Genomic DNA, 57671 nt, shown 5'->3' on the forward strand with positions numbered 1-57671 from the left:
CAGTTTGTCGGCAGAAAAAGGTAAAACGCGGTTTAAATGAAACTTTGCCACTGAAACTTCCTTAGCGACCGGCCAGGGCCGCACGCGCGGTTCTTAGACGCTCGAAATCTTCGCCTGCGTGGTGTGAAGACCGGGTTAACGGGCTCGATGACACCATAAGGAACCCTTTGGCGCGGGCAATGGATTCATAGGCCTTAAACTCATCTGGCGATACGAAGCGATCAATGGCGGCATGTTTACGGGTCGGCTGAAGGTACTGACCGATCGTAATAAAATCGACGCCGGCCGAACGCATATCATCCATAACCTGCATGACCTCTTCCTTGGATTCGCCAAGGCCGACCATAATACCCGACTTGGTGAATTGCTGCGGGTCGCGTTCCTTCACGCGCTCCAGCAAGCGAAGGGAATGATAGTAGCGCGCACCGGGCCGGATTTTCAGATAATTACGCGGCACAGTTTCTAAGTTATGATTGAAAACGTCAGGCTTGGCGTCAATGACGATTTCCGCAGCACCATCTTTACGCAGAAAATCAGGCGTCAGAATCTCAATCGTCGTTTTTGGCGATTGCAGGCGGATCTGACGAATGACCTCGGCAAAATGCTGCGCGCCGCCATCGCTCAGGTCGTCACGATCAACTGAGGTAATTACAACATGAGACAAGCCCATCTTGGCCACTGTCATACCGACGCGGTTCGGTTCATCCATATCCAGCGCTGCAGGCATACCGGTCTTGACGTTACAGAAGGCGCAGGCCCGTGTGCAGGTATCGCCCATGATCATCAGGGTTGCGTGGTTTTTGGTCCAGCATTCACCGATATTCGGGCATGCCGCCTCTTCACACACGGTGACCAGCTTGGCATCGCGCACGATCTTACGGGTTTCGTTATACCCTGCCGACCCCGGCGCCTTAACCCGAAGCCAGTCCGGCTTTTTCAGAATCGGTGATTCCGGGCGATTCTGTTTTTCAGGGTGCCGCAATTCCCGTACCGCAGGGGCGGCTTCGGTATCCGGAGCGCTTACGGCAGCATTGCCGAGCCGGTTGATGATCGTGACCATTTCGCTCTATACAAACCTTAAGCGGCCACGACACATCTGCGGCCAGTTCATGTTTCTAATTGGTCTTTTTGCTGATTAATATCAAGTCAAATAAAGCGCGTACTCAGGCGGCGGTCAGTTTTCAGATCAAAAAGCGTGACAGGATAAAACACCCTGTAACAAATCATATAGCCCAGCAACAGATTCGCCACTATCTTGTAATCGGATCTGAAATATCCATGAATGATCACACGGTGCGACATGCGACTATTGCCAGCCATAGTGGCCCTGACCATGTTATGCGCCGCAGGATGCGATAAAAAACAAGGTGACACGTCGCATCCCTCCGACAAAGCTTTCGCCGATAGCCAAATTCCACCGGGATTGTCGCCACAATATTTTCCGCCTGCCGGATTCGTGTGGAGCGGATTTAAAAGCGGCAACCTCCCGGAAGCCCGCTACGGCGTCGCAGCACCTCCGACTAACCCAGGAACCGACATCCTGATTGTCGCGGACGCACGGTTTCCGGCCGAAGCCTATTTCGAACTGGCGCGCGATCTGATTTCGCTGAACTACACGGTCTGGATATATGAAGCGCCCGGTCAGGGTGGCTCCGGACGCTATTTCCTCCAAGGCGACCAAATCCATACGCCTGATTTTAATCATAGCGTTCAGGCGGTTGAAGATTTGATAGTTAAGGTCATCCGCCCCTCATCCCGTCGGCCCGTCTATGTTGTCGGTACAGGAACGGGTGCACTGACCGCTCTGTTGATTGATCCCAAAACCATCCCGGTTGGAGGCGTTATTGCCTATTCGCCCTATCTGCGCCCCCCGGAGTCCGCCCCCACAATCTGGCGCGGCGAAGATGTCCCGATTGAAGCGTGGGCGCAGACGGCTCATAAATGGCAAAGAGCCAATCCCGATCTGCGCCTGCGCGCGGTAAGTCAAACCTGGCAAACCGAAATGGATAAGGCCGTAGGCAGCGTGACATCTCCGGGACTTAAAGGGCTGAATTTTGGCCGGGAGGCTCCGCGGAGGCTCATCATAACGGGCGAAGAGGCAGCGCCGTCGAATGATATAGGTCGGATGTGCGCGGGCATTAAAATCTGCTCTATCAAAAGAATACTTAAAAACAAAGATCTGAGCGCTGAAATTAAGAAATTCATTGAACAAACGCAGTCACAGACAAAACTACACTGAGGGTCGTCATAAACCTTTACCCGTGGTGACGAATGAGGTTAAATTCAGGAAAACCGAAATAATTCGGCCAGATGGCGTTTCGGAACCAATATAATTTATGGGAGCCCCCGCGCATGGAGCGCAGCTTTAATGCGGAAGATGCCTCCGCCTCTCTCTTTGGCGCTCTGATCAAAGCCAAGTCCACAATGGGGGCGGAACGTGTTATTATAGAGGATCAGGAACGTCAGCCGATCACCTATAAAGAGTTTTTCCAGCGCACCTTTGCATTGGCGCGACTTATTTCAAAGCATATCGGTTCTGAACCCCGAACCGGCCTGATGCTGCCGACCAGCATCGGCGGTGCCATGTCTTTTTTTGCGCTCCATGCCAATGGCACAACGCCGGTGATGATCAACTTCACATCGGGTCAGGCCAACATCAAGGCGGCGGTTAATTTAACGCGCCTTAAGACGATTTTGACCTCACGCCGGTTTGTAGAGCAGGCCAAACTCGATGAGTTAGTCGAGGCTATGCAGGGCTATGTAAATATCGTTTATCTTGATGATCTGCGCAAAAAAGTGACCGTGGATGTTAAGGCCTATGCCCTATGGGGATCAATGTTCCCCAAGCTCGCGGCCCATAAGGCGAAGCCATCCGATCCCGGCGTTATTTTGTTTACGTCCGGCTCGTTCGGCAGCCCCCGTGGGGTTGTATTAAGCCAAAGCAACCTGACGTCCAATGTCGCCCAACTGGATTGTCATATAGATATCAAACGCGATTGGATTGCCTTCAATCCCATGCCTATTTTCCATTCGCTGGGCCTGACGGGCGGCGTTTTGATGCCACTGCTTCTGGGGCTTAGGTCGTTTCAATACCCCTCCCCACTGCATGTGAAGCAGATACCGTCACTGATCAAAGAAACGAAGGCTTCGCTATTTTTCTCGACCGATACCTTCCTCAATCAATATGCCCGAACCGCTGAACCAGATTCGTTTTCTACGCTGGATTTCATTGTTTGCGGCGCGGAAAAGGTACGCGAAGAAACCCATCACCTGTTTAAAACACAATTCGGCGGCGCGGAAATTCTCGAAGGCTATGGCGTGACTGAATCATCTCCGGTTGTGGCGGTCAATAATCCGGCCCATAATCGCCACGGCACGGTAGGCCAGCTTTTGCCGGGTATGAGCTATCGCCTTGATCCGGTTGAAGGTATTGCCCTAGGCGGCCGTCTTTTCATCAAAGGCCCCAATATCATGGCGGGCTACCTTAATGAGGCCAACCCCGACCTTATCGAGGCCCCATTGGATGGTTGGCATGACACGGGCGATATCGTCAATATTGATGACGAGGGCTATATCCATATACTCGGCCGTGTGAAACGGTTCGCCAAGATAGCCGGTGAAATGGTTTCATTGACCGCTGTGGAACGCATTGCCGAAGTTGTCTGGCCGCAAAATCGACATGCTGTGGTTGCCGTTGCGGATGACAAGAAAGGTGAGCGTCTGGTGCTGATTACCGATCACTCGTCTGCCGATATTGCCACTCTGACCGACTGGGCAAAGGAAAATGGTGCGCCGGTTCTGGCGATTCCTAAAAAAATACTCAAGGTTAATGAAGTCCCCGTCCTCGGCTCCGGGAAAACGGACTATGTCACCTTGCAAAGATTAGCCGATATTGAGGTGCGTGCGGCGTAAGGTCACAGTGGCAATCAGACCATGTCTGCCTTGACACCGATAGCAGACCCTGTCTAAACGCGATTATGGCTACACCACGACCGCATCCCGCTGTGAAGTGCAAACCTGCCTCAGACACCCGTTTCTGGGCGTCTTTTGGTGTCGCGGTTGCGTTGTTTCTCCAGGTAGTGTTTCCGGCCCATGTTATGGCTATGTCGCGAAGCGGTGAAACCGTTTTCGTCATATGCTCCGGTGACGGCCTAAGCGCGAAGCCGGTGGTCGACTATAACCTGACAGCGACCATAAAAGCCGAAGATTCGACCAAAACCCAGGGGCTGAAATGCCCGGACTGCGTATTGGCAACACTTACCGCCATAACGCCAGACTTGTCACATTTTGAGCCGGTTCAGTATCCGGTTATTGCCGCCATCGTTTCGTCAAACCGGGCGCATGAGTGGCCTCAATCACAGGCACCTCCACGCCCCCACTCCTGCGGCCCACCCCACCACATCTGAACTCAATAACCCGCATCCGGTATTGACCGGGCGTGCCTATTCCTGTTTTCAGATGTGAACTCCCATGACAAAATTATCCCGTGCGTTGCTAGCCAGCGCATCCCTGCTTGCCCTGCCGGTTTATGCTCATGCCGCAGAGGCCGATACTGATATCCCGACCGTCATCGTCACCGCTAACGCGTCTTCGGAAGACCCCAGCGTTGTCAAAACCACCCGCGAAAAACTGGCCCGCACGCCCGGAGCCGTCTCGGTGGTCGCCCATGAGACCTATAGCAATAGTTATGCAATGGGCCTGTTTGATACGCTGAAAAACGTTTCCGGCGTGTTTGCCCAGAAAAAATTCGGCGAAGACAGCCGCTTTTCAATTCGCGGCTCCGGTATCGGCAATAACACCCATAACCGCGGCACATGGCTCAGTGTTGATGGCATCCCGCTCAATCAGGCCGATGGCTCTGGTGATTTTCAGGAAATCGACCCCTTAGCCGCGCGTTATATTGAAGTCTATAAAGGCGGCAATGCCTTACGATTTGGTGGCTCACAGCTTGGCGGCGCGGTCAATTATGTCACCCCCACCGGCTATGACGCCGGATACCGCAGCCTGCTACGTGTCGAGGGCGGCTCGTTCGGTACGGCCCGCGCCCACGTCGCCTATGCGGATATCGTTGGCGATTATGATCTTTATCTGGCCACGACCGTGCTTCGGGCCGATGGCTGGCGCGACAATGCCGATCAGGAAGCCAAGCGGCTGACCTTAAACGTCGGCCGCCGCTTTGGTGATAATCGGTCTGTGCGCTTCATTTTTCAAGGAAATGACCTTGATCAGCGTATTTCGGGCGCCCTTAGCCAGACTGAGGCCCTGACCACACCAGAAATGACGAACGCGCCAAACTACGCCGCCGTAAAGTACGGCCGAAATCTTAAATCGTCGCGCGGTACTCTGCAAACCGACTGGCAAATCAACGAGGACTGGAGCTTTGAAGGTGGTATTTACGCCGCGTGGAAACACCTGATCCATCCGATTTCCATTCACGTAGACCAGCAGTCCCAAAATTACGGAGCCTTCGGCCGCTTTGATGGTAAGGGCGAAATCGCAGGCAAGGCCTATGACCTGTTCATCGGCGCCAATTATCGTAAGGGCCTGGTGGATAGCCACATCGCCGCTAATGTTCTGGGCGCACCAGGCATGGTTATGGGTGAAGCGGTACAGAACGCCGATAGCTGGGATGTTTTTTCTGAGGGCCGCCTGTTTATCACCGATGAATTGGCGCTGAGTGCCGGTGGTTCCTATGGCTGGACTAAGCGCGATTACATCAATCACCTGAACAACGCCAATAATGCCAATAAGGATTTTGACTGGTTTGCGCCGCGGGTTGGGTTTATCTGGCAAAATGCAACTGGAAATCAGGCCTTCGCCAATATTACCAAATCAGTCGAAGCGCCCAACTATGGCGCTCTGGTGCAAAGCCCATTGCCGCAGTTTGTGAATGTGCAACCGCAAGAGGCCGTGACCGCTGAAATCGGCACCCGTGGACGCAGCGCGCATTTCGTCTGGGACGTGTCACTGTACCGCGCTGAAATCGATGGTGAAATGCTGACCTATATTCCGGTGGATACAGGCCTGCCGGCGGCAACCTTTAATGCCGAAAATACAATCCATCAGGGTTTAGAGACAGCCCTAGACTGGAAAGTCGGTTCGGTTAGCGGGTGGTCAACCGTCCTTCGCCAGACCTACACCTGGTCGGATTTCAAATTCGATGGCGATAAGGTCTATGGCGATAATCAGTTGCCCGTTGTGCCTGAGCACTATTACCGCGGTGAAGTGTCTTTCAGCCACACCAATGGCTGGCGGATCGCGCCGTCGGTCGAATGGGTGCCCGATGATGTATGGGTAGATTTTGCCAACACCACCAAGGCGCCGGCCTACACCGTCTGGAACCTGTCGGTGTCCAAGCGCGTGAGCCCCTCAATCGAGGTGTTTGCTGATGCACGCAACCTGAGTGATGAGCGCTATATCTCCAGCGTCAACTCCGTAACCGATTTCACCAAGGTCTCAGCCTCCGCCCGAAGGGTCTTCTGGCCCGGCGAAGGTCGAGCCGTCTTTGTCGGCATCAAATTGACGGGCCGATAAGATGGAACCGGCGGCAAACGACAAGGTGCGCCGCCGGATCATCGATTACCGGATGATCTGGCGGTGGCATTTTTATGCAGGCTTGTTCTGCATACCCTTCATTATTATTCTGACGCTGACGGGTACGACATACTTGTTCAAGCCTCAGATTGAGGCGGTACTGGAGGCTAAATATAATAATCTGGCGTTTGATGGTGCCCCTAAACCCGTCAGTCAGCAAATCTATACGGCCATGCACGCCATGCACGGCGCGTCACTGACACAGGTTGAAATCAGGGATAATCCTCATGATGCACTGAGAGTCACGCTGAATGATGGTGGCGAACTGTACCGTCTGTATGTCCATCCCCAGTCTCTGGATATCCTAAAGGCGCAGCCTCTGGATGAGCGCTTTATGGTCATCATCAAAAACATTCACGGCGAACTGACTATCGGCAAGCCTGGAGAGATCATTGTTGAACTGGCCGCCTCATGGGCCATCGTCATGATCATAACCGGACTTTATCTGTGGTGGCCGCGTCAAGTGACTGGCTGGGCAGGTGTATTGTGGCCGCGATTAAACGGTGGATCACGACTTTTCTGGCGGGATCTGCATGCGGTTACGGGGATTTATATCTCGACGTTCGCCCTCATACTCCTGCTGTCAGGCCTGCCCTGGACGTCGGTGTGGGGGACGGGTTTTAAGGCCGTGGTAGCCGCCACCAAGCCCACGGCTGCCAAGGCCGAATGGAGCAGTAATCGCGCCCAAGACAAACAGCAGGTCAAGAACGAGCACGCTCACCACGGCGTCGCGAACCCGGCCAAAGATATCGGGGCCGATATGGGTACAGATCTGACAGGCGTAGATGCTTTAATACCAGTAGTTCGATCGCTTAACCTTCCAGCACCTATCATTATCAAGCCTGACAGCGAACGTATGTGGCAAGCCGGTTCCGCGACGCAGAACCTTACCGCACGACGCACGGTGACCCTTGACGCCAATACTGGTGAAATTGTCAAACAAACCGGCTTTGCCGAAAAAGCCCTTATGGACAAAGTCGTGCTGACGGCGATTACGCTGCACGAAGGCCATTTATTCGGTTGGTTCAATCAGTTGCTAGGACTTCTTACCGCAGTGGGTTTACTGACACTGAGCATCAGCGCCGTCATCATGTGGTGGTCAAAGCGCCCGGCTGATCGGCTGGGCGCGCCTGTCAGGCTTGATGGAAAGCACGACCGAGGCCTTTTGTTTATTATATTAATCGCGGCGCTTTTTCTGCCGGTTATGGGTTTGAGCCTTGCGCTTATCGCTCTGCTGGAACGATTTATCTTAAGGCGCATTCCATCTGTCAGGAGCTGGCTGGGCCTTACCTGAAACTAAAAAAAAGCCCGGCAAAATTGCCGGGCTTTTCGTCTCGTTTCATGCTGTTTAGGTGTTGATGACCCGACCATCGGCATCAAGCGATGCTTCAAGTATGGCTTCCGACATGGTCGGATGCGGGAACACCGTGCCTTGCAGGTCTTCTTCGGTCGCTTCCATAGTGATGGCCAGACAGAAGCCCTGCACCATTTCCGTCACGTTGGCACCAATCATATGCGCCCCTAACAGCGCGCCGGTCTTTTTGTCGAAAATGACCTTCACAAAGCCGAGCGTTTCAGACGACGCCACCGCCCGGCCATTGGCACGGAAGGGGAAGCGTCCGATTTTGACATCAAGCTTTTGCTCCTTGGCCGCCTGCTCGGTAATACCGACAGAGGCGACTTCAGGGGTCGCATAGGTACAGCCCGGAATCGGCGGTGTAAGGTTCGACAGCTTGCGACCGGCCATGTAATCGGCGGCATGAACAGCTTCGTGTGACGCTTTGTGCGCCAGCCAGGGTGGCCCTGCGCAGTCACCAATGGCGTACAGGCCCTTGACGTTGGTTTTGCCGTGGCTGTCGTTTTTGACATGTCCACGATCCATAACCACACCCAGCTTTTCAAGGCCGATGCCGTCAGTATTGGCAACAATACCTACCGCGACGATGCAGCCTTCGGCGGTCAAAATCTCTAACTTTCCAGCCACTTCGACATGAACGGCCACGCCTGTGGCAGGCTTTTCGATCTTGGTGACCTTGGCGCCGACGCGGAAATTGATACCGCGTTTTTTGAAAGCCTTAAGCGCTTCGGCGGACACTTCGTGGTCTTCGACGGGCAGGATGCGATCCATCGCCTCAACGACCGTGACCTCAGTTCCCAGCGCCTTGTAGAAGCTGGCAAATTCGATCCCGATCGCACCTGAACCAATGATAATCAGTGATTTAGGCTGAGTCTTGGGGGCCAAGGCGTTGCGATAGGTCCAGATGCGTTCACCGTCAGACACCGCACCAATGGCCGGGATTTCGCGTGCGCGGGCACCGACGGCCAGCATGACATTTTTGGCTTCGACCGTCTGGGTTCCGCCAGCTTTCAGCGTCACAACAACCTTGGGCGCGTCTTTACCAGGCTCTAATACCGCCGAGCCTTCGATGACATCGATCTTGTTTTTCTTCATGAGGTAGGCGACGCCTCCACTCATGGTCTTGGTCACGCCGCGCGAACGCTGAATGACCTTTTCAAAATCATAGCCCGGATTAGAGGCCGACAGACCGTAATCTTCGAGATGGTGGAGCTTATCATAAACTTCGGCCGATTTAAGCAGCGCCTTTGCCGGTATACAGCCCCAGTTCAGGCAGATACCGCCCAAGGCTTCACGCTCAACAATCGCGACCTTAAGACCGTTCTGAGAGGCGCGAATGGCACCTTCATAACCGCCAGGGCCGGAACCGATAACAACGAGATCATAAGACATGTGTTTTCAGTTCCCTACGCTAACATCTTAATCGGGTCTTGCAGCAGATCGCGCAAGGCCGTGATGTACTTCGCGCCAATCGAGCCATCGACGACGCGGTGATCGCAGGTCAACGTAACCGTCATAACGGTCGCGACTGCTAACTGACCACCCTTGACGACCGGACGCTGTTCACCAGCACCGACCGACAGGATGCAGCCCTGCGGCTCATTGATGATCGAGGCAAACTGTTTAATGCCGAACATACCGAGGTTGGACACAGAGAATGTGCCACCCTGGAATTCTTCGGGTTTCAGCTTACGATCACGGGCGCGAGCCGCCAGATCTTTGGTTTCCTTAGCGATCTGAGCCAGGGATTTCGTCTCAGCCTTGCGGATAATCGGCGTGATCAGGCCGCCATCGATCGCCACGGCCATAGCAATATCGGCATTGTGGTGCAACGCGATACCTTCTGGGGTGAAGGACGCATTGGCTTCAGGCACTTGCTTAAGCGCCAGCGCCACCGCCTTAATGACGATATCGTTGACGGAAACCTTCACGCCTTGCGATTCCAAAGCTGTGTTGATCTTGGCACGGGCTGCCAGCAAATTATCGATCTCAATATCGACCGTCAGCGGGAAGTGCGGAATATCACGGAAGCTGTCAGTCAGGCGGCGCGCAATGACTTTACGCATACCATCCAGCGGCACCAGATCGTAGGAACCCGGCGCGATTCCCAGTTGCTCCAGAGATTGCACCTTACGTGGTTCGCTCGCCGTAGCGGCCGCAGGTGCCGATCCGGCTTTACCGGCTCCGGTTTTCAGGGCTTCTTCGATATCGCGTTTGATAACGCGGCCATGCGGCCCTGTACCTTTCAGCAATTTAAGGTCAAGCTTGTTGATCTCGGCCAGACGACGCGCCAGAGGCGATGCCGCCACCCGTGCACCCGACGATGCAACTAGTACCTGAGTTGGCGCCGCTGTCACCGGAGCAGGCCCCGCCGCGACTGGAGCGACATCTGCTTTAGGAGTTTCTGTCTTGGCAGGCTCAGCAGCTTTCTGTGGCGCAGGTGCCGCAGATCCACCTTCACCGGCCAGACGCGCGATCGGCGTATTGACCTTGACGCCTTCGGTACCAGCTTCGATCAGAATGGCTTCGATAGTGCCTTCGTCAACAGCTTCGACTTCCATCGTCGCCTTATCGGTTTCGATTTCCGCAATTACGTCACCGGCAGAGACGCTGTCCCCAACCTTAACGTGCCATTTCGCCAGAATCCCCTCCTCCATCGTCGGAGACAGGGCGGGCATTAAAATGTCAGTCATTTCAAACTCTTCCCTGTATTAACGGTAGCAGACGGTCTTGACGGCAGCGATGATTTTCTCAACGCTCGGCACCGTCATGGCCTCAAGGTTTGCGGCATAAGGCATAGGCACATCTTCCTGGTGAACGCGCATAATAGGCGCATCCAGATCATCGAAGGCATGCTCCTGAACGCGGGCGGCCACTTCGGCCCCAACGCCCATCGGGCCCCAGCCCTCTTCGACCGTGACCAGACGATTGGTCTTACGCACCGAAGCCAGAATGGTGTCAGTATCCAACGGACGAATGGTGCGCAGATTGACAACTTCGGCGTCAATCCCCTCTTCAGCCAGCTTTTCAGCCGCTTTAAGCGCAAATCCAACCATGCGCGAGTGCGCCGTAATGGTCACATCCTTACCCGGACGCTGGATCTTAGCCTTACCGATTGGCAGGACAAAATCTTCGACATCGGGAATTTCAAATTCATTGCCGTACATCATTTCGTGCTCAAGGAACACGATCGGATTCGGGTCACGAATAGCGGCCTTCAGCAGGCCTTTGGCGTCGGCCGCATCATATGGTGCGATGACTTTGAGGCCCGGCACGTTACCATACCACGACGAATAGTCCTGAGAGTGCTGGGCACCAACACGCGATGCAGCACCGTTAGGGCCACGATAGACGATAGCCGATTTGATCTGCCCCCCGGACATATAGAGCGTCTTGGCGGACGAGTTCAGAATGTGGTCAATCGCTTGCATAGCGAAATTGAACGTCATGAACTCGATGATCGGTTTTAGGCCCGCCATAGCGGCCCCTGCACCCACACCGGCAAAGCCCATTTCGGTAATCGGTGTGTCGATCACGCGGCGATCGCCAAACTCTTCCAACAGGCCGCGCGACACCTTATAGGCCCCCTGATATTGGGCGACTTCCTCACCCATCAGGAAGACCTTTTCGTCCCGACGCATTTCTTCGGCCATAGCGTCACGCAAAGCGTCACGAACGGTGATTTTCACCATAGGCGTGCCTTCGGGGAATTCAGGATCGCGAATTTCAGCCTTAGCCGGAGCTTCAGGCGTCGTCTCAGCCGGCTTATCTGCAACCACAGCCGGTTGAGCTGCGGGAGCATCTGCTTTAGCCGGAGCCTTGGCAGCATTATCTCCGCCAGCCAAACGCGCGATCGGCGTATTGACCTTGACGTTCTCGGTTCCGGCTTCGATCAGAATTTCTTCGATCTGACCTTCATCAACGGCTTCGACTTCCATCGTTGCTTTATCGGTTTCGATCTCAGCAATCACATCGCCAGCCGAGACGGTATCGCCCGCCTTAACCAGCCACTTCGACAGTGTGCCCTCTTCCATAGTCGGTGAGAGCGCGGGCATTAAAATATCAGTCATATGTTTAAACCTTACGCCTCAAGATAGACATCTGTATAAAGCTCGGACGGATCCGGCTCAGGGCTGGTCTGGGCGAATTCCACAGCTTCAAGGACGATGGCCTTGATCTCGTTATCGATGACCTTAAGCTCGTCCTCGGTAACCCCGGCCTGCTCGATCATGGTTTTGATATGATCAATCGGATCGCGGTTCTTTTTGACGTCGTCGACCTCTTCCTTGGTACGGTACTTGGCCGGATCGGACATGGAGTGGCCGCGGTAACGATAGGTTTTCATCTCAAGGATGTAAGGGCCATTGCCGGAGCGGGCATGCTCAGACGCGCGCAAACCAGCCTCATAGACCGCAAATACGTCCATGCCGTCAACCTGCTCGCCCGGAATGCCGAACGATGCACCGCGCATATAAAGCTCAGTCGTGGCTGACGCCCGCGCAAGGCTGGTGCCCATTGCGTATTCATTGTTTTCGATCACATACACAACCGGCAGCTTCCACAGCTTGGCCATGTTGAAGCTTTCGTAAACCTGGCCCTGGTTGGCTGCGCCATCACCGAAATAGGTGTAAGACACATTGCCATTCTGCTTATAGAAATCAGCAAAAGCCAGACCCGTGCCCAGCGACACCTGAGCGCCGACAATTCCGTGACCACCAAAGAAGCCGGTTTCGATGTCAAACATGTGCATCGATCCGCCCTTACCTTTGGACGATCCACCGATGCGACCGGTCAATTCGGCCATAACCTCTTTTGGATCCATGCCTGCAGCCAGCATATGGCCGTGATCACGATAGCCTGTGATAACCTGATCGCCATCAATCGAGGCGGCTTCCATGCCGACGGCAACCGCTTCCTGACCAATATAAAGGTGGCAGAAGCCCCCGATCAGGCCCATGCCGTATAGTTGCCCCGCACGCTCTTCGAAGCGGCGAATCAAAAGCATTTCGCGATAATATTTTAAAAGATCATCTTTGGACGTATTACGGTTCACAGATGGGGTGGAGTTGGAGCCCTTGGCTCCGTCACTTGCCTTTGCGGCACGCGCCATGAATACCTCCCTGAGCATCATGTTGTAAGTTCGGAAGAAGTTTAGACGTTACCATTTATGAGAACGCAGAGCCGTCGTAAAGGCCCCATCATGCGTCAGGAATTAGCGCTCTTATCAATTTGATCGCGGATCACATATTCGTTTGCCTCACCGAAGCCTAGAATAACACGCGCGCGCTCTTCGAGTAAATCACGAGATAAGTTGTCAGTGCGCAAATAACGCGCTCTTGCCTCAAGATCCTGACGTTCATTTTTAAGCTTTGCCAGATTTTTCTCAGCAACCATCAAATCTTTTTGACGGCCTTCTTGAGAAAACAGGCCTTTATCGCCCGTTAAAAACTGAACGCAACAATAGGCTAATAATATAGCAAGTACAGCAGTAGGCAAATAAGGTCTCAAGTGTAAAAACACGACTTACGCCCTTTCTGGACGGCGAACAGCTTTGACTCCCTATTTGCAGCCCCAGCCGTTAACAAACTGTTACCGATGATGTCTGGCGCCCACAAAGAATTTATCGATTTAGCTAACAAAATTTGGCGTAAGCGTATGATTTTACGACGCGCACTGCTCTGTTTTTGGCAATTTTGTAAAAAACCCTTCCCCGTGCGTAAATTTGATTAGTTTTGAGTAAATTTGTGCGACGCGATTCCCCCGCTTAAAAAGCGAAGCGGCGGAAAAGATACCTTCTCCGCCGCCTATTCGTTTAAATAGTAAAATAAATTAGCTGCGTATAACGCTCAGGCCCGCATAGACCGCCTCGATATCCAGTTGAGACTCGATACGCAAAAGTTGATTGTATTTTGCAAGCCGGTCGGAACGCGCCAGAGACCCCGTCTTGATTTGTCCGCAATTCAACGCCACCGCCAAGTCAGCAATCGTCGAATCCTCGGTTTCGCCTGAACGATGCGACATGACAGAGGTATAGCCCGCACGGTGCGCCATATCGACCGCATCAAGGGTTTCCGACAGGGTACCAATCTGATTGACCTTAACCAGAATAGAATTGGCCAATCCTTCGACAATACCCATCTCCAGGCGGTTCGGGTTCGTTACGAACAAATCATCGCCCACCAACTGAACACTATCGCCAAGACGTTCCGTCAAGGCTGCCCAGCCTTCAAAGTCATCTTCGGCCATACCGTCTTCGATCGAGCAGATCGGGAAGGCCTCAGTCAGCTTGGCCAGGTAGTCCACCATGCCCATCGCATCAACGGTCTTGCCTTCGCCTTCCATGACGTACTTGCCGTCCTTGAAGAACTCAGTCGATGCCACATCCATAGCCAGCCAGAAATCCTGACCAGCCTTGTAACCGGCCTGCTCACCGGCTTTCATAATGAAAGACAGGGCCTCTTCGGCCGACCCAAGGTTTGGTGCAAATCCCCCCTCATCACCGACATTGGTATTGTGGCCGGCTGATTTCAAACCCTTTTTAAGAGCATGGAAGATTTCCGCGCCCATACGCAGGGCTTCGGAGAAACTCTCCGCCCCCGCCGGAACAATCATGAACTCCTGAATATCGATGGGGTTATCGGCATGAGCACCCCCATTGATAATATTCATCAGCGGCACTGGCAGGACACGGGCCGATATGCCGCCAACATACTTATAAAGCGGCAGACCCGATGACAGGGCGGCCGCACGAGCAGTCGCCAAAGAAACTCCTAAAATAGCATTGGCGCCCAGACGTGACTTGTTTTCTGTGCCATCAAGGTTGATCAGGGTCTGATCAAGACGGCGCTGATCACGCGCATCAAAGCCTGACAGGGCTTCAAAAATCTCAGTATTCACAGAATCAACGGCCTGGAGCACCCCCTTGCCCAGATAGCGCTTGGCATCACCATCGCGCTTTTCGGACGCTTCGTGTGCACCGGTTGAGGCGCCCGATGGAACCGCAGCGCGACCGAACGAGCCGTCTTCGAGGGTCACATCGACTTCAACAGTCGGGTTACCTCTGGAATCGAGAATTTCACGCGCAACAATATCAATGATTTCCGTCATGGGAGCGTCCTTAAAAAGGCTTTATGAAACAGGCCTGAGCAAAACTGACGGCTGGGAATTAGAGTAGAAAACACCTTTTCGCAAGCCGTGATAACGCTAACGCTTCATATATTGGGACGATCCAATTCTCATAGGGCAACAGCCGTCAATATATCCTGCGGTCTTTCAAATAAATGATCCGGGTTTTCGCGGCGTAGCCGATCAGGATTAGCAAAACCCCAACTTACGGCTCCCACTTTAAAGCCCGCAATACGTGCCGCCTCAATATCCCTGATTTCATCGCCAACAGATAAAACGCAGCGCGCCTCTGTACCTATGGCCTTTTGCAGGGCTTTGAACTTAGCCGCCTTCCCGAACAGGCTGGCTCCACAGGCATAGTGGTCTACAAGGACCGAGATGTCCGCGCCCAAAACCTTTTCGACATTTTCACGGGCATTGGAGGTAACGATGGCAACCGAAACCCCCTGCTGTTTCAGTGCAGTAATAACGTCACTGACACCGTCAAACAAGGCAATACGATCTATATGCTGCCCCTGAAGCTTGCGGACATGGGTCATGATCATAGGCAACTTCCACATCGGCACCCGATGATGTGCCAACAACTCACGCGCGCCCATATCCCGCAGCATGCCCAGATTATTGCGATCCCCGCGATCATAGCCGAACTTATCGGCCACTTCGTCAAAGATATCGAGGAACCAGCCGAACGAATCAGCCAGAGTCCCATCGAAATCAAAAATCACGAGTTTATAGGGAATCGTCATGGAGAAACCATAACCGCAAATCAGACATAAAAAAACACGGCCCTGTTACGAGCCGTGTTTTTAATCTTGGTCACAGTCCGAAAAGATTAGTCTTTTTTCGGCGTCAGAACCTGACGGCCCTTATACATGCCGGTTTTAAGGTCGACGTGGTGAGGACGGCGCAGCTCGCCCGTATCCTTGTCTTCGGTATAGGCATTGGCGCCGAGCGCGTGGTGCGAACGACGCATGTTGCGCCGTGAAGGCGATACTTTCCGCTTAGGTACGGCCATTTCCGTCTCTCTTCTTTAAAGTTGTGCTACCGCTTCGTTGCCTTAAGCATCTAACGATATCGCCGAAAGCTTTATGTCCAAGCCCTCAAGCGCGAATAGGGGAAGGCATCTCTTATGACATGCCAGAAGGCGGGCCTTATGCCTTAAGACGGGCAGATGATCAAGGTCATTTTCACGAATATGGTGAAAATATCAGGCTTTGTTCATCCAAGCCCTCTAAGTGACTTTATAGATCACTTATATATAGCACGCCCTATACCATAAACAGGCCATAATCCATTCAGATACCGTTCAGGTTCAATGCCGCAGTCTGTTTCCATACTGACACATAACGTCAACGCACGGTGAAGAGTATGGAAACGCAAACACATTCAAAAAACTCATTAATACGCCACCTTCCCAAGGCTGCAATTGCTTTAGGTCTGGGCCTCGCGATGGCTCTGCCGTCTGTCGCATCAGCCTACGATGGTTATTGCTACGCCCGCCAAAGAGAGGCCCAGACAAATGGTACAGTGATTGGCGCCATAGCCGGGGCTGCATTGGGTAGCAATATTGCCGGCCGCGGCGACCGTACCGAAGGCGCCATTGCGGGCGCTGTGTTAGGTGGCGTGGTCGGCAACAGCGCCGGTCGCAGCAGTGTCGATTGTTACGAAGGCCGCTATTACTCATATGATGATAGCGGCTATTACGATCCTCCGCCCCCGCCCCGCGGCTATGTGGCCGTCTATTATAATGACCGCCCGCGCTATGGTTATCGAAACGTCTACCGCGAGCGCTATTACGGCCATTATGGGCCACCGCCCCGCGCTTATTACCGTGATCGCGACAGACATGATCGTTACGATCGTCATCATCGCCACGATCGTCATGATCGCGGGCACAGAGGCCATCGCGACCGCTGGTAATAAAAACCCGCCTCAAAGAGCGAAGTGTTAGCGCATTAAAAAAGCCGCCCTGTCGTGCAGGGCGGCTTTATTTTAGTATTTATAAAAACTTAGCCTTGGGCAGAAGCCGTATCAACCTTCACGCCTGGGCCCATAGTTGAAGATAACGAGATCTTGCGAACATAGAGACCCTTGGCACCCGACGGACGGGCCTTAACCAAAGCATCAACCAGAGCCTTTACGTTGGCTTCAAGTTGTTCAACCGTAAACGAAACCTTACCCACGCCCGCGTGAACAATACCGGTCTTTTCAACACGGAATTCAACGGCACCGGACTTGGCGTCCTTAACAGCCTGAGCAACGTTTGGGGTCACTGTGCCGACCTTAGGGTTCGGCATCAGACCGCGCGGGCCCAGTACCTTACCCAAGCGACCGACCAGAGCCATCATGTCCGGAGACGCGATAACACGGTCAAAGTCCATGAAGCCGCCCTGAATCTTTTCGACCAGATCTTCGGCACCGACGACTTCAGCGCCGGCAGCCAGAGCTTCTTCAGCCTTCTTGTCCTTGGCAAACACGGCGACGCGAACGTCCTTACCCGTGCCGGACGGCAGTTGAACCACACCACGAACCTGTTGGTCAGCGTGACGGGGATCGACGCCGAGGTTAACGGCGATTTCAACCGATTCGTCGAACTTGGCCTTGGCGTTGGTTTTCACGACGTTCAGGGCGTCGGTGACAGTGTGCAGCTTTACGGAATCAACATCCCAAGCCTTGATGCGCTTTGCAATTTTGGTCATCAGAATTCCCCTTAATCGACGATCTTCAGACCCATCGAACGGGCAGAGCCCTCGATGATCTTGGCGGCGGAAGCGATGTCGTGAGCCGACAGATCCTTCATCTTCTTTTCAGCGATTTCACGAAGCTGAGCTTGCGTGATCTGGCCAGCGCTGTCGCGACCGGGCTTGGTCGAACCGGACTTAAGGCCCAGAGCTTGCTTGATGAAGAAGGTTGCAGGCGGTGTCTTGGTCACGAAGGTGAACGACTTGTCCTGATAAACCGTGATGATGGTCGGCAGCGGTGTGCCTTTTTCCACGTTTTCAGTACGCGCGTTGAATTCCTTACAGAAACCCATGATGTTCACGCCGCGTTGACCCAGTGCAGGGCCGATGGGGGGCGAAGGTGTGGCCGAGCCAGCCTTCACCTGGAGCTTGATGTAGCCCAGGATTTTCTTAGCCATTAATGTCTCTCCAGATATATAGAGCCGTGGTTCGGGCATCCCCTCCCACGGATTTCAACCGCCCATCCGAGCGGAAGGCGTGCCTATAGTGCATATAGGACTATGGGGCAACCCCCTTTTTCATAACGCTTTAGCGTAGAAATAAGGCAGCCAAGGTTTGCGCTTTGGCTAACCGGTCAAACCCCACGTCCATCGGCGTATAGTTTGACGTAAGCGCCACAACGATCCCTGTCTCTGGATAGATCAGCAAAAAAGAATAGCCGCCATTGGCTGTACCGCCATGATGCACAAACGGGCCGTGCTTATCTCCGCCTACGCGGAAACCCAAGGCATAATACTCCGGATTGATCTTGCCATCAGCTAAAAGCGCCGGGGTCCATAAAGCTTCACGGCTTTTGGGTGTTAGAATATCTCTGGCCACCAAAGCATTCCCGAACCGCACCAGATCGGATGGGGTCGAAAGATAGCCCGCACCAGCATATTTATGGCTGGCATTATCTTCCGGTGCCTCGATCAAAGCGCCATTTATCAATAGATAGGGTTTAACCGGTTTTGGGGTCGCATCCACTTTATTCTGACGGGTCAACATCATCCCAGCTTGCGTCAGGACTTCGTCGTTTACGATCTGCTCAAACGGTTTATGCGCCGCACGTTCCATAGCTAATGCCAGCACCGTGTAGCCATAGGTGCTGTAGTGAAACCCTTTACCTGGCTCAAATAACAAGGGATCATGCTCGACAAAGGCCGCAGCGGTTCGGGTATCGGGATAAGCTTTAGAATTGAAGCTTTCAGAGATGTCTTGCGAATAATGGCGTACACCTGATTGATGCGAAAGCAACTGCCTGATGGTATAGGTCGCTTTACCGTCTGCGAAGTCCGGTACATAGGTGTTCACAGGTTCATCCAACCGGATTTGTCCTTTATCGACCATGCGCATCGCAGCAACCGCCGTTAGGGATTTCGATATGCTCCCTATCCGGTAAAGTGTGTTCAGGGTCGCCGGTGCGCGGCCCTTCACGTCGTCATAGCCAATTACGCCTGACCAGACCAATTGACCATTTACGCCCACCGCTGCTGAGACTGAAGGTATATTATTTTCAACATACAGCGCTTTAAGCCACGCATCCGCCTCTTTTGCCCCTGCGCCATAATCTGAGCCATGAGCAACCGACGTGACCTCAGGTATTTCCCCCGGTCGTTTTTCGATAATTGAAAATATGTAAATAGCAGTGAGCGCAATCAGTGACGCTATGACGGCTATTAAACCGACAACCAACTTCTTAATCATCCCCGCCCCGTTTTTTTATAATATGCGCGAAAACTTACCAGTCACCCACAATCGGAACAACAAAAAAGCGCTCCGGCTACCCGAAGCGCTTTAAAGCTGCGTATGCAACTATAATTAAGCGGTCTTTTCGACCTGTGAGAACTCAAGATCAACGGGCGTGGCGCGTCCGAAGATCGAGACAGACACCTTAAGGCGGGCATGTTCCTGATCGACGCTTTCGACCACACCGTCAAAGCTGGCGAACGGGCCGTCGATGACCTTGATCTTTTCGCCGATATCGAATGACAGAACCACCTTGGGCTTTTCGGCCGCAACATCGGCCGTACCAATAATGCGCTGCACTTCTTTTTCGGTAACCGGGATCGGTTTTTGGCCGGAGCCTAAGAAGCCCGTGACCTTGGGTGTGTTCTTGACGAGGTGATAAGCCTCATCGGTCATTTCCATCTTCACCAGCACATAACCGGGGAAGAACTTGCGTTCGCTGTTGAACTTACGACCGCGACGGATTTCGACCACATCTTCGGTGGGCACCAGAATTTCAGAGAACTTGTCTTCAAGCCCCTGCGACTTGGCCTGATCACGCAGAGATTCAGCCACCTTCTTCTCGAAGTTTGAATAGGCGTGAACGATGTACCACTTATGGCGCGGATTCGGAGCCAGGGCAGCGTCGAGTGTGTCATTTGCCATGAGCGATGGTCCTTATCTACCGATGTTCGTCAGCCAACTGACGCTGAAGCCCAAAATACCGTCAACCACAAAGAAGAATGCCGCAGCGACAACCACCATGATCAAAACCATGACGGTCGTGATCCAGGTTTCCTTGCGCGACGTCCAGGTGATCTTACGGGCTTCCTGACGGACTTCCTGAATGAATTTGGCCGGGCTGGTCTTTTTCTTTGGTGTCACTGGTGCCGAAGACGCGCTCGTCCCTGCGCCTTGCGCAGACATCTGGGGCTTGGCCACATCCACAGCGCCTGACTTAGCCGGCGATACCGTGGGGGTCTTCGAGGTAGGTTTCTTCGCCATAAGAATCGACGTTCCGACTTCTGAACAACAAAACGGAGGCCCAAAATATCGTTTTGAGCCTCAAAAAAAGTGGCAGGGGCAGAGGGACTCGAACCCACGACTTCCGGTTTTGGAGACCGGCGCTCTACCAGCTGAGCTATACCCCTATGTTAGTGACATATCGTGTGCAAACTGGACGCTTGCAAGATATGCCGGGCACTTAGAATCTCAGTTATCACGACAACTTTCGACCCTTAAGAGCCGTGCGGTGTATCAGCGCTTAACGCCAAGGGCAAGGGGGTTTGCAGCTTTGAACTTGATTTTATTGTGGTCAATCATCAGTTGCCCAAGCTTAATTGCATTAGGCTTAATTGCCCCGGCCTCAGTTACCAAGACTTATGTTGCCTGAGCCCATCACGGAGCGCTGTATGCGGCCTGTGACCTTTTTGAGGTAAACATTTCCGGAACCGACAATACTTATGTCAACATCCTTAACCGTACCGCCGTAATGAAGCTTACCCGAACCGGCGATATTGAGTTCAAGCTTAGGGGACGCACCATCCACGACCTTGACATTACCTGAGCCCGCAATGGCAATTTCACCAGGGCCGTTAAGCCGCAACACCGCGATGTCGCCATTCCCGCCAATCGCCGCTTCGAGTTTGGTGATATTGCCCGCTCTCACCGTACCTGAGCCGCCAATGGCGATACTGGCCGAACGCGCATCACCAATTGTGATATCTCCCGAACCGCCGATGCTGATGTCAGCCGTCTCAGCGACATGACCGGCATGCCATGTCCCGCAACCGGCGACCGACAATTCCAGACGTTGCGCCGTTCCCATTTCTCCGTAAACGCCACCGTTTGAGTTGATGACAACATCCGCAGGCATTTTAACATATATAACCGGCAGGTCTTTGACCGAAACCTTGGTTCCCCCCACGCCACCGAACGTCACGTCCCCGTCCTGACCATTAACACAGCGAATAGATTTGGATTTAAGTCCACCATCCGCGATCAAAGAATTTCCGGACGTTCTAACCATGATCTTGGGGACACTGGACGAGCCATAGGCGACTTTGAGATCAATATCGCTGCGCCCGGAATCGGGCACGATGACAACTCGGGCCACCATATTGCGTAAATCAAGTTCGGTTGCCATCAGGGCATTAGCGGGTGCCGCTGTGGCCGCGATGACAAGTCCTGAAATCAGACTTGCCGCAGTATAAGCGACCATATAGGTTTGGGTCATTTACGCTTTCCAGACAACATTTTGAGCACAGCTAAACAGGCCGCAAACCAATTGTGTGACCTGCGGTCGCCAAAAACAACTTAATTACTTGTCATGAAAGGATTGTCACGGTTTCAGCTTGCGCTCAAAGAAGTCCAGATAAAGCCGATAGCGGAATAGATTTTTAGCATTACCCCGGACACCGTGACGTTCACCGGGATAAAGCATAAGTTCAAACGGTATGGATTTTTGCTGTAAAGCATCGATTACGCGGGTCGAATTCGCCAGAACAACATTATCATCGGCCATACCGTGCATCAGTAGCAGACTGTTAGGTTTAAGATTATCCAGTCGGTTTACAACATCGTATTTCGCATAGTTTTCAGCATTGGTCTGTGGCGTAGACATGTAGCGCTCAGTATAGGCTGTATCGTACAGCCCCCACTCTGTCGGAGGGGCGCCAGCAGCACCTGCAACAAACGGCGTATCCTTGGCGGTTAAGGCCATCAGGGTGACAAATCCGCCTTGGGACCACCCCATCATGCCGATGCGTTTGCCATCAACATAAGGCAAGGTTTTCAACCAGTTGGCACCCAATATCTGATCATCTATATCTGGCCCGCCGAATTGCTTATAAATGGCACGCTCAAACGCTACCGAGCGATTGGGCGTACCGCGGTTATCAAGCGAAAAGACAATATAGCCTGCCTCCTGAAAGAGACGATCTGCCGGGTTGACCCACGTCCTTTGCACCATAGCCTTAGCCGGCCCGCCATAGATGGAGACAATGACCGGATATTTCCTCGATGGATCGAAGCTCTTGGGTTTCAGCATCGACCAGTGCATGTCCTGACCGTCTGAGGCTTTCAATGTGCCAAATTCAGGTGGGGAATACTCATTTTTGAACGCAAAGTATGGATGATTTGGATCTAACGCATTTTCCTCGATCCAGCGGATCAGCTTGCCCTGCGCATCATAAAGCCCTGTTTGCGAAGGTGTCTCCGGATCGGAATAGGTACCAATAAATACTCTGCCGCCGTCAGACACAGATGTAGCCCACCAACCGCCCGCAGAGGTTACCGCGATTGGAGTTTTCGGTGCTTTGTAACTCACTTTATAAAGGCGGTTTTCGATTGGTGTGTCTTTGGATGCTTCAAACCATATGTCTCCAGTCGCCTCATTAACAGAGGCAATATGGTCGACCGGCCAGTCACCTTTGGTAACTTGATGGATCAGTTTGCCATCAACTCCGTAAAGATAGATGTGGTTGCTGCCATCGACCTCGGAGGCCCACAAAAAGCCACCGTCTTTCAGAGGGCGGAAATCGTTATTGAGATCAATCCAGCTATCGGATGCTTCCGACAAAAGCACGGACGAAACACCGGTTAACGGGTCGACCTTCAGCAGATCAAGACGTTGCTGATTACGACTTAAGCGCTGCACATAAAGGGTCTTGCCATCTGCCGCCCAGTTAACACGCGCCAGATAAATATCGTTATTATCACCCAGATCGACCTTGATCGCTTCACCGTTCAGGGTTTTGACGTAGAGTTCAACGACTGCGTTCTTAGTTCCCGCCTTTGGATAGCGCTGCTCAATCAGTTTGAACGCCGATCCGCCGATTTCAATGCGCGGCACGATATCGACCTGGCTTTCATCAACCTTGGCATAGGCGATGCGGGCGCTGTCCGGCGACCACCAATAGCCTGTGTAGCGGCCCAGTTCCTCCTGCGCGATAAATTCAGCCACCCCATAGCTCACCGCCCCCTCACCTTTGGGTGTAATGGCCGCCTCAACGCCAGACGCCATATCTTTCACGAAAAGAGTATTGGCGCGCACATAAGACAGATGCTTGCCCGATGGGCTAAGCTTGGCATCGACTTCATCGTCAGGTGTGTTGGTGACCTGTGTGATTTTGCGACTGGCCCGATCGACACGGTAAATGTCGCCGTCCAGCGGCACCAGAATAGACTTTGACGACGCATCCCAATCGTAAGCCACCACACCACGCGCCGACACGCGCATACGCTCACGGCGGGCTTTTTCGGCTTCGGACAACACTTTGCTTGCAGATGACAATTGATCAGCATCAACTATCACATAGGGCGTCCCGCCCTTAACCGGCACAGCCCATAAATCCTGCACCTGAGCATTACTGGCCTTGGGTTTTAGCCATGTCAGCATTTCACCATCGGGAGATAATTTAGCACCGACTGCTTTTGGGCCGGACAACGCCGGATCAGAAAACACGCGCTCCGGTGTCAGGATTTCCGCCTGCGCACTTACCGCCAAACACAATATCCACGCCGACACGCCAAACCGTAATACTGACATTTATAACCCCAAAGTCTAACTCATCAGGACGCTAACGGGTGCCCATAACGAACGTCAAGATTATAGAGCCTCGCACCTCAAAAAGTTACCTCAGAAACCAGCATAGGTGCCGCGGAACAGCAATTCGGGCAACACGATTGAAACCGCCATACTCACCGACAAACGGCTGCGCTTTATGGCCCTGCGCACGATCTGCCATCCGCCATGTAATTGCCCGCTGAGTTTCAATTCGCACGCGCGGACTATGCGTAAACGCCGCATCAATTGCGCACGTAGCCCATTCATGCGACTTACAGATTGATTTCGGGAGGGGGCCGCCGTCACATGCCCTTCCCAACATGGCTCAGAATGTGTGGTTAGTGGCGATTTGTAGGCTTCGTCTCCACAGCCAAAATCTACGCGCTTTACGTGACCTTCCACCGCTTTCATAATATCCAGCGTCATCAAAATGCCTACGCCATAGCGCGCAAAGGCCGGATCATAGCCCGGAAACCATAGGTGCAGGCCGCTACCACTTTTCAAGGCGACCTCAACCGCGATGATGCGCTCACCGTGCCTGTAAACACCGGCCATGAGACCGAAATCATTGTCTTTTTGTTTTGCCAACGCCTGCAACATATCGACGGTCCAGCCACAGGCGAACACATCATGCAGCCCGCTTTGGCGATACTGGCTTCGCTTGCAATCAACAATCCATTTTAGAATTTCCGATGTGACCGGCTCCCAACTAAAGATAAGGTCAGGATAGTCCTTGTTCAAATTGCGGCGGCAACGCTCGGAGTTGCGGAAAACCTTTTTGTGCTGCTCGTAATTGGTGCGGAAATAGGTTTCAAAACCTGCAGATAAATCGGCATACAGACGCTTTTGAGGTCGCGGGTTTTCACATGGAGTGGAGCCGTCAATTAATCCCTGAAACTCAAAGCGCCGTGCTTTCAAAAGACAAACCAGATCGCTCAAATCGATATTTTCAACGGAAATTACGGCCTGAAAATCCGTCAGGGGTGCTGCAAAGGCCTGAATTATGCGACCACGCTTTTGAAAAGGAAAGAAACCCAGCAGCCGGTCACCGCCATATAGTCTGGCTATGAAGGCATGGGGAACGACCTTTGCGATAGCCTGAAAATACCGAACATCAAAATAAGGCCCCCAAAGTTCAGGTCTTTGTTTGAGGCATTGTGCCCAAAGTGCCAAATCCGCCACATTTAGCTGATCAGTGGTTATGACTTCGATATGACTTAAATTCATGCGGTCGGTTCCTGCCCCATTAACCTGATTTTTCGCCGCTCTTTTCTGTTAGCTTCATTAGTTTAATATTTTGCAAGCCGTTACAACCACGCAAACAAAAAAGCCCTCTGAGTTTCCTCAGAGGGCTTTTTTATTTAGCCACCGTCATCTCAGCTTGCGCCAAGTTCCGGTTCTAGGGGCTTGCCCTAGGCGATGATTTTTGCCCCGATGCGACAATGACGTGTCGCATCAAGACTAAAAACTGTTGCGAAAATTAAGCAATAATTTTCGCAACGACGCCGGCGCCGACGGTACGGCCACCTTCACGGATAGCGAAGCGCAGCTTCTCTTCCATGGCGATCGGGGTGATCAGCTCAACGTCCAGCTCAGCATTGTCGCCCGGCATGATCATTTCTACGCCTTCTTTCAGCTTCACGATACCGGTCACGTCCGTCGTACGGAAGTAGAACTGCGGACGGTAGTTGGTGAAGAACGGCGTGTGACGACCGCCTTCTTCCTTGTTCAGGATGTAGGCTTCGGCGATGAACTTGGTGTGCGGGGTGATCGAACCCGGCTTACACAGAACCTGACCGCGCTCAACGTCTTCACGCTTGGTGCCGCGCAGCAGAACGCCGACGTTGTCACCGGCCTGACCTTGGTCAAGCAGCTTGCGGAACATTTCAACGCCCGTGCAGGTCGTCTTCTGAACCGGACGGATGCCGACGATTTCGACTTCTTCACCGACCTTCACGATACCACGCTCGACGCGGCCGGTCACAACCGTACCACGGCCCGAGATCGAGAACACGTCTTCAACCGGCATCAGGAACGGCAGGTCGATCGGACGCTCAGGCTGCGGGATGTAGTCGTCAACCGTTTGCATCAGAGCCAGGATCTGGTTTTCACCGATGTCCGGGTTCACGCCGTCGGTGGCAGCCTTAGCCGAACCCTTGGTGATGGGGATATCGTCGCCAGGGAACTGGTAGGACGACAGAAGTTCACGAACTTCCATTTCAACCAGCTCAAGCAGTTCTTCGTCGTCGACCAGGTCGACCTTGTTCATGAACACGACCAGAGCCGGCACGCCGACCTGACGGGCCAGCAGGATGTGCTCGCGCGTTTGCGGCATCGGGCCGTCAGCGGCCGAAACCACCAGGATAGCGCCGTCCATCTGAGCGGCACCGGTGATCATGTTCTTCACGTAGTCGGCGTGGCCCGGGCAGTCAACGTGGGCATAGTGACGGTTGGCCGTCTCATATTCCACGTGCGCCGTGTTGATGGTGATGCCGCGTGCTTTTTCTTCAGGCGCTGCGTCGATGTCAGCATAGTTCTTGGCGACCGCGCCGCCCGACTTTGCCAGCGTCATCGTGATCGCGGCTGTCAGCGTCGTCTTGCCGTGGTCAACGTGACCAATCGTGCCAATGTTGCAGTGCGGCTTAGTACGGTTGAATTTTTCCTTGGCCATAGGTCAGGCTCCGTATTGCCCAGTCGGGCTAAGGTTTTGAAATGAAAATTGGAGCGGGTAGACGGGATCGAACCGACATCCTCAGCTTGGAAGGCTGCTGCACTACCATTGTGCTATACCCGCGCACGAAAGCATTCTGCTGCTTAAGCAAAATACTTTCGTAAATTCGATCGGGGACTACAGTTTTCCAAGCCTTTAAGACCTGTCGCGGCAGACAGGTCGTGCGATGGTGGGGGAAGCAGGACTCGAACCTGCGAAGCTTACGCAGGGGATTTACAGTCCCCCCCCTTTGCCGCTCGGGACATTCCCCCATGCGCACGTCTGATTTTCAAGGCTTGAAAACCTGCTGCTTTAAACTCGACCTTTTAAAAAAGGACAAGCCCAAAAACAAAAAAACTTTCTGGTTTCTGTGGATGTCCTCTCTACACATATGTAAAGACAACATCATAATTAGCCAAAAAGCCTGTCAGGCCTCAAATCGGAGCGCGTCTTATAGTGTCCATTAATCGCGAACGCAACGGTCACAAATCCCGTCAGGGACAAAAATCGCACTTTTCCGCAAAAAGCGCATCCACAAAGCCTGAAAGCGGCGGTCGCGAACGCAGTGAAACAAAGCCTAAAACACCACAAATTCAACGCCATAAGGTATCAGAAGACGGCTGGATATGGGGTGTTCACGCGGTCGAAGCGGCCTTAAAAAATTCCGCCCGCAAAGGGCCTTTTCAGCTATTTGCGACCGAAGACCGCGCCAAAGCCCTCCCCCAGGCCCTGATCAGACGCAGTGACCTCAACTTTCGTCCCACGCCTATGGCCGATTTTATGCGCATCCTGCCGCAGGGTGCTGTGCATCAGGGAATCGCCCTCAATGCTCCGCCTCCGGAAGGTGATGACCTTGAAGCCTTGATGCGCGATCATGGGGTGCTGCTGATGCTTGACCAGGTCACCGACCCTCAGAATGTAGGCGCCATCTTCCGTTCATCGGCGGCGTTCGGTGTTCAAGGCCTGATTATGCAGGATCGCCACTCTCCGGTCATGCAGGGCGTGCTGGCGAAAACCGCAGCCGGTGCCATGGATATGGTGCCTTTTGCCAAGGTCACTAACCTGTCCCGTGCGCTTGAAAATTTACGCGATGAGGGCTGGATCAGTATCGGCCTGGCTGGAAATACCGATGACACCTTGCAAGGCGTCCTGAACACCCTGCCCCAACCGCGTAAGGTGGTGCTGGTGCTGGGCTCCGAAGGCGATGGCCTGCGCCGTCTGGTGGCCGAACATTGCGATCATCTGGCCAAAATTCCAATGCCCGGTGGGTTTGAAAGCCTGAACGTCAGCCACGCCGCCTCTATTGCACTTTACGAAGCCTGCGCACGTAACTGATGGCTGGACAAGGCCTGTCATTACCGATTAGGAACGGGCAGAACCCTTAAAAATTAAAAATGAGAGCCTTATGGATTTTCTGTCCAATCCTGAACTTGCCTCGCAAGCTTCTGCCTTACTTCAGGTCGTTTTCATTGATCTGGTCATGGCCGGTGATAATGCCGTAGCCGTTGGTCTAGCAGCGGCTGGTCTAGCTGCCGCCCAACGTCGCAAGGCCATATTATATGGCCTGATCGCCGCCGTTGTGATGCGAATCGGCTTTGTGCTGGTCACCGCGCAACTGCTGCTCATCATTGGCCTGTTGTTTGCCGGTGGGCTTTTGCTGTTATGGGTCGCCTGGAAAATGTGGCGCGAACTGCGCGAATCCCACACCCACGACGAAGCCCGCGCTGAAGCCGCTCTCGAAGACGCCACCGGAGCTGATATAACTGCTGATGGCACTATGGGCGGCGCTGCGGTTCCCGCCGCTAAGCCTAAAAGCTTTAAAACGGCCGTCATTCAGATTTTGATCGCCGACCTTTCTATGTCGCTCGATAATGTTTTGGCGGTTGCCGGTGCGGCCCATGAACATCCATCGATCATGGTGTTTGGCCTGGTACTGGCAATTGCCTTAATGGGTGTGGCCTCGCACTTTATTGCCAAGATCCTGCACAAACACCGCTGGATCGGCTTTTTCGGCCTGTTCGTTATCCTCTATGTGGCGATCAGCATGATGTGGGAAGGCCACAGGGATATCGTCGTCGACCTGAATAAGGTTAGCGAGTACAACCGGATTGTGCCCGACTTCATGGATATCACACCCAAAGATATTGAGCATTTCAGTCACAAACCACCAACGCATTAAAATGATAAAGGCTTCGGAGTGATCCGAAGCCTTTATTTTAGGGCATATCCTCCAGCGCTTCGTCATAGCCCACGTAACGGCTGGGCTCACTGGTAAAAGGTGGATGCCCGTATCGATTAGCATTGCGTTGGCCGGGAACGAGACCGCATATCATCAGGGTCAATACTGTGCCTATCCCCGGAACGAAACTGATTGCAATCAGCCAACCGGACAATCCCATGTCATGCCAGCGCTTAACCGTCAGGCAAAAATAGATCCAGCTTACGGGAATAAGCAAAAGCCACATCAGCCGCCTCGGCCTGGCTACCCACGGCTCCAGTTCAGCCGTAAAAACCGGATAAAGCGTGAAGGTGCGCCAGTCATCAAGCCAGGCCTCCCCCATGTAGAGAAAAAATGACAACAGGATCGCTAGTCCAAAGGCGATACCCAAAGTCCAGCTCCAAAACGTCGCCCGGTTGATGCGCCCATTGGGATTAAGCAAGGTGTCGACGATTGTCATGGCCCGCCCCGTAATTATGGTTACCCACAATCTACCATGAGGCTGATAAGCAAAAAATATGGTTATAGTAAACTTATCGGGATCAGATCAGCCGACGGGTTTAGGCGAAGAGCCAAAACGGTTAGCGCCCGCGGTACCGTCTAAGAAACCACATTCTATCAGAATCCAGATCCAGCCAATGATCGGCACGAATAACAGCAAAGTCCACGGCCAAGATTTGTCGCGGTCATGCCAGCGCTTTACATGTACAGCTAAAGTCGCCGCGAATACAGCTATACCGGCGACAAATCCGAATATGCCGGCACCATCAAATCGATATGGCCGTATGAACCCCATACCGTCATTTGGACTGCCGCCAAATACCGTCATGAAGGCAACTGAGGCCAGCCACAGCAGGATGCTGAAAATCCAGAAATGGCGTCGGCGCATCCGGCCACTAAAATTAGTGTAGGCGTTCACAACGTCCATATCGACCTCCCTCGGTACAAAACGGAGGCTAGTACCTATACGTATCGTTGACGAGTTAATTTTCGGTAGGATTAGGCTTGAACGCCGCCAAACCGCTCCGCCCATTCCGCCACCTGCTCATCTTCGATCTTTTTGAACAGAACCTCACCGGATTTTACCGTCGCCCCTACAGGCAGTTTCGACAATTCCGATTTGGCATCGGTCGACGGCCAGTCCAGCGGCAGGGTTACACTGACGCTATCCGCGATCGATTTTGCCGCAAAGGGTATCAAGGGCTGCGCCAGCACCGCATACAGGCGCACCAGATTCAGGCCGTGACGTACAATGACTGCAGCCCGATCTGCATCGCTTTTAAAGGCGGTCCAGGGTGCGGCTTCTTGCAGGTACTCATTGCCCAGAACCCAAATCCGGCGCACAGCCTGCGCGGCTTTGCGCATTTCCATGACATCAAACGCTTCGGTGGCTTCCATCAAAAGCGCTGACAGATCAGCATAGAGCTTCTCTTCGAGCGGGCCCGCCTCGCCCCCTTCTGGCACTGTGCCGCCAAATTTCGACTCCGTGAATTTGACAATGCGGTTGACGAAATTGCCTAAAACATCGGCCAGATCTTTGTTGACCGTGCTTTGAAACTGATCCCAAGTGAACGATGAATCCGAGCCTTCCGGGGAGTTCGCTATCAAATACCAGCGCCAGTAATCGGCCGGCAGAATCTCCAGCGCCTGATCCATGAACACGCCGCGGTTCATCGAGGTCGAGAACTTGCCGCCGTACCAGTTCAGCCAGTTAAAGGCCTTCAGGGTATCTACCATTTTCCACGGTTGCCCAGATCCAATGACCGTGGCCGGGAAGCTTACGGTATGGAAGGCAACATTGTCCTTGCCCATGAACTGGATATAGCTGACATCGTCCGCCCCTTTATCCAGCCGCCACCAGTTTTGCCAGCCATCAGTTTCATTACGGGCATTAAAATATTCTTGAGTGGCGCCAATATATTCAATCGGCGCATCAAACCAGACATAGAAAACCTTGTTTTCAAAGCCCTCTCTGGGTTTGCCATTTTTAGCAACCGGCACGCCCCATTTCAGGTCGCGCGTGATCCCCCGGTCGATAAGCCCTTCTTCCAGATGCTTATTGGCGATTGACTTTGCCAGTTGTGGCCAAGCGGACTTAGAGTCGATCCACCCACGAAGTTGCGGCTCAACTTTGGTTTGCAGCAGATAAAGGTGTTTAGTATCGCGCACTTCTAAGTTGCGCGAACCCGATACCGCCGAATAAGGATCAATCAGGTCAGTCGGATCCAGCAGGCGACCGCAATTGTCGCATTGATCGCCACGCGCCTTCTCAAACTTACAGTGCGGACAAGTCCCTTCAACATAGCGATCCGGCAAAAAACGTCCGTCGTCGATGGAGTAAACCATCTTATCGGTGCGCTCTTCAATCAGGCCATTTCCATCCAGCGCATCGCAGAACATCTGAGTAAGCGCACGGTTCTCCCGAGACGATGACCTGCCGAACCAATCATACGACAGGCCAAACGCTTCACCGGCATTTTTCTGGATCAGGTGCTGCTCGTCGCAGTAGGTTTTTACATCCTGCCCCGCCTTGGCCGCCGCCAGTTCGGCCGGCGTTCCATGCTCATCGGTTGCGCAAATATAGAGTACCTCATGGCCTTGAGCGCGTTTAAACCGCGCATAGACATCAGCCGGCAACATCGAACCGGCCAGATTGCCGAGGTGTTTGATACCGTTGATGTATGGCAAAGCCGAGGTAATGAGGATACGTGACATGGCGCAAATGAGGTTCCTAAGGACAGACGCCCCTCATATCGCATTTCCCGCCGCAAAACATAGACATGATATAGTTTTAAACAAAAAAGTCGGTGACAGAAGCGATAAGATCGTTGCGTTTCGTCATTTGGGTAGGCATAAGGGCCACCTCACACAGTCTGATATAAAGTGTGACGCTCTGATAGTGCCGGTTTAGCTCAGCTGGTAGAGCAGCGGTTTTGTAAACCGAAGGTCGCGGGTTCGATTCCTGCAACCGGCACCATTCATATTTGAGCAGGCAAATAACACCGCTTCCAGATATCATTTTATCACGATTTCCTTATGCGCTCACACGCCGCATCGTATCTAAAATCGATTAGGTGTATTCTATGGTTGCCGCTCATAACAGGAGGACAATCATGACAACCTACAGCCATCGGTTTTTTGATAAGAATACTGGCGAAGAAATTTACGCTTCGGATGATTTCCGTTTTACGGCTATCCCTGCGATTAATCACCGCATTTCCGATCCGGAATTTCGAGATCGATACGGCGGTCCGGCCGTCGTAAATCGTATTGAAATCGGTGATTCCAATGCTGATGATGTAGAGCTTTTTGTATATGTCGATGGCGCCGAAGAAATCCTGAATACAGGAGATCAGGAAGACAGCTACCGCCGCTCATGACCTAAGCCTGACCTAGGGTAGATTTAATTGCCAGGAAACGCCGAACCGGTCTTTTACCCAGCCATACTTACGGCTAAAACCATAGTCGGCCAGTGACATAAGGGGTTCGCCCCCCGCCACCAGGGCTTCGTAAAGATGATTTATCTCACCTTCGCTTTCGCACACCATATAAAGCGATATGGCTGGCGTAAACGCAAACTCGTGGCGCACACTTGAATCAATCGCTATAAACGGCACGCGGTTAATCACGAAGGTGCAATGCGCTACACTTCCCTCGCGCCCAGCCTCACCAGGGCCATAGCGCTTGATCAGGATGATCTCAGAATCCTTGAATAATGACGTGTAAAAATTTACAGCCTCTTCGCATACGCCATCAAACATCAGAAATGTTGCCAGATGCGGAGTATCGGGCGTGACAAGCGGATTACGCACCTCCGCAGCACCGCCTGTATGCTCTTCCTCAACAATCAGATCGATATAATTGAACTCTGGGCGCAAGCGGGCCGCAGCGCCATCCTCTTTCATAATTTTCAAGTCATCAGATTGCTTGGCAATGCGAGCCTGCTGATGTTTCATAATCTCAAAATTTTGTTTCAGATCTGCATAAAGTAATGCGTTTTCCATAGCCACGGACACCGTGTCCGCGAGGGCTTGCAAAACAAGCATTTCCTCTTCTGAAGGACGATGATTTATGGCCCAATACGCACCGATAGCCCCGATCGGGTCATCCCGGCGAATCGGCACCATTGTCATGCTTTGCACAAATGTGAGCCTGTAAGCTTCTTGAGGCACACGATCGTCGGCATATATATCTTCGATAACGGCAGCTTTGCGATTTATCATCACCCAACCACTGACGCATAAATGTATAGGAAAGCGCTTACCTTTCCATAAAGGCGCTATGGCCGTTTCGTCGACATAATAGCATTTATCGCCTTCACGAAGGACAAAGGTTGCACCGTCTGCATCCAGCAATTCACGCGCGGCGTCACGCGCTATTCGGATAACTGTATTCACATCACGCGCATTAGATAGCGCCTGCACGACCTGAACCAGTCGCTCCATAGCCCGTGTATACATGGCCGAATGCTCAATCGCCGTTTGCGGTAAAAACGGAGAACCGGATGATATAGAACGGGTTGTGGGCATCGAAAAATGTCTCCGATTACGGCACCATTGCTACTCAATCATGTCGGGAATTTATTAATCCTCACTCAATAAGGATATAGTTTGAACGCAAAGCATGCGCAGGCAAAGACCCGAATTCACGGTAACCGATCACATTGTTGCGACAATTTTTTAGACTTTACGATGAACGCTATTTAGCCCTCGCCAAATGAGAATGAGTCACGTAAAAACAGTTAATTTTATGAACTAATGTAAGGTTTTGACTATGCGGCATGGGGCGATTTCGGGAATTTTAACCTTAGGTCTCGGCCTTTGCCTAAGCGCCTGTGAACCTGCTCCGACACCTGTCGCAAATAATGAAACCCAAACGCCAGTCATGGCCGAGCCCTTAACTGAGGCCGAAAAAACACAAATTCTTGCATCACTCCCCGCACCTTATAATACCGCCAATCTCGAAGACGGTAAAAAGCAGTTTGGCAAATGCCGCTCTTGCCATGTGCTTATTGAGACAACAGCAACAACAACCGGCCCGCACCTTTATGGTATTTTTGGGCGCAAGGCTGGGATTGAAGGCGGATATCCCTACTCTGAAGCCATGAAGGCCCATGATGTGGTTTGGGATTTTACCACGCTTGATGCGTTTCTGACCAAGCCACGCGACGCAGTTCCGGGCACCAAAATGGCATTTTTAGGCATCAAAGAAGCCAAGGATCGTGAGAACCTGCTGGCCTATATCGCGGTCGAAACTGCTAAGAAACCGCAGTAGCTAAAACCGCTTCCATATTGATAAGGATAAAGCTTTAACCTGAGGAACATTCTCGCCCGACAGTGTTTGACGCGCGCCCAACTGCACGCTGACATCCTGTTTAGTTCCCAAATGGCGCACAAGGCTTACCTCAGCGTTCACCCATTTCGCGCGCCCCCATGCTTCCTTATCGGTTTGCCCGGCATAGACCTGTGTCATGACCAGCCATTTCGGATCGGGTTTTATCCCGACCGTCGCGTCCACCCTCACCTGATCGGCTCCTTTTTCGCGCCAGCGCTTCGCCACCTGCACGTCAACGAAAGCATCCTTACCCGCAACCTTAAAACTTTTGCCACCATAGGCTCGCACTTCGGCTTCAGTGCCTTTGGATCTTGCCTGATCAAAATCATTGCGGCGGCCTTTGCCCAGCCCTTCGACACCTGCGCCTACAGCTAAGATGGTCGTATCGCTCTTTACTAAGGTGGCGCGGCCTCCGACCTCCACTGACCCCAATCCTGAATAGGATGTGCTATCGGTTTTGAAATCCTGATAATCAGCCTTGGCGTACACAGTTATGCGCTTGGTGATACCATAATCGCCGTAGACCGACACATTACGCGTATCCCACTTTCCAATAGACGCTGTATTGCCATTGCCATTGCCATCAAAGCCTTTATCAGCCGTAGATGGCTCCAGTTTAATTATAATTTGTCCCTGACCGCTTTCCTGAGGCCACGCACCGGCAACGCTTAGGCTGGGTACAAGTAAAAGGCCCATTACCGCAAACACACTATAGAAAAGCCTCATACCCGCCCCCAGAGCCAATTCATTCGATAAATAAAGCCTTGGCCGAATCGGTAAAAAGTTCCCTAATTTGGCGAATTCAGGCGGCGCGTGAAATCACCAGCTTACCTTCACTGACTTTCACGATTTTCACAGCTTCACGCACCTTGAGCCTGACGTCTCCATCCCCTTCAATGATCGCCGGCCACTCCACGCCATCATAGATCACGCGGCCCTCATTTAAGCCGCCAAAGCCTTCAAGCACAGTGGCAGTCTTACCGACTAAACGTTGCCCGGGATCATTGATGTCACCCGCTGGCGCGTCTTTTTTCATGAAGCGGCGTGACAGAATTGACAGCGTAAGTGTCAGTACAGAAAAGATAATGACCTGAAACACAAAGCCAATGGGCAGCCCGGTCAAGGTTAGTAATGCCACGACACCGGCTGATGCCGCAGGCCACAGCAGCCATTCTGTACCCAACATAATTTCAAGTCCGAGCACAATCACACCCAAGGTAAGCCATACCCAAAAGGCCTGCATGCCCAGAGGCTCAGATGTCAAAAGCGTTGCAAAATCAGGCATATTAATCTCCTGTCTTTACTTTTTAGCTGATGATTGATCGTTGGTTATGGATTTCACCAACTCGGTAACCCCGCCCACAGTCCCTGCCAGGCTCGACAATTCCGTCGGCAGTATGATGGTCTTGGTATTGGGTGAAGTGGCAAACTTACCGAAGGCCTCAACATACTTTTGGGCCACGAAATAGTTGATAGCGTTGACATCACCCTTGGCAATCGCTTCGGATACCATTTCCGTCGCCTTGGCCTCAGCCTCGGCCGCGCGTTCACGGGCCTCGGCGTCGCGGTAAGCCGCTTCCCGGCGCCCTTCAGCCTCCAGCACCGTCGCCTGCTTGTTGCCCTCAGCACGGGTAATTGCCGCCTGCTTATCGCCATCGGCTTCGATGATCTGGGCGCGGCGCTCACGTTCGGCTTTCATTTGGCGCGCCATCGAATCTGTAATATCAAGAGGCGGTTTCAAATCTTTGATTTCAATTCGATTTACCTTTATGCCCCACGGACTCGTTGCCTGATCGATAACGGTAAGCAGGCGTGAATTAATCGAATCGCGTTGAGACAAAACCTCGTCCAGTTCCATGCCACCAACGACAGTCCGCAGGTTGGTCATGGCCAACTGTGTGACCGCATTATCGAGATTGTCGACGCGGTAAGCCGCCGCAGCAGCATCTATCACCTGCGTAAAGACAATTCCATCGACCTTGACCACAACGTTATCCTTGGTGATGACCTCCTGCTGAGGCACATCAACCACGCGTTCCATCATGTTGACACGGCGACCGATGCTCTCAACGAAAGGCGTCAGGAATGAAATACCGGGTTTTAGAGTACGGGTATAGCGACCGAAACGCTCAACCGTGAACTCACGCCCCTGCGGTACAATCTTAATAATGCTGAAGGCGATGACGATCGCCAAAATAAGGATGACTGCGGAAAATGCGCTTACAAACATTCAGAGTTCCCTCTTGCCTTGTTTTGCCCGCCTGAACTCTACCTTAAATCACACGATTTCAAAGCTTAATCGGCCCGCCACGCCTCCTTAGCGCGCTTGATTTTAGGAGCACATCCTTAAGGTCATCCTCAACGACCAAATCCAATGCCGCCTCCAGCGTTACAAAACACGCCTGATCAGCATCGTCGCCTGCCACAGGTTCTCCGGACACCCAGCGCGCCAGATAATCAATAAGCACATAATGAAACCCGTCCGGATACGCGGCGGATGGCGGCTCCATAATCTCATAAACTTCGATTAAGGCCCCCAGCTCGGCCTCAATGCCGGTCTCCTCTCGCAATTCGCGCAAAGCCGTTTGCGCGATCGGCTCAAAGCGATCCATCTTGCCGCCGGGTATAGACCATTGCCCTTGGCGGGGCGCCCTGCCCCGCCGGATCAGCAAGACCTCATCGCCTCGCCAGCACACGACTCCTATCGCCGGTATCGGATAGTGAGTTTTGACTTGCACTTACAGATTCTCCGTATAAACCCCAAGCCATATACGCCAGACACCCACAATAGCGTTGCTTTTAGGGATATTACCATGACTGCCGCCGCCCAATTTGCTGAATGCCAACCTGTTGCTCCGGAAATTCTGGCTAAGATCAAGTCCGTATTGGGCGAAGGTAGCTATAGCGAAGATAGTTTACGCGTCGAAGCTAAATTGACCGAATGGCGCGGCAAATGGAAAGGCCACACGCCTCTGCTGGTGCTGCCCAAAACGACCGAGGAACTCTCAAAAGTTGTCAAAATCTGCTATGAACATGGCGTAGCAATTACGCCTCAAGGCGGCAATACAGGGCTGGTCGGTGGCCAGATACCATTTGGCGAAATTCTGGTATCACTTGAGCGTATGCGTACCATTCGTGATGTCGCCCCGACCGATGACACTATGGTGCTGGAGGCGGGTATCACATTGCTGGAGGCGCAAACGATTGCTGAAAAAGCGGGCCGTCATTTCCCATTGTCTCTGGCGGCTGAGGGTACGGCCACAATAGGCGGTGTCATCAGTACCAATGCCGGCGGCACCGCGGTCCTGCGTTACGGCGTGACCCGCGATCTGGTGTCCGGTCTTGAGGTAGTTTTGCCGAATGGTGACATTTTCCACGGCCTGAAACGTCTGCGCAAAGACAATACCGGCTACGACCTCAAGCAAATGTTCATTGGGGCCGAGGGCACACTGGGCATCATCACAGCAGCGTCGCTTAAGCTGTTTCCGGTGATGAATTCGCGTTCGGTTGCCATTGTCGGGTTTGAGACTTCCCAAAAAGCCATCGATCTTCTGGCCCGCGCCAAACAGGAAACGGGCGGTCAGGTCGAAGCGTTTGAGCTCATGGGGCGCTACGGTTTGTCGCTGGTGCTTAAGAACATCCCTGATACCCGCGAGCCTCTTGAGGGTGAATATCCGTGGTACGCTCTGATCGAAGTCGCTTCAGGCGATCCCGACGGCGCGGAAACCTCGATGGAGCGCCTGCTGGGGGCCGCGTTTGAGGAAGAGTTAATCTTTGATGCGGCCATCGCTCAGAATGAGACCCAGGCTGCAGCTTTTTGGCGACTGCGCGAAGAACATTCAGCCGCCGAAAAGGTCGAAGGGGCGGCCTGGAAGCACGACATATCTGTGCCCCTCTCCCGTATGGCCGAGTATATGGAAGAAGGTGCCAAGGCGATCGAAGCCTTCCTGCCCGGCGCTCGGCTGGTGGCTTTTGGTCACGTTGGCGATGGCAATGTCCACTTTAACGTCATAGTCCCGGAAGGTATGGATACCAAAGCCTTCAATGACTTACGTGACGAAGGTTCCAAAGTGGTTCATGATCTGGTGCACCAGTATGAAGGCTCTATTTCGGCCGAACACGGCCTTGGGCGCATGAAAACTCAGGAAGCCCTGCTCTACAAAGATCCTACTGCAGTGGCCGCCATGCGCGCGGTGCGCCTGGCGCTTGATCCAAAACGGATTATGAATCCCCACGTATTGTTCTGATCATCCCTCAATCAGCAAGGCGCTATCGCTAAAAACCTTATCGACCAGTTGCGCAAGATCAATTGGGCGGAAAGGTTTGGTCAGAGATGCGTTAGCGCCATTCTCCACAGCTTGCTTTAGTGCACTGGCCTTTTCATGCTTCTGGGCCGAATCGACTGAATCCTCACCGGACATGGCAATGATCCGCGCTTGCGGCCAGGTATCGTGAATGACCGAAATACCTTCTATCCCGCCCATGCCCGGCATAAAAATGTCGGTGATAATCATATCAACATGGGCAATATCAATCCGCACGAAGGCCTCCTCGACCGTTTGAGCCTCTGAAATCTGATAACCTTCTTTTGCCAGGGTTGACGCCACCAGCTTACGGGTTGTGCCGGAATCATCGATCACCAGAATATGCCGCGACCGCTGTGGCGCATTGCGCAAAATATTGACTTTGTCGATGATAGCTTTGATGTCAGGGATAGCAAACGGCTTACCGATGACAAAATCAGCTTGAGCCCGTCTGGCCATATTGAGGGTTGCCTTCAACACCTGACCACCCGCGCCACCAGCACTCATGACCGCGATCGGCACACCGGTACTGAGTTTGCGAAAATCTGGCATGAGCATAAGCGTGTTAGCTGTGCCAATATAGACATCCAGCAACATCAGATCGACTGTTCTGTGCCTTAACGCCTCAAAAACAGCGTCATGGTCAAAGCACAACAGCGTCGACCATCCCAGTTTTTCCATCATTTTAGAAATCAGTTGTGCCTGCGTGTGACTATCTTCGAGCACAAGAACCGTACCGGCTGACATCACACAACACTCACACAAAATATGGGCATGTATGCCCGGTGCCTTTAGACTACATCAACAGGCTTAGCTTGAAGTTAATTCAGAGGCCCGTCAGGCCTTATGCCGCTAAAAACTTTTCAGATAAAACAGCGTCAACCAGCATCGTTAAATCAGATGCTGTAAACGGTTTAGGCAACTGCGCGGTTGCCCCGATCTTGCGCGCCTCCGATAAAGCTTTCATGCAGTCGAGTTGCTCAAGTTCAGCCCCGGCCGACATGGCTATAACGTGAACTTCGGGCCACTGGCTGCGGATGATGTTGATCCCCTCCAGACCGCCCATGCCCGGCATGAAGATGTCCGTTATCACCACATCAACATGGGCAATATCAACACGCTCAAGCGCCTCCTCCATTGAGGCCGCTTCACTGACACGATAACCCTTATCATCCAAAGCCGCAGTCACCAGTTTGCGAATGACCCGGCAATCGTCGATGACCAGCATGTGCTTACGGCGCAAAGGCTTGACTTGAATAAGTTTGGTTTGAGTAAGGATATTTGCGATAGCTTGCGGCGTAAAAGGCTTAGCCAGAACAAAATCGGCTTTTGCTTGCCGTGCCATAGCCAGAGTTTCCTCGAGCACAGCCCCACCGGCACCACCAGACGTCATAACCGCAACGGGAACATCCGGCGCGCGCTCGCGTAAATTCGACATATATTTCAGCGTATTACCGTCGCTTACATAAACATCCAGCAACATCAGATCGACCTTGAAATCCCTTATCATGGAATAGGCCGTCTTTAGGTCATGACTGACAAGTGTAAGGCATCCCAGCCCTTCAAGTATGCGGGAGATCAACTGAGCCTGTACGCGACTATCTTCTAAAATCAGTACCGTACCCAGAGACATGCGCAGACCTTCTCCCAGACGTAATCATCAGATTACGTTCAATATGTATGTATATGATTAATACGCAAAAACGGCGTCACTAACCTTATCTGCAAGACATTCTGAACACGTCTAAAAAGGATAAGGATACGCAAAACTACGGGTGACGACCTAAAGCAAATCAGTATAAAAAGTGTTCATGCTCATACTGTTATCCCCAGCCAAATCACTGAACACAGATCCGGTAGCCGATTGGATCAAACCGACGGCCCCAAGATTTACCCCCCATACCAAAGCCTTGTTAGAAGTCATGAAAACCAAAAGCCCGGCTGATCTGCGCGGGTTAATGGACATATCCGATGATCTGGCGGAACTGAATTATCGCCGCTATCAGCGATTTAGCCGTCAGGAGGTTTTACCTGCCGCCATGATCTTTGACGGCGACGTATATGATGGCCTTAAGGCACGCGAGATGGATGAAAATGCCCTTCTTTGGGCGCAGGACAGGTTACGCATTTTATCCGGCCTGTATGGTGCTTTGCGCCCGCTGGATCAGATGCGCCCATATCGTCTTGAGATGGGCACAGCCCTGCCTACCGGCAAAGGCAAATCGCTTTACGCATTTTGGGGCGACGATATTGCGCTAAGTCTTTCAAAGGACGCCAAAGCTGTCAAAACCGACACGATTCTCAATTTGGCAAGCCATGAGTACGCCAGGTCAGCACTTACCAAATCGCTTAAACTCAAAGTGATAAATACCCGTTTTCTCGATGAAAAAGATGGTAAGGCGCGGATTGTATCCTTCTTTGCCAAACGGGCGCGTGGCCTCATGGCACGTTATATCATCGACAACCGTATCGAAAATATAGAAGAGGCCAAAGCCTTTGATATCGATGGCTATAGTTTTAAGCCTGAGTCATCGACGAACAGCGAATGGGTCTTTTCACGGCCGCAGCCACCACTGAAATCTTAGCTCTAACCCTTAGCCGACATAACCGGCTGCCCGCTTAAGGCGATCATTTATGGCCTCCCCCAGCCCTTCGGACGGTATAGGGGCCACACAGATTTTTCGCGGCTTTAAACGATCAGCTTTTCTTAAATAAGTAAATAGGTTAGCGGCAGCTTCTGATGTGTTCCGTGAAGCACTGAGCTGAAAAATCGGGCCTGCGTAATCCGTAGGTCCAAACGCCAGATACGCGCATCCTTCATCAGGCTTCACCACATTGATTTCAACCTTAGCATCCGGCGCATAATGTACTGCCAACCGGCCTGGGGAGCGATGTCCGTCGTGATCATCGCCTTTTAAAGGCCCGATCAGTGCCTCGATGTCTGCGCGCGTAACAGCCCCGGCCCTCAGATAACGCGCGTCATCCCTCAGACTAACGACCGTAGATTCCAGTCCAATCTGACAATCGCCACCGTCAATAGACGCGGCAACAAATGCGCCCGTCTCTTCTACAGCATCTGATAATCGCGTCGGACTGGGCCTGCCGGAGCGATTTGCTGACGGAGCGACTACGCCCTCACCAAAACCATTAAGAATTTCAAGGGCGACCGGGTGCGCCGGCACTCTCAAGGCCACACTGTCAAGACCTGCCCGTGCCAGATCACAGACCAGACGGGCATCTTTGATCGGCAGTACCAAGGTCAAGGGACCGGGCCAGAATGCGCTGGCCAAAACCCGTGCGCGATCATCAAAGTGCGCGATGTGTTCAGCCAAGGCCGCACTAGCAACATGCACAATCAATGGATTAAACTGAGGGCGGCCTTTGGCTGCAAATACCTTGGCCACAGCCGCAGAATCACAGGCCCTGGCCCCTAAACCATAAACCGTTTCCGTCGGCAGAAATATCAGATTGCTGGCCCTAAGCGCGGCCACGGCATCATCAACAGTTGTCATATCGCGCCCATAACACAAAGTAAGGTGCCTGACTTGTGCTTATTTTAAAGCCGTAGCGCGAATAGTAAAATCAAGTTTAACCTTCGCTGGAATCTGATCGGTTGATGCCCAGTCACCAGAGCCAACCCCGAAATCCAACCGATCAAGTTCGACCCTGGCTGTCACATTGGCGGTTCTCGAAGCATTGATCTCGGTAATTTTGAGCGTAAATGGCAGATCAAAGGGTTTGGTTTGACCATTCAGGGTAAGCCTGCCTTTGGCGATAAATTTATCATCACCAGTTTTGGCAAATGATTTCGCTTCAAACGTCGCTTTGGGGTGGGCGGCGATATTGAAAAACGACTCACTTTTCAGAGTATTATCGCGCTCAGCATCATCAGTGCTGACGGACGCCAGATTGATCACTACGCGTATCGAAGACCGGTCAAGCGACTCAGGATCAAAACGGATATCGGCTTTATAGTCGCTGAAGCGACCGTTTATATCTGCCCCCTGAAATGCGGTCACAAAATTTAAACGGCTGGCGGACTTGTTCACAGTCCATGTGGGCACAGCCATTGTCGTTTGAGTCGATGCGGCTGAGGCTGACGGCAAAGTCGCTTCTGAGACCGCAACCGCGCTAATCTCGCTTTCAGAAACAGCCGCTTCCTGAGCCATTGGCGCCGCAGGCGTTAAGGTCGTTTTAGTTGCCTTTTCGCCTCTGAAAACCAACGCCCCTGCAACGACCGCAGCGACAACCGTCACCACAGGCACAATCCACCGCCAGTTCAGCAGCGGCACAGGCGTAAGTCCCGGCACCATGCGGGTTATAGTATTATCTTTGTCAATAACATGGTGCTTGAGCGCGGCGCCGACATGCAGAGGTATCAGCACATAGGTAATCAGCTTGGCTAACAGACCATGCGCAACCACCCAGGCATCGTGAGTCTGTTCAGACGCTGGCACCGGCAAGTGCGGCCACGGTATAATGCCATAAAGCACAGTCTTGATCGCCATCGGGCTGGCCGACACCATCGCCCACCCCGTGAGTGGCAAACCAATCATAGCTACGTAAAAACCCCAGTGGACGGCTTTTGCGGCCGCCATCTGCCATTTGGGCCCTTCGACTTCAGGTGGTGCCTTATAGGCCAAGCGAAGTCCGAGACGGATAAAGCTCAGAATAAGAATGGTTATGCCAATAGATTTATGCAGTTGAAAGCGCGCAAAACGCCCTGCGTCCTCGTCTTCCAAGCGCCAACCCAGAACTATCATGAAGATTATCAGACCGGCGATCAGCCAATGCAGCCAACGGCTATAGCGATTATAGGTTTCAACTGACATGGTGCCCTCAAAGGTCGTGATACGTCCATATTGACAACGAATATGGATAAATCAAGACAAAATATGTAATATTTGTAGTTACATATCAAGATGACGCGAACGTAAACTTTTCTTGATCTTTTTGCGAACCGGATCATACTTGCCCCAACAACAGGATGAGGAAACCGACATGACCTTTCGGCCGAGCACAAAAGACATAAACTTTTGCCTGCAACATATTGTGGATATAGACGATTTCTACCTGACCGAAGGCTATCCTGATTTTGACGGCGATATTTTATCAGCCGTGCTTGATGCTGCCGGAGATATGGCACGTGATGTTATAGCCCCGATCAATGTGGTGGGCGATCATCAGGGTGCAAGGTTGGAAAACGGACAGGTTTTAATTGCGGATGGCTTTGGTGAAGCTATTTCCGCCTATGCCGAGGGTGGCTGGAACAGCCTGGCTGCCGATCCCATGCACGGCGGCCAGGGACTGCCCAAAACCCTTGAGCAGGCCTGCTTTGAAATGTTCAATTCGGCCAATATGGCCTTCACACTGAACCCGACGCTCACCTTAGGCGCTATAGAGGCCCTGAGCGCATATGGGTCGGAGCGTCAAAAAACAATCTATCTGCCAAGGCTGATCAGTGGGGAATGGTCAGGCACGATGAACCTAACGGAACCGCAATCAGGATCAGACTTATCAACCCTGACGACGGTGGCACAACCCATTGGAAATGGTTTGTACCAACTGACGGGTCAAAAGATCTTCATTACCTGGGGTGATCATGAAGCCCGCGAGAATATCCTGCATCTGGTGCTGGCGCGACTGCCGGATGCGCCTGTGGGCACCAAAGGCATCTCCCTGTTCTTATGTCCCAAATATCAGATTGATGATGACGGAAAGTTGGGCGACCGTAATTCGGTCAGAGCCGTTGGCCTTGAGCACAAGATGGGCATCCACGCCTCACCCACCTGTGTTATGGCGTTTGAAGGCGCAGTCGCTGAAATGGTCGGCCCGCCCAATGAAGGCCTTGCGGCCATGTTTGTCATGATGAATGCCGCTCGCTTAGCCGTTGGCACACAGGGGGTCGGCATTGCTGACCGCGCCTGGCAACAGGCCCACCTTTACGCCATTGAGCGCCGTCAGGGACGCTCAGCACTCACCGGTCAAGGGAACGCAGCCATTTATGACCATCCGGATGTCAGGTTGACCCTGGCTTTGTGCAAGGCGAAAATTGATGCGGCGCGTGCGCTTTGTCTCGCCACAGCAAAGGCCTATGATCAGGCCCGTAAAGGCAGAGAGTCTGTACGCGACCGCGCCCGACGCCGTGAGGATTTATTTGTGCCGATAGCCAAGGCATGGGCAACACAGGTCGGATGTGACGTGGCATCTGCCGGCGTTCAGGTTCACGGCGGCATGGGATATATTGAAGAAACCGGCGCCGCCCAGCATTACCGTGATGCCCGCATAGCCCCCATTTATGAGGGCACCAATGGCATTCAAGCTGCCGATTTGGTCGGGCGAAAGTTATCACAGGATAACGGACTTGCAGCAAGAGAGCTAAGCGAAGACATTAGATTGTTCATAAAAGATACTGAAACTAAGAATGTAATTACGTTATCTGGTTTGATAGATGCGCTTCAGACATTTGATGAAGCCACAAACTGGCTCATTCAGCAAAAAGTGCAAAATCCGGCTACTGTGGCCACAGCCGCCAGCCGGTACCTGAGCTTATGTGGCGACCTCATCGGTGGCTGGCTTTTGGCGAAAGGCGCATTAGCAGCACAGGAACGTCTGGATCAAGGCGATGAAGATCGTGAATGGCTGAGGTCCAAAATCGCCCTTTATGAAATATACAGCACGCAGATTTTAAGTGCAGCCTCCGCTCATCTGTCGGCCATTAAAATGACCGTCGCCCCACTCGAAGCCTTAACGGCAGCAGCCATTTATCCTGATTAGGGTTTGATCGTCTTAACCGCTGAGGGTTTGGCACCGCTATTGGTGGGTCGCGTAGGGTCTGGCACAATGTCACCTGTCGAATTATCGGGCGTCTTAGGCGGGCCAGATGAAACCGGCCGCACCACAAGCTTTTGCCGCAAAGCTTCCTCGTCCTGAGATTTCAGCAGCTTATCAATCGTGGAGCGCACAAAAACCGCATGCGTCACCAAGCCAAGCTCAAGCCGGCGATTGTCCTGCTCAACCTGCTTGGTCAGAATACCTGCAATAAAGGTAAGCGACGGCTGCTCTGTCCCCGGACGGCGGATTGTGCGATCGGTCATGAAGACAGGCCCGCCGGAATTGCCAGGAATAGCTGTTAAATCAATAAGAAAGGTTGGGTAATTCGTACTTGGAGTTAAGGGGTAAGACGCCACGCGCCCCGCTCGCAAAATAGGAAAACCCGCCGGATTAGCCGACAATCCATGCGGATAGCCGAGCGTCATCATCTCATCGCCCGGTCCGATACGGTAATCACTAAACGTCTTTTCGTCCGCCAGCCAGGCGATTGGGACAACATTATCTTTGTAAGCCGCTGGCACTTCTACCGGAATAACGGCAACATCTTCTTTGCCGTGCTGCACCCACAAAGGCCCGCGGTCTGAACGGATAGTTAGCTTTGACGGACCATACTGCCACTTACCCGTAGCCCCTTCAAAACGCCACCCGATCCGAACGTCATTTGAGGGCATTTTTTCAAACACATGAGCAGCCGTTACCAGTACGATCTCAGGCGGGTTGCTGGAAGAATTATACCCGCGCGGCACTGATACCAGGAAGCCGGTACCTACCATGCGCTTACCATCGGCCAGAGGCTGATCGATTTGCACCGTCGCTTTGATCAGTTCCAGTGTTAAATCAGCGTCCATAAACCTTATGCCCTCGAAAAAAATGGCCGACAGTGAATCTTACCAAACCGTCATTTGACGGGCAGTTAAGAACCGTCGCAATCTCATTACAAAGATAAACCATTCCCGCCCCACTATCTTCCCCGTTCACCGGGTAATCTGTCAAAGGTGTAATCACATGAAAAGCCGCATAAATCGCAGAAACCTGCTTGTAAGCAGCATAAGTGTTGGATTTATGGTCAACTCTGGTTTTGGTGTCACACCCGCCCTATCCGCATCAGGAAGTCATATGTCTAAACTCACAGCCCCAAAAGCTAAAAAGATCCCGCACAAGATCGAGCAACTGGGCTACACCCGCGTCGATAACTACAACTGGATGAAGGATGATCGCTGGCAGGAAGTCCTGCGCGATCCCGATCTGATCAAGGCCGAGGTCAAAGAGCACCTCATTCTCGAAAACGCCTATTCCAAGGATATGCTTAAAGCCACCGAAGATTTGCAGGCGACTTTGTTCGAAGAGATGAAGAGGCGCATCAAGGAAGACGATTCGTCGGTGCCTGCCGCAGACGGGGCCTGGGAATATTATGTCCGCTATAATAAGGGCGCTCAACACCCGATCAATGCCCGTAAACCGCGCGGCAAAGACAAGATCAGCAAAGAAATCATCCCGTTTGCGGCTGTACCTTCGGATGAGCAAATTCTGCTGGATGAAGATGCCGCCGCAAAGGGCACGGACTACTACTCTACCGGTACGACGACTCATAGCCCCGACCATAAGCTTTACGCCTGGTCCGAGGATACGCAAGGGTCTGAGGTCTATAAAATCCATGTCAAGGATTTAACCACCGGCCAGCGCCAGGGCACACCGGTCGAAAGTGCTACGGGTGATTTTGTGTTTTCACCGGATTCGCAATATCTTTTCTGGACATTCCGTGACGACAATGGTCGCCCGTCAAAAATTTTCCGCCGCCCTGCCAAAGGCGGTGAAGATGTTCTGATTTATGAAGAAAAAGACCCCGGCTTTTTCATTGGCGTGGGTACGCTCTCGTCCGATAAGTACATTGTCATCAGCATTGGCAATCAGGAAACGTCCGAAACGTGGCTCATACCGGCCTCTGATCCGACCAAAGCACCGGTTTGTGTTGAACCGCGGCAAACCGGCGTCATGTATGATGTTGATCACTGGGATGACCGTTTTGTCATCCTTACGAATGCTGATGATGCAGTTGATTTTAAAGTGATGACATCGACCGCGGCGCTTCCATCCAAGTCAAGTTGGAAGCCGTGGATCGCCCACCGTCCTGGAACCTATATAACTGGCTTAGGGCTCTATAAAGGCCACATGGTGCGGGTTGAGCGTGAAAATGCCAATTCCCGCATTGTGGTCACCAAAAAAGCCGATCTCAGCGAACACACCATCGCCGTCAACGAAGAAGCCTTCGCCCTCGGCATGGGCGGCTCGTTAGAGTATGACACAACGGTGATGCGCTACACCTATACTTCACCCACAACGCCCGCGCAGACCTACGACTATGATATGGAAAGCCGTCAGAAAAGTCTGCGCAAGACGCAGGTCATTCCGTCCGGCCACAATCCGGCTGATTATGTCGCCAAACGGCTGTACGCCAAGGCACCGGACGGCGTTGAGGTGCCGATCACCGTTTTGATGAAAAAAGGCGTTGCTTTGGATGGCAAGGCCCCCATGCTGCTTTACGGCTACGGCTCCTACGGCATTCCGATGGAACCCAGCTTTTCGATCCGCAATCTGAGCCTGGTCAATCGCGGATGGATCTGGGCGACGGCCCATATACGCGGCGGATCGGAAAAAGGCCGTGGCTGGTTCATGGATGGCCGTAAGTTCAAAAAAAAGAACACCTTCACCGACTTCATTGCCTGTGCGGAGCATCTGACGGCTAACGGTTATGGTTCCAAAGGCCAGATCGTCGCCTACGGTGGTTCAGCCGGTGGGCTGTTGATGGGGGCTGTTACCAACATGCGCCCTGATCTGTGGGCCGGTGTGATCGGGGCCGTACCGTTTGTCGATGTGCTCAACACCATGAGCGACACCTCTTTGCCGCTAACCCCACCCGAATGGCCAGAATGGGGTAATCCGATCGAAGACAAAGCGGCCTATGACTACATTGCGACTTACAGTCCCTATGACAACATTACTGCCAAAGCCTACCCACCTGTGCTGGCTACCGGCGGCCTGAGCGATCCGCGCGTCACCTACTGGGAGCCGATGAAGTGGATTTCGGCTCTGCGCGAATACAACACATCCGATGCGCCTATGCTGCTGAAAATCAATATGGAAGCCGGTCACGGCGGCGCTTCGGGCCGCTTTGACTTCCTGAAGGAAATCGCGTTCGATTACGCCTTTGCCATCTGGGCCATCGATAAGGGATATCTAAAAGCCTAAATGTCTGACACAGGATCAATCATAGTCCGCAAAGCTACCTTTGCGGACTTCTCCGCCATTACGGAAATATATGGCCATAACTGCTTGCATGGCACAGGTACGTTTGCGCTTGAGCCTGCGACACCCCAGGAAATGATGTCGCGCTGGCATGAAATCCGTCAGATGGAATTACCGTACCTGGTCGCTGTCGATAACGGGGAGGTATTGGGCTATGCCTATGCCTCTCCGTTTCGCACTCGCCCTGGTTACCGCTACGGTATCGAAGACAGTATCTACATCCACCCCGATCATCAGGGCAAAGGCATTGGCAAATTGCTTCTATCTGATCTGATTAGGGAAACCACGGATCTGGGTTACTACATGATGATTGCCGTAATCGGTGACGGTAAAAATGCGGCATCGATTAATGTGCACAAAGCGTTAGGTTTTGACGAAACCGGGCGTTTGCCTAATGCCGGCTACAAATTAGGACGATGGTTGGACGTAGTCTTTATGTGCCGTACATTACGGCCTCTGGACACCCCTCCGATCGGCAATGGCTGGAAATCCAGTTAAGAGTAAGGCCGCGCCTTATGTATCGACTACGCCCCACAATAGGCTATTTTTTAATATTTTTGAAAAATATGGAGAAAATCGAGCGTGGCTGGCCTTTGCGTCAAAGTATAGAACTTTACTATTCACACCAGATATAGAGTTAATGGAAAAGTTGTCGGCAGCAAAACGCGATGACTACGGATGGAGAACAACACAATACTGCACCATAACTCTTCATAATTAAACATGTCCGTGAAGCAATAAAAATTCATGCGATACGATCACTTAACGAATAAATTCAACTACGCGCCAAGAACCCGAATTCTTGCAAATTCGAATATAACCTAAACTGCCCCTGCCGCCTACCCAACGTAGCTTCAGAAACGTTAACAGGCGGCAGGGCGCGGTCACCTGCATAATGGAGGCGATAACCGCCGATATCGTTGAAAAGGTCGGTTTAACGCTAAATTTGGGGCGTGGAGCAGAAACTCAGCGGCGGGATACGCCTCTCCTCAGACCAGCTTAGGCTGCTTTACCGGCACTACCTTTGCCAATTTCCTCAGGTTTTGGTCGGTGGCCGCCAGGAGAAACTCATCTCTGGCACCGTTTGGACCGCGTAGTCACAGCAAGACACTGTGAATCCTCAGCACACGAAATGGAGAAGATAGCCATCTCCCGATTGCTGCGGCAGATGGCTAGTTTAATGCACCGACATTTTCCACGGCATCAAGGCGTAAGAGGCAGTTTTCACTGCCCGAGACGGAAATCCTCAATGCTCTCTTGGCTCAGAGATAGACCTTCGAAGGTGGCCTCTGTTCCCTCACCCATTGGTGATTGGGCGCTAACCCCAATCCAGAGTTCTTGCGGATAACCATTTTTAAACAGGCGCACCATTTGCCAGCTCTTCTGGTCCTTTGAGTAATAAAAGCCCACCGTTTTAGTATCCGAAGATATCTTCAGATACACGGCCTCCTCACCGACAACATCGTGATTGTTGTCATCGGAGGTGCCCTCAGTGCGGACACTCACGACCCGAATCTTCGCGCGCTCATCACGCTCCACTTCAAGCTTTAGCCACAAATCGTCTTTGGCCCAGATATACAACGTCCCAGCATCGTAAGTCGCCGGGAATTGTGCCTTTACCTTCGCCACGAGGGTAAAGGGTTTCGCATTATCGATTTCAGACAACAATACGGGCGCGGCATACCTTTTCACCGCATCCAGTACCAGTATCTCGTTGCCAGCAACCGTATTCATGTGCTGTGGCAGAGCCTTGTATTCGCGTTCAGCATTCAAATCGTCAGGCGTGCCCGTCTGCCCGGACCCGGGATACGCCATGTTGAAAATGCGTGCGGCAAACCTTGGCTCCGACCGGCTCCGTCCCAATCTCGGCCCCATCTCGCGAAGCATCACAAGCCGGTTCAGATAGCTAATCAGCTGCGGCCATTGCGGCTGCGCACTTACGGCTGAAATAAAAAAGGGCAGATATATCTATTATCACTGTACGGCCAATAAGGGTCGCTGCCCCGAGAAATACGCGCGGGAGGAGGTCATTGCCGGTCAATTCGCCAGTTTGCTTTTAAAGCTACGCTTTGACGACACGACGTATAACCTGATCGTTCGTGCCTTAAAGAGCAGCCTCGCCGTGGAACGCCGTGAACATAGTGACGCGCTCAAACGTCTTCGAAGCGAGGTGGATCGCCTGAATCATCGGCTGCAAGCGGTCTACGAGGACAAACTGGACGGAAAAGTAAGCGAAGAGCTTTACGACCGTATATCGAGGCAATGGAAAGAAGAAGTTCGTCGATGCGAAGATGAGCTAGTTCGTTGCCAGGAAGCGAGCGAAACCTACATGGACGAGGGTGTCGCCCTACTCGTCATCGCCCGCAATGCTCACAAAATCTTCGAAACCCAACGCGGTACGGCCCAAAGAAAGCTGCTAAATTTCGTGCTCCAGAACTGCATTTGGCAGAATGGCCAATTAACCGCAAATTTTCGACAACCATTTGATATGCTGGAAGAAACAGCTGCCAAATCGTCGAAGCCCCAAGGGGCGGATGGGTATGATGATGCAGGAAAAGAAAATTGGCTGGGGAACTAGGACTCGAACCTAGAATGACGGTACCAAAAACCGGAGTGTTACCATTACACCATTCCCCAACGCGGCTACGGTTTATTGTAAAACCGGCTGGTCTCTTCGCATTTCATCCGAAGAGGGGCTGGAAATAGCGCAAGCCTTTACGAGTTGCAATCCCTAGGCTGAATTTTTCTTGAGGGTTCTGAACAGTTTTCCCCAAGCTTGTTTAACATCAGCACTTTCTCCTCGCCTCTTTTCGCGCAAAGCCGCCTGTGCTATGGGGCGGCATGTCATATGTTATCGTCGCTTTTTATCATTTTTTCGATTTCCCAAACTTTGAGGCTATGCAAGCGCCCTTGCTGGAGCGGCTGCAAACTCTTGGTATCAAGGGTTCTCTGTTGATCACGCGCGAGGGGGTCAATTCGACTATATCCGGGACACGTGATGCAATAGACACGTTTCTGGATTACCTCCAAAACGACCTGATCGGCGCAAAGATCACCTATAAAGAATCTTACGCTGAGTTTCAGCCCTTTGGCAAAGCGCGAGTGCGCCTGAAAAAAGAAACTATTTCACTGGGGGAGCCCGTATCGATGAAACGGTTCGGGCAATATGTCGAACCAAAAGACTGGAATAATCTTATCCGCAGTAATGATGTCGTCATTTTGGATACGCGCAATGACTATGAGGTCAATCTTGGCACCTTCAAAGGCGCCGTAGACCCGGCTATACCGACATTCAAATTCCTGCCGCAATGGGTTCGCGACAACGCCGACAGCCTCAAAGGCAAGAAAATCGCGACCTTCTGCACAGGCGGCATCCGCTGCGAGAAGTTCACATCCTGGATGATCGATAACGGTTTTGACGATGTCTATCACCTTAAAGGCGGCATATTGCAGTATTTTGAGGATGTTCCGGCCGCGGAAACCTTATGGGATGGCGAGTGCTTTGTCTTTGATGAGCGGATCGCGGTCGATCACAATTTAAAACCGTCTCAGTCAGCCGCGCTTTGCCTTTATTGCGATCATGCCCTCACTGCTGAAGATCAGGCCCATCCACATTACGTCAAAGGCGTATCGTGTCCTCATTGTCATGGTGACCCGGCTTATCAGCACGACCGGCCATCTACGCAAATCCATCGTGGACGTACGAAATTTTAGCCGACTAAAACTGCCCGGAAGTGACAGCAAATCAATTATTACGGTGTCTTCATTTGACCTGATCTTATAACCGGCTATTGTCGGCATATATGTCCGTGTGGGGCGGGCATAACCATAAGCAGGATCAAGACCTTCGCATGAAACAGTTTTTAATCACGGTAGCCGCCGTTGTAACCGCTTTTGTACTGTTTTTTATCGGTCTGCCATTCTTGCTGCTGGTTACGATCGCCGCATCAAGTAAGCCGCAATCGCCGGCCGAAGTCGCCTTAAGCATTGACCTGCGTGAAGGCCTTACCGACCAGACTCTGGATGACCCGTTTGCCTTCCTGATCGGAGACGGATTATCTACGATGGATATCGTCACGACGCTGCATAACGCGTCAAGCGACCCAAAAGTGAAATCCCTGCTTATCCGCCTGCCCGAAGGCGGAATGTCCCCCGCAGCGGCCGAAGAAATCAGACGCGCTGTGCGCGAATTCCGCGCCGCCAATAAAACCGTAATCGCTCATTCTCAGGGGCTTTACCCGGATACACTGGTTGCCGCGTCTTACATGGTCGGCACCTCGGCATCCGAATTGTGGATGCAGCCGAACGCCTCATTGCAGGTCACCGGCATTGCGTCTGAGAGCATGTTCTTCAAACGCGCTTTTGAAAAATATGGAATTAGCCCTCAGTTTGAACAGCGCTATGAATTCAAAAATGCGGTGAACCCATATCTTCAGAGCGATTATACCCCTGCGCACCGCGAAGCGACTTTGTCGTGGATGGGCAGCATCTATAATTCCGTTTTGGCCAATATCGCCAGCGACCGCAAGGTTGATGCGGCTAAGCTTAAAACGCTGTTGGAAACCGGTGTGTACAGTGCTGAGGCGGCTCAAAAAGCCGGCCTGATTGACAAACTCGGTCAGGTTCATGATGCCGAACAGGCCGCTCTCAAAAAAGGCGGAAATCATATCGAACTGGTCGATATTCGTGACTACGCCAAAACCATTACCCGCTCATCGGGCAAGTCAACGATTGCCGTTATCGGTGGCGAAGGCGCCATCATGACCGGCACCAGCGGCTCTAGCTTCAACAGCGAGCCCATGATGATGTCCGACGATGTCGCAGGGGCCTTTTTCGAAGCGATCAACAACAAAGATGTCAAAGCTATTGTCTTCCGCGTCTCATCTCCCGGTGGTTCTGATACAGCCTCGGAACAGATTTTAGCGGCCCTTCAGGCGGCGAAAAAAGCCAATAAGCCGGTTGTTGTCTCTATGGGCGAATATGCAGCCTCCGGCGGCTATTGGGTATCGTCGGACGCCTCAGCCATTATTGCCAACCCGACCACCCTCACCGGCTCGATTGGTGTTTACGGCGGCAAGTTCGCGATTGGTGATGCCCTCGGTCGGTTTGGCGTGGATATGAATAGCGTGCATGTCGGCAGCGATTTAAGTGCCATGTATAATGCAGGCACTGAGTTCACGCCTGAGCAACGCGCCAGCTTCTCCAAGCAGATTGACGAGACCTATAACGAATTCATTCTGCGCGTGGCTAAGGGTCGTAAATTGCCAGAAGACAAGGTTCGTGAAATCGCCAAAGGCCATGTCTGGACCGGTGAACAGGCCAAGGCTTTGGGCCTGGTTGATGATCTGGGCGGATTTTACACGGCACTGGCCAAGGCTAAGTCGCTGGCCAAGATTGCCGATGATGAGCAGGTCAAGCTGGTGAAATATCCGCAAAGCCGCTCACCGTTTTCCATGCTCAACAGCAGTGTCGAGTCTGCCCATAGTGGATTACAGGCGCTGTCGCTGATTAACTGGGCCATGAGCGATCCTCAAGCCAAATCCGTGATGCGTGAGATGTCTCAGGCCCGTATGCGGTCACAAGGGGCCAATGTTCTGGCTACCGAGCCGTTGGAGCCCACGCGCTGAGCACGCCCCAACTTAAGCTAGCCCTACCGCGACGTGAGACGAGTAAGCTCAGCGCAGCGGTTTAGCGACTGAATTCCGCCTCGATACGTAAGGTGCTTGGTGTGACGCCATGATCAGAGCTGTTAAACCCATTTATGGATACGGTTGGACCGATGGCTTCAAACATATTCCCGAACCAGCCCCCTTTAAGATTAAGGCAGAAGAACTGGCGGACGGAACAATCACTGGGCACATCGTATCAGTTAGCGATCCTGACCTTAACGAAGCTGTAATTGAAGCCTCGCCACGCCATGCCAGTCGAGACTTTCACTACAACTGCAGCATTCGCTATCAGGATGGTAGAGTCATCACAGGTTATTGCCTGATCAGTTGATTAAAGGCTCATTGATTTTCCAGCCCTGAGGTTAATATAAAAAGGCGGCAGATAAACTGCCGCCTTTTCATTTCTCTAAGAGAAGTCGCCTTAGAAGGATTTTGTGAAGCTCACAAACACTTCGCGGCCTTTATAGTCATAGCTGGAATACAGCGGCGAGTTACCAACGCGGTTAACCAGCGGATGAGTAGAGACGAAAGGTGGTAGTTCGTTCTCAATGTTTCTCATACCAACGGTCGCGGTCCAGTCGTCCGTCTTATACTGAACCGAAGCGCGGTGCAGGAAGTAGTTCGGAGTTTCCAGATAAAGCGTGCTGGTCGCCGGATTAATGCCATACAGGTCGTAGGACTGCATTTCACCAACCCAGTCAACGCCGTAAGTTACACGCCATTGATCCCACGTGAAGTTGGCAGTCAGTTCACCCGTGTAGTCAGGAGTGCTCAGCGTGCCATTATAGTCAACCAGAGCAGCGCCCGGACGCGGCTGGATGCCTTGTTCGTTGAACTTGGTGATCGCCAAGTTCACCAGAACATCAACCTTGCCGATATCACGATTCCAACGCAGGTTATAGTCGTACCCCTTAACCGTTTGAGCCGAAACGTTGGTGTAGCTATCAAACACTGTCAGCGCATTGGTGACTGGCGTACGAGCTGTGTACGCGCAGTATGGGCTGGAGAAGTTTGGCGAGTTATAGCACTGGTTCAGAATGAAGGTCTGACCCGCACGGGCAACACCGTCATTGATCTCGATATCGAAGTAATCGACCGCAAGCGACAGATTACCAAAGACATCTTCCGGCAGGAAGTTAGCTTGCAGGATAGCACCAACCGTCAGGTTGTCTGAGGTTTCAGCAACCAGACCTTGCGATGCGCCACCAGCCTGAACGATCTGGATAGACTGGTTGTTGCCGCTACCCACACCCCAACCGGCTGGCAGGCCGAGGGACTGACAGTTAGCTCTGCGGTTCGCATCTACACCCGGCGAATCCCAGTTGTTACAGGGGTCACCCGTGCTGGCAGCAAAGCTGGTCGTACCACCCAGGAACTGCTCAAACAGAGCCGGAGCGCGGTAAGACGTGCCCTTGCTGGCGCGCAGGGTCAGGAAATCGAACGGCTGATACATAATACCGGCCTTGTAGGTGGTATCATCGCCGTAAGAATCGTAGTCCGTGTAACGACCAGCCAGTTCAAGTGACAGGTTCTTGGCGAACGGCAGATCTTTCAAAACAGGGATCTGGAATTCGACAAAGGCTTCCATAACGCTGTCTTCACCAACCGTCGGAGCGGCTGAAGTCAGGTTATAGAGGTTGCCTGAAACCGAGTTTTCATTCGGTTGATCGTCGATCGAGGCTTTACGGTATTCAACCCCGAAGGCGGCCATCAGATCACCGGCAGGCAATGTAAACAGCGGACCGTTGATATCTGCCGTAAAGGTGGTTTCTTCGTACAGGGTTCTGCTTTCAACCGGCACGAAGGTGTAGGCTTTCCAGTCTTCGGGCAGGATGCCACCAATAGTATTCGCATTCAGAACCGGAGCGGGTACGCACGAAGCGGCCGATGGGTTGGCATTGTTAGATGCGCAGGTAACGGGTGCACCATTCGCGCCTGGGCGAATGAGGTGCGCCGGAACGCCAGCAACCGGGGTAGCCACATTCAAAGATGCCGCAACACGATCGGTCAACCAGGACTCGAACATGTAAGAGGCATCAGACTTTGAATATTGCAAGGTCGCGTCGTAGCGCCAGCCATCCATAAGCGCGAAGTCACCTTTGAAGCCCGCCGTAAATTTGGCGAAATCGACTTCCTGACGGCTCTCATAGTTGCCGTAGCCGATGAACGCGCGCGCCTTGGTTGGGCCCGCAAACAGAACCGTACCGCCGGCTGGCAGGAAGTTACCAGGGATCGCGGCAATATTGGCCGGGATCAGAGGTGAACCCACAGCATAGTCGAGGCTGAGCTGGCGGTTGTTGGTTTGCGAAGAAACACGGCGGTTGACGAGGACCTCGGTGTAGAATTCTGAGTTCCAATATTCAGACAGGTCGTAAGAGGTCTGGAAGAAGCCGGTGTAAACCTTCACAGGCGACAACAGCGAGTTGTTCAGCAAGTCCGGATCAAACGTATCACGGACGTTCAGGCTGCCGCCGCTGACACCTTCAAACCCGGTCAGGCCGGTAGATACCGCAGAGTTCGGACGCCAGCGGTTATAGGTAGCAATCGTTGGAGCGCCTGTTGCCGGAACACCGGCAAAGCCAGGTGTACCTAATGTGTTGATAGTCACACCGGCGTTGCTGCCCTGGTTCGTAATGGTATAGCACTTGGACTTACCGGTCAGAGGATCAATATAGTCGGTGATAGCCCCGGTCGTCTTGTTAAACGTACCGTCCGTCTGACAGGACATCCAGTCGCGATCACCGTATTTCAGCTCTTCGGATTCGTAATATTCAAACGACCCTTGAGCCGAGAAACGATCCCAAGTCTTGCCCGCGATAAAGGCAACACGTGATTGCTCACCACCGCCATCAACAGGCTTGTTGTATTGGGCTTCGAGTGACACGCCTTGAACATTGCGCGTGACCACGTTGATAACACCACCGATAGCATCCGAACCGTAGATCGCCGATGCACCATCGCGCAGAACATCAACGCGATTGATGAGGGCATTAGGCAGAACGTTCAGGTCAGCCGAACCGACCGAACCACGCGAACCTGCCGGCGCCACGCGACGACCGTTGATCAGAACCAGCGTACGGCCTGGGCCCAAGCCGCGCAAACCGACGGTGTTGGCACCGGGCCCACCGTTGGTGACAAGACCGCCGAAAGCATTGTTGATCTGCGCACCACCGCCGGTGACGGCTGTGCTTTGCAAGATAGCCGAGGT

At 52.7% G+C, this 57671-nt stretch carries 53 protein-coding genes, 5 tRNA genes and 1 pseudogene (2 of these 59 only partly in view); 21 read left to right on the forward strand and 38 right to left on the reverse strand.

All coding sequences use genetic code 11. From position 1 onward, the window contains the following. Both PQU98_RS01935 and lipA read right to left on the reverse strand, forming a co-directional pair. Window positions 1-51: the start of a type II toxin-antitoxin system RatA family toxin gene (locus tag PQU98_RS01935; protein WP_272743188.1), read on the reverse strand. The gene continues 417 nt to the left of window position 1, outside the view; only the first 51 of its 468 coding nucleotides appear in the window; its start codon is at window positions 49-51; its stop codon lies beyond the left edge, outside the window. 10 nt (window positions 52-61) lie between these two features. After that, window positions 62-1060: a lipoyl synthase gene (lipA, locus tag PQU98_RS01940; RefSeq protein ID WP_272743189.1), complete on the reverse strand. Its 999-nt coding sequence runs from the start codon at window positions 1058-1060 to the stop codon at window positions 62-64. Window positions 1061-1300: 240 nt separating this feature from the next. On the opposite strand from lipA, the gene PQU98_RS01945 reads away from it, so the two are divergent. The 5 genes from PQU98_RS01945 to PQU98_RS01965 all read left to right on the forward strand — a co-directional run bounded on the left by PQU98_RS01945 (window position 1301) and on the right by PQU98_RS01965 (window position 7888). Beyond that, the gene (locus tag PQU98_RS01945; protein WP_272743190.1) at window positions 1301-2239 is read left to right on the forward strand and encodes an alpha/beta hydrolase; all 939 of its coding nucleotides are present in this window, start codon (window positions 1301-1303) and stop codon (window positions 2237-2239) included. A gap of 113 nt (window positions 2240-2352) precedes the next feature. Next, window positions 2353-3912: an AMP-binding protein gene (locus tag PQU98_RS01950; protein WP_272743191.1), complete on the forward strand. Its 1560-nt coding sequence runs from the start codon at window positions 2353-2355 to the stop codon at window positions 3910-3912. 185 nt (window positions 3913-4097) lie between these two features. Continuing rightward, entirely contained in the window at window positions 4098-4406 is a 309-nt protein-coding gene (locus tag PQU98_RS01955) for a hypothetical protein (RefSeq protein WP_272743192.1), read from the forward strand. A 64-nt stretch (window positions 4407-4470) separates the two neighbouring features. Continuing rightward, a complete protein-coding gene (locus PQU98_RS01960) occupies window positions 4471-6534 on the forward strand; it encodes a TonB-dependent receptor family protein (RefSeq protein WP_272743193.1) in 2064 nt (687 codons plus the stop codon). Window position 6535: 1 nt separating this feature from the next. Beyond that, window positions 6536-7888, forward strand: coding sequence for a PepSY-associated TM helix domain-containing protein (locus PQU98_RS01965; protein ID WP_272743194.1), 1353 nt, complete (start codon window positions 6536-6538; stop codon window positions 7886-7888). Between the two features lie 54 nt (window positions 7889-7942). On the opposite strand, the gene lpdA is transcribed toward PQU98_RS01965, so the two are convergent. From lpdA to rpmF, 8 genes are all read right to left on the reverse strand, one after another. Then, complete coding sequence (gene lpdA, locus PQU98_RS01970) at window positions 7943-9343, reverse strand: dihydrolipoyl dehydrogenase (protein ID WP_272743195.1); 1401 nt, start codon at window positions 9341-9343, stop codon at window positions 7943-7945. Window positions 9344-9357: 14 nt separating this feature from the next. Further along, entirely contained in the window at window positions 9358-10644 is a 1287-nt protein-coding gene (locus tag PQU98_RS01975) for a pyruvate dehydrogenase complex dihydrolipoamide acetyltransferase (protein WP_272743196.1), read from the reverse strand. A gap of 18 nt (window positions 10645-10662) precedes the next feature. Further along, the gene (locus tag PQU98_RS01980; RefSeq protein ID WP_272743197.1) at window positions 10663-12021 is read right to left on the reverse strand and encodes a pyruvate dehydrogenase complex E1 component subunit beta; all 1359 of its coding nucleotides are present in this window, start codon (window positions 12019-12021) and stop codon (window positions 10663-10665) included. Window positions 12022-12032: 11 nt separating this feature from the next. Further along, on the reverse strand, window positions 12033-13061 hold the full coding sequence (gene pdhA, locus PQU98_RS01985) for a pyruvate dehydrogenase (acetyl-transferring) E1 component subunit alpha (protein WP_272743198.1): 1029 nt from the start codon (window positions 13059-13061) through the stop codon (window positions 12033-12035). 95 nt (window positions 13062-13156) lie between these two features. Further along, window positions 13157-13471 carry an FtsB family cell division protein gene (locus PQU98_RS01990; RefSeq protein WP_272743199.1) on the reverse strand — a complete coding sequence of 105 codons (315 nt, stop codon included), beginning with the start codon at window positions 13469-13471 and terminating at the stop codon, window positions 13157-13159. Between the two features lie 309 nt (window positions 13472-13780). Next, the gene (eno, locus tag PQU98_RS01995; protein WP_272743200.1) at window positions 13781-15058 is read right to left on the reverse strand and encodes a phosphopyruvate hydratase; all 1278 of its coding nucleotides are present in this window, start codon (window positions 15056-15058) and stop codon (window positions 13781-13783) included. Window positions 15059-15186: 128 nt separating this feature from the next. Further along, entirely contained in the window at window positions 15187-15822 is a 636-nt protein-coding gene (locus PQU98_RS02000) for an HAD hydrolase-like protein (protein ID WP_272743201.1), read from the reverse strand. A gap of 86 nt (window positions 15823-15908) precedes the next feature. Continuing rightward, window positions 15909-16091, reverse strand: coding sequence for a 50S ribosomal protein L32 (rpmF, locus tag PQU98_RS02005; RefSeq protein WP_272743202.1), 183 nt, complete (start codon window positions 16089-16091; stop codon window positions 15909-15911). Window positions 16092-16525: 434 nt separating this feature from the next. Between rpmF and PQU98_RS02010 the strand changes: the two genes are divergently transcribed. Next, the gene (locus tag PQU98_RS02010; RefSeq protein WP_272743203.1) at window positions 16526-16996 is read left to right on the forward strand and encodes a glycine zipper 2TM domain-containing protein; all 471 of its coding nucleotides are present in this window, start codon (window positions 16526-16528) and stop codon (window positions 16994-16996) included. 89 nt (window positions 16997-17085) lie between these two features. On the opposite strand, the gene rplA is transcribed toward PQU98_RS02010, so the two are convergent. The 12 genes from rplA to PQU98_RS02070 all read right to left on the reverse strand — a co-directional run bounded on the left by rplA (window position 17086) and on the right by PQU98_RS02070 (window position 27073). Continuing rightward, window positions 17086-17775, reverse strand: coding sequence for a 50S ribosomal protein L1 (gene rplA, locus PQU98_RS02015; RefSeq protein WP_272743204.1), 690 nt, complete (start codon window positions 17773-17775; stop codon window positions 17086-17088). Between the two features lie 11 nt (window positions 17776-17786). Next, a complete protein-coding gene (rplK, locus tag PQU98_RS02020) occupies window positions 17787-18215 on the reverse strand; it encodes a 50S ribosomal protein L11 (RefSeq protein WP_189487076.1) in 429 nt (142 codons plus the stop codon). Between the two features lie 130 nt (window positions 18216-18345). Then, window positions 18346-19503 (reverse strand): serine hydrolase domain-containing protein, encoded by a 1158-nt coding sequence (locus PQU98_RS02025; RefSeq protein ID WP_272743205.1) that lies wholly within the window; start codon window positions 19501-19503, stop codon window positions 18346-18348. 114 nt (window positions 19504-19617) lie between these two features. After that, window positions 19618-20190, reverse strand: a complete 573-nt coding sequence (gene nusG, locus PQU98_RS02030) for a transcription termination/antitermination protein NusG (protein ID WP_272743206.1) — start codon at window positions 20188-20190, stop codon at window positions 19618-19620. Between the two features lie 12 nt (window positions 20191-20202). Next, entirely contained in the window at window positions 20203-20529 is a 327-nt protein-coding gene (secE, locus tag PQU98_RS02035) for a preprotein translocase subunit SecE (RefSeq protein ID WP_272743207.1), read from the reverse strand. A gap of 70 nt (window positions 20530-20599) precedes the next feature. Beyond that, window positions 20600-20675, reverse strand: a tRNA-Trp gene (locus tag PQU98_RS02040). Window positions 20676-20890: 215 nt separating this feature from the next. After that, entirely contained in the window at window positions 20891-21760 is an 870-nt protein-coding gene (locus PQU98_RS02045) for a GIN domain-containing protein (RefSeq protein ID WP_272743208.1), read from the reverse strand. A 105-nt stretch (window positions 21761-21865) separates the two neighbouring features. Then, window positions 21866-24073 (reverse strand): S9 family peptidase, encoded by a 2208-nt coding sequence (locus PQU98_RS02050; RefSeq protein ID WP_272743209.1) that lies wholly within the window; start codon window positions 24071-24073, stop codon window positions 21866-21868. Window positions 24074-24163: 90 nt separating this feature from the next. After that, a complete protein-coding gene (locus PQU98_RS02055; RefSeq protein WP_272743210.1) occupies window positions 24164-25318 on the reverse strand; it encodes a GNAT family N-acetyltransferase in 1155 nt (384 codons plus the stop codon). Between the two features lie 253 nt (window positions 25319-25571). Next, on the reverse strand, window positions 25572-26762 hold the full coding sequence (gene tuf, locus PQU98_RS02060) for an elongation factor Tu (RefSeq protein ID WP_272743211.1): 1191 nt from the start codon (window positions 26760-26762) through the stop codon (window positions 25572-25574). A 49-nt stretch (window positions 26763-26811) separates the two neighbouring features. Next, a tRNA-Gly gene (locus tag PQU98_RS02065) sits at window positions 26812-26885 on the reverse strand. A 104-nt stretch (window positions 26886-26989) separates the two neighbouring features. Next, window positions 26990-27073 (reverse strand) — tRNA-Tyr (locus PQU98_RS02070). A gap of 184 nt (window positions 27074-27257) precedes the next feature. Between PQU98_RS02070 and rlmB the strand changes: the two genes are divergently transcribed. Both rlmB and PQU98_RS02080 read left to right on the forward strand, forming a co-directional pair. Beyond that, entirely contained in the window at window positions 27258-28136 is an 879-nt protein-coding gene (gene rlmB, locus PQU98_RS02075; RefSeq protein WP_272743212.1) for a 23S rRNA (guanosine(2251)-2'-O)-methyltransferase RlmB, read from the forward strand. 70 nt (window positions 28137-28206) lie between these two features. Continuing rightward, complete coding sequence (locus tag PQU98_RS02080) at window positions 28207-28980, forward strand: YjbE family putative metal transport protein (RefSeq protein ID WP_272743213.1); 774 nt, start codon at window positions 28207-28209, stop codon at window positions 28978-28980. Between the two features lie 37 nt (window positions 28981-29017). On the opposite strand, the gene PQU98_RS02085 is transcribed toward PQU98_RS02080, so the two are convergent. From PQU98_RS02085 to metG, 3 genes are all read right to left on the reverse strand, one after another. Further along, window positions 29018-29479 (reverse strand): DUF805 domain-containing protein, encoded by a 462-nt coding sequence (locus PQU98_RS02085; RefSeq protein ID WP_272743214.1) that lies wholly within the window; start codon window positions 29477-29479, stop codon window positions 29018-29020. An 87-nt stretch (window positions 29480-29566) separates the two neighbouring features. Further along, on the reverse strand, window positions 29567-29947 hold the full coding sequence (locus PQU98_RS02090; RefSeq protein ID WP_272743215.1) for a DUF805 domain-containing protein: 381 nt from the start codon (window positions 29945-29947) through the stop codon (window positions 29567-29569). A gap of 71 nt (window positions 29948-30018) precedes the next feature. Further along, window positions 30019-31734 (reverse strand): methionine--tRNA ligase, encoded by a 1716-nt coding sequence (gene metG, locus PQU98_RS02095; protein ID WP_272743216.1) that lies wholly within the window; start codon window positions 31732-31734, stop codon window positions 30019-30021. A gap of 186 nt (window positions 31735-31920) precedes the next feature. On the opposite strand from metG, the gene PQU98_RS02100 reads away from it, so the two are divergent. Then, window positions 31921-31996 (forward strand) — tRNA-Thr (locus tag PQU98_RS02100). Window positions 31997-32132: 136 nt separating this feature from the next. Continuing rightward, complete coding sequence (locus tag PQU98_RS02105) at window positions 32133-32399, forward strand: hypothetical protein (protein ID WP_272743217.1); 267 nt, start codon at window positions 32133-32135, stop codon at window positions 32397-32399. Window positions 32400-32411: 12 nt separating this feature from the next. Here the strand turns inward: PQU98_RS02105 and PQU98_RS02110 are convergent, their stop codons facing one another. Beyond that, on the reverse strand, window positions 32412-33548 hold the full coding sequence (locus PQU98_RS02110; RefSeq protein WP_272743218.1) for a VOC family protein: 1137 nt from the start codon (window positions 33546-33548) through the stop codon (window positions 32412-32414). Window positions 33549-33792: 244 nt separating this feature from the next. Between PQU98_RS02110 and PQU98_RS02115 the strand changes: the two genes are divergently transcribed. Beyond that, the gene (locus PQU98_RS02115; protein ID WP_272743219.1) at window positions 33793-34293 is read left to right on the forward strand and encodes a c-type cytochrome; all 501 of its coding nucleotides are present in this window, start codon (window positions 33793-33795) and stop codon (window positions 34291-34293) included. Here PQU98_RS02115 and PQU98_RS02120 read toward each other — a convergent pair whose 3' ends face one another. The 4 genes from PQU98_RS02120 to PQU98_RS02135 form a co-directional block, all read right to left on the reverse strand. After that, a complete protein-coding gene (locus PQU98_RS02120) occupies window positions 34294-35079 on the reverse strand; it encodes a hypothetical protein (protein WP_272743220.1) in 786 nt (261 codons plus the stop codon). A gap of 76 nt (window positions 35080-35155) precedes the next feature. Next, window positions 35156-35638 carry an NfeD family protein gene (locus PQU98_RS02125; protein ID WP_272743221.1) on the reverse strand — a complete coding sequence of 161 codons (483 nt, stop codon included), beginning with the start codon at window positions 35636-35638 and terminating at the stop codon, window positions 35156-35158. A gap of 15 nt (window positions 35639-35653) precedes the next feature. Further along, window positions 35654-36583: an SPFH domain-containing protein gene (locus PQU98_RS02130; protein ID WP_272743222.1), complete on the reverse strand. Its 930-nt coding sequence runs from the start codon at window positions 36581-36583 to the stop codon at window positions 35654-35656. 58 nt (window positions 36584-36641) lie between these two features. Further along, window positions 36642-37091: an NUDIX hydrolase gene (locus tag PQU98_RS02135; RefSeq protein WP_272743223.1), complete on the reverse strand. Its 450-nt coding sequence runs from the start codon at window positions 37089-37091 to the stop codon at window positions 36642-36644. A gap of 75 nt (window positions 37092-37166) precedes the next feature. Here PQU98_RS02135 and PQU98_RS02140 point away from each other — a divergent pair, with 75 nt between their 5' ends. After that, entirely contained in the window at window positions 37167-38600 is a 1434-nt protein-coding gene (locus PQU98_RS02140; protein WP_272743224.1) for an FAD-binding oxidoreductase, read from the forward strand. Here the strand turns inward: PQU98_RS02140 and PQU98_RS02145 are convergent, their stop codons facing one another. Together PQU98_RS02145 and PQU98_RS02150 are read right to left on the reverse strand one after the other, a co-directional pair. Further along, window positions 38601-39404: a response regulator gene (locus PQU98_RS02145; protein WP_272743225.1), complete on the reverse strand. Its 804-nt coding sequence runs from the start codon at window positions 39402-39404 to the stop codon at window positions 38601-38603. Window positions 39405-39501: 97 nt separating this feature from the next. Beyond that, window positions 39502-40290: a response regulator gene (locus PQU98_RS02150; protein ID WP_272743226.1), complete on the reverse strand. Its 789-nt coding sequence runs from the start codon at window positions 40288-40290 to the stop codon at window positions 39502-39504. Between the two features lie 178 nt (window positions 40291-40468). Between PQU98_RS02150 and yaaA the strand changes: the two genes are divergently transcribed. Further along, window positions 40469-41242 (forward strand): peroxide stress protein YaaA, encoded by a 774-nt coding sequence (gene yaaA, locus PQU98_RS02155; protein WP_272743227.1) that lies wholly within the window; start codon window positions 40469-40471, stop codon window positions 41240-41242. Between the two features lie 9 nt (window positions 41243-41251). On the opposite strand, the gene PQU98_RS02160 is transcribed toward yaaA, so the two are convergent. After that, window positions 41252-42169, reverse strand: coding sequence for an L-threonylcarbamoyladenylate synthase (locus tag PQU98_RS02160; RefSeq protein ID WP_272743228.1), 918 nt, complete (start codon window positions 42167-42169; stop codon window positions 41252-41254). A gap of 39 nt (window positions 42170-42208) precedes the next feature. Then, the gene (locus PQU98_RS02165) at window positions 42209-43489 is read right to left on the reverse strand and encodes a YceI family protein (protein WP_272743229.1); all 1281 of its coding nucleotides are present in this window, start codon (window positions 43487-43489) and stop codon (window positions 42209-42211) included. Window positions 43490-43658: 169 nt separating this feature from the next. Between PQU98_RS02165 and PQU98_RS02170 the strand changes: the two genes are divergently transcribed. Further along, the gene (locus PQU98_RS02170; protein ID WP_272743230.1) at window positions 43659-45434 is read left to right on the forward strand and encodes an acyl-CoA dehydrogenase family protein; all 1776 of its coding nucleotides are present in this window, start codon (window positions 43659-43661) and stop codon (window positions 45432-45434) included. Here PQU98_RS02170 and PQU98_RS02175 read toward each other — a convergent pair. Then, entirely contained in the window at window positions 45431-46339 is a 909-nt protein-coding gene (locus PQU98_RS02175) for a trypsin-like serine peptidase (RefSeq protein ID WP_272743231.1), read from the reverse strand. The two genes, PQU98_RS02170 and PQU98_RS02175, sit on opposite strands and share 4 nt — an antisense overlap. Window positions 46340-46553: 214 nt before the next feature. Here PQU98_RS02175 and PQU98_RS02180 point away from each other — a divergent pair, with 214 nt between their 5' ends. Continuing rightward, on the forward strand, window positions 46554-48737 hold the full coding sequence (locus tag PQU98_RS02180; RefSeq protein WP_438263851.1) for a S9 family peptidase: 2184 nt from the start codon (window positions 46554-46556) through the stop codon (window positions 48735-48737). Next, complete coding sequence (locus tag PQU98_RS02185; protein WP_272743233.1) at window positions 48738-49292, forward strand: GNAT family N-acetyltransferase; 555 nt, start codon at window positions 48738-48740, stop codon at window positions 49290-49292. It begins immediately after the preceding gene. Between the two features lie 726 nt (window positions 49293-50018). On the opposite strand, the gene PQU98_RS02190 is transcribed toward PQU98_RS02185, so the two are convergent. After that, window positions 50019-50609 carry a DUF1349 domain-containing protein gene (locus PQU98_RS02190; protein WP_272743234.1) on the reverse strand — a complete coding sequence of 197 codons (591 nt, stop codon included), beginning with the start codon at window positions 50607-50609 and terminating at the stop codon, window positions 50019-50021. Between the two features lie 94 nt (window positions 50610-50703). Between PQU98_RS02190 and PQU98_RS16995 the strand changes: the two are divergent. Continuing rightward, window positions 50704-50826 (forward strand): annotated as a pseudogene (locus tag PQU98_RS16995) (recombinase zinc ribbon domain-containing protein); the annotation flags it as partial. A 90-nt stretch (window positions 50827-50916) separates the two neighbouring features. Then, window positions 50917-51372, forward strand: coding sequence for a hypothetical protein (locus PQU98_RS02195; protein WP_272743235.1), 456 nt, complete (start codon window positions 50917-50919; stop codon window positions 51370-51372). On the opposite strand, the gene PQU98_RS02200 is transcribed toward PQU98_RS02195, so the two are convergent. After that, window positions 51358-51431, reverse strand: a tRNA-Gln gene (locus tag PQU98_RS02200). The genes PQU98_RS02195 and PQU98_RS02200 overlap by 15 nt on opposite strands. A 204-nt stretch (window positions 51432-51635) precedes the next feature. Between PQU98_RS02200 and trhO the strand changes: the two genes are divergently transcribed. The 3 genes from trhO (at window position 51636) to PQU98_RS02215 (ending at window position 54794) form a co-directional block, all read left to right on the forward strand. Continuing rightward, entirely contained in the window at window positions 51636-52508 is an 873-nt protein-coding gene (gene trhO / locus PQU98_RS02205) for an oxygen-dependent tRNA uridine(34) hydroxylase TrhO (protein WP_272743236.1), read from the forward strand. 137 nt (window positions 52509-52645) lie between these two features. After that, entirely contained in the window at window positions 52646-54421 is a 1776-nt protein-coding gene (sppA, locus tag PQU98_RS02210) for a signal peptide peptidase SppA (RefSeq protein WP_272743237.1), read from the forward strand. 109 nt (window positions 54422-54530) lie between these two features. Beyond that, window positions 54531-54794: a hypothetical protein gene (locus tag PQU98_RS02215; RefSeq protein WP_272743238.1), complete on the forward strand. Its 264-nt coding sequence runs from the start codon at window positions 54531-54533 to the stop codon at window positions 54792-54794. Window positions 54795-54884: 90 nt separating this feature from the next. On the opposite strand, the gene PQU98_RS02220 is transcribed toward PQU98_RS02215, so the two are convergent. Then, on the reverse strand, window positions 54885-57671 hold the 3' portion of the coding sequence (locus PQU98_RS02220) for a TonB-dependent receptor domain-containing protein (protein WP_272743239.1). Its footprint extends 249 nt past the window's final position; 2787 of the gene's 3036 nt are visible here — the last part of the coding sequence; the start codon falls outside the window, past its right edge — the gene reads right to left on this strand; its stop codon occupies window positions 54885-54887.

It is taken from the genome of Asticcacaulis machinosus (genome assembly GCF_028550435.1).
GTDB lineage: Bacteria > Pseudomonadota > Alphaproteobacteria > Caulobacterales > Caulobacteraceae > Asticcacaulis > Asticcacaulis machinosus.

Bases quoted from the DNA above. Each gene is read 5' to 3' on its own strand.
- PQU98_RS02145 (WP_272743225.1), bottom strand. From the start codon at position 39,404: ATGTCAGCCGGTACGGTTCTTGTGCTCGAAGATAGTCACACGCAGGCA.
- metG (WP_272743216.1), bottom strand. From the start codon at position 31,734: ATGTCACGTATCCTCATTACCTCGGCTTTGCCATACATCAACGGTATC.
- PQU98_RS01950 (WP_272743191.1), top strand. From the start codon at position 2,353: ATGGAGCGCAGCTTTAATGCGGAAGATGCCTCCGCCTCTCTCTTTGGC.
- PQU98_RS02025 (WP_272743205.1), bottom strand. From the start codon at position 19,503: ATGATTAAGAAGTTGGTTGTCGGTTTAATAGCCGTCATAGCGTCACTG.
- PQU98_RS02140 (WP_272743224.1), top strand. From the start codon at position 37,167: ATGACTGCCGCCGCCCAATTTGCTGAATGCCAACCTGTTGCTCCGGAA.
- PQU98_RS01955 (WP_272743192.1), top strand. From the start codon at position 4,098: ATGGCTATGTCGCGAAGCGGTGAAACCGTTTTCGTCATATGCTCCGGT.
- PQU98_RS01965 (WP_272743194.1), top strand. From the start codon at position 6,536: ATGGAACCGGCGGCAAACGACAAGGTGCGCCGCCGGATCATCGATTAC.
- PQU98_RS02150 (WP_272743226.1), bottom strand. From the start codon at position 40,290: ATGTCTCTGGGTACGGTACTGATTTTAGAAGATAGTCGCGTACAGGCT.
- rpmF (WP_272743202.1), bottom strand. From the start codon at position 16,091: ATGGCCGTACCTAAGCGGAAAGTATCGCCTTCACGGCGCAACATGCGT.
- PQU98_RS02160 (WP_272743228.1), bottom strand. From the start codon at position 42,169: ATGACAACTGTTGATGATGCCGTGGCCGCGCTTAGGGCCAGCAATCTG.
- PQU98_RS02110 (WP_272743218.1), bottom strand. From the start codon at position 33,548: ATGCCCACAACCCGTTCTATATCATCCGGTTCTCCGTTTTTACCGCAA.
- PQU98_RS01945 (WP_272743190.1), top strand. From the start codon at position 1,301: ATGCGACTATTGCCAGCCATAGTGGCCCTGACCATGTTATGCGCCGCA.
- eno (WP_272743200.1), bottom strand. From the start codon at position 15,058: ATGACGGAAATCATTGATATTGTTGCGCGTGAAATTCTCGATTCCAGA.
- secE (WP_272743207.1), bottom strand. From the start codon at position 20,529: ATGGCGAAGAAACCTACCTCGAAGACCCCCACGGTATCGCCGGCTAAG.
- PQU98_RS02175 (WP_272743231.1), bottom strand. From the start codon at position 46,339: ATGGACGCTGATTTAACACTGGAACTGATCAAAGCGACGGTGCAAATC.
- PQU98_RS02185 (WP_272743233.1), top strand. From the start codon at position 48,738: ATGTCTGACACAGGATCAATCATAGTCCGCAAAGCTACCTTTGCGGAC.
- PQU98_RS02000 (WP_272743201.1), bottom strand. From the start codon at position 15,822: ATGACGATTCCCTATAAACTCGTGATTTTTGATTTCGATGGGACTCTG.
- PQU98_RS02105 (WP_272743217.1), top strand. From the start codon at position 32,133: ATGACAACCTACAGCCATCGGTTTTTTGATAAGAATACTGGCGAAGAA.
- PQU98_RS01960 (WP_272743193.1), top strand. From the start codon at position 4,471: ATGACAAAATTATCCCGTGCGTTGCTAGCCAGCGCATCCCTGCTTGCC.
- PQU98_RS02050 (WP_272743209.1), bottom strand. From the start codon at position 24,073: ATGTCAGTATTACGGTTTGGCGTGTCGGCGTGGATATTGTGTTTGGCG.
- yaaA (WP_272743227.1), top strand. From the start codon at position 40,469: ATGCTCATACTGTTATCCCCAGCCAAATCACTGAACACAGATCCGGTA.
- trhO (WP_272743236.1), top strand. From the start codon at position 51,636: ATGTCATATGTTATCGTCGCTTTTTATCATTTTTTCGATTTCCCAAAC.
- PQU98_RS02055 (WP_272743210.1), bottom strand. From the start codon at position 25,318: ATGAATTTAAGTCATATCGAAGTCATAACCACTGATCAGCTAAATGTG.
- PQU98_RS02130 (WP_272743222.1), bottom strand. From the start codon at position 36,583: ATGTTTGTAAGCGCATTTTCCGCAGTCATCCTTATTTTGGCGATCGTC.
- PQU98_RS01980 (WP_272743197.1), bottom strand. From the start codon at position 12,021: ATGACTGATATTTTAATGCCCGCGCTCTCACCGACTATGGAAGAGGGC.
- PQU98_RS02115 (WP_272743219.1), top strand. From the start codon at position 33,793: ATGCGGCATGGGGCGATTTCGGGAATTTTAACCTTAGGTCTCGGCCTT.
- PQU98_RS02080 (WP_272743213.1), top strand. From the start codon at position 28,207: ATGGATTTTCTGTCCAATCCTGAACTTGCCTCGCAAGCTTCTGCCTTA.
- tuf (WP_272743211.1), bottom strand. From the start codon at position 26,762: ATGGCCAAGGAAAAATTCAACCGTACTAAGCCGCACTGCAACATTGGC.
- PQU98_RS02165 (WP_272743229.1), bottom strand. From the start codon at position 43,489: ATGTCAGTTGAAACCTATAATCGCTATAGCCGTTGGCTGCATTGGCTG.
- PQU98_RS02215 (WP_272743238.1), top strand. From the start codon at position 54,531: ATGATCAGAGCTGTTAAACCCATTTATGGATACGGTTGGACCGATGGC.
- PQU98_RS02180 (WP_438263851.1), top strand. From the start codon at position 46,554: ATGGTCAACTCTGGTTTTGGTGTCACACCCGCCCTATCCGCATCAGGA.
- PQU98_RS01975 (WP_272743196.1), bottom strand. From the start codon at position 10,644: ATGACTGACATTTTAATGCCCGCCCTGTCTCCGACGATGGAGGAGGGG.
- PQU98_RS02010 (WP_272743203.1), top strand. From the start codon at position 16,526: ATGGCTCTGCCGTCTGTCGCATCAGCCTACGATGGTTATTGCTACGCC.
- rplA (WP_272743204.1), bottom strand. From the start codon at position 17,775: ATGACCAAAATTGCAAAGCGCATCAAGGCTTGGGATGTTGATTCCGTA.
- lpdA (WP_272743195.1), bottom strand. From the start codon at position 9,343: ATGTCTTATGATCTCGTTGTTATCGGTTCCGGCCCTGGCGGTTATGAA.
- PQU98_RS02090 (WP_272743215.1), bottom strand. From the start codon at position 29,947: ATGGACGTTGTGAACGCCTACACTAATTTTAGTGGCCGGATGCGCCGA.
- pdhA (WP_272743198.1), bottom strand. From the start codon at position 13,061: ATGGCGCGTGCCGCAAAGGCAAGTGACGGAGCCAAGGGCTCCAACTCC.
- sppA (WP_272743237.1), top strand. From the start codon at position 52,646: ATGAAACAGTTTTTAATCACGGTAGCCGCCGTTGTAACCGCTTTTGTA.
- PQU98_RS02085 (WP_272743214.1), bottom strand. From the start codon at position 29,479: ATGACAATCGTCGACACCTTGCTTAATCCCAATGGGCGCATCAACCGG.
- PQU98_RS02125 (WP_272743221.1), bottom strand. From the start codon at position 35,638: ATGCCTGATTTTGCAACGCTTTTGACATCTGAGCCTCTGGGCATGCAG.
- rplK (WP_189487076.1), bottom strand. From the start codon at position 18,215: ATGGCTAAGAAAATCCTGGGCTACATCAAGCTCCAGGTGAAGGCTGGC.
- PQU98_RS02045 (WP_272743208.1), bottom strand. From the start codon at position 21,760: ATGACCCAAACCTATATGGTCGCTTATACTGCGGCAAGTCTGATTTCA.
- PQU98_RS02170 (WP_272743230.1), top strand. From the start codon at position 43,659: ATGACCTTTCGGCCGAGCACAAAAGACATAAACTTTTGCCTGCAACAT.
- nusG (WP_272743206.1), bottom strand. From the start codon at position 20,190: ATGGCAAATGACACACTCGACGCTGCCCTGGCTCCGAATCCGCGCCAT.
- lipA (WP_272743189.1), bottom strand. From the start codon at position 1,060: ATGGTCACGATCATCAACCGGCTCGGCAATGCTGCCGTAAGCGCTCCG.
- PQU98_RS02120 (WP_272743220.1), bottom strand. From the start codon at position 35,079: ATGAGGCTTTTCTATAGTGTGTTTGCGGTAATGGGCCTTTTACTTGTA.
- PQU98_RS02190 (WP_272743234.1), bottom strand. From the start codon at position 50,609: ATGGCGTATCCCGGGTCCGGGCAGACGGGCACGCCTGACGATTTGAAT.